Raw genomic sequence first — 56,976 nt, 5'->3', positions numbered from 1 at the left:
TACATCAATCAAGTAAGTATGATCCGCCACTTTTTTCTTACATGTTTTTAAGGCAGATTTGTAATAAGGGGTCGTTTTCTTTAAATGCGAAATGCTTACGATTTGCCACGTTTTAACGTCCTGGTTTGCTGCCAGTAGTCCTGGTAGAAGAGCGTTTGCTTTAGAGGGGAGACCTCGTTTAGAGTGCAGCTCTTGCATGTTGACGGTGGGACACTCTCCCTGAAGAAGCTGAACTGGACCCGCCGCATTCGAATAGGTTGGGAAGAGAAAGAAGATAATGAGTGATGCGCTAATATATCGCTTCATTGTACATGCCACCTTTCTATGCTTACCGTGTCCAATGTTCAGTAATTTCATTCAAAGTAATCGAATGTATGTTCGGTTTGTGATATACTGAATGTATAAGGAGGGAGCGTATTGAAACCTTCAATTGAAATGAAAATGGCTCGATCCATTTTAACAAAAGGAACTGGATTTCTTCATGGATATAGCCACACACTAAATCCATACGCTGGTTGCGCTTTTGGGTGCTCCTATTGCTATGTTAGAAGAATGCCAATTTCACTGTTTAGAGAAGAAGATTGGGGATCCTGGGTTGATATAAAAGAAAACGCGACAGATCTCGTGAAGAAAGAAATCCCGAAAGCACGGAAAAAGGGAAGGGTTTCGATTTTTATGTCTTCCTCAACAGACCCTTATCAACCAGTTGAGCATAAAACACGTTTAACGAGAGGGCTATTGGAGGCAATGGTCGAAGAGAGTCCGGACTTTTTATTCCTTCAAACGCGTTCTCCGCTTGTGACAAGAGATATCGATCTCTTAAAGCAATTCAAGAAAAAAATTCTTGTGAGTATGACCGTCGAAACGGATCTCGAATCCGTTCGCAAACTGTTTGCTCCATCAGCACCGCCAATTGCTGCGAGGTTAAAAGCGCTTAAAGAGTTACGATCTGAAGGAATCCCTGTACAAGCTGCTGTCGCGCCACTGCTACCGTGCTCAGAGAAATTCCCATTAACGTTAGCTGAAGTAACCGATCGGCTTACATTAGACGACTTTTTTATGGGAGATGGAAGTGGAGGAAAACGAACGGAGCAGCTGGGCATACGAAAAATTTTTGAAGAAAATGGTTTGAAGGATTGGTATGATCGGCAAGCGTATTTAAAAATAAAACGTCGCTTACGAGAGGTTTTCCCGGAAAATGCAGTTTATATTTCTCAAGAAGGGTTTTATCCTCCTGAAGGAGCCGATTGATAAAGGATTCTAAATACAAAGCCAACGCAAATAGGCTAGAAGTGGCCCTTCTAACCTTTTACGTGGCGTCATTATTTCAATTTTTCTGCTTTTCCCTTAAGGATTTTTAATTGGTCATTTTCATAACCGACTTTATAGGTAACGTTGTAGAGGGAAGTGGTTGTTTTCTTATCCTCTGTTCGTTCGTTTGCTTTGATTGTTGCCGTCACTTTGACTTCGTCGTTTGTTTGATTTAAGCTTCCGGTCATATTCGATACTTCCACATGGAGAGTATGAAGATAACCTTTTCTGAAATCTTCATAAGCCATCTCACTTTGCCAGCGGCTACCAAGCAGTGAGTAAGCTGTCACATAGTCCTGGGTAGAAAGACTTTCATAGAAATAGCCAATGAGATAAGTCGCATTGTTCTTAAAGTCTTCTCCCGTAAGTCCCTGCGGGGTCGTGACTTTTTCTTTGCTTTCATCATCTACTGTTAACTCAACTGGCCTATTCGACCATTCCTTGATTTGGTCGATCACGTTTGGAAGCGGGATACTAAAACCAATAGCACCTGAATCTGTACCCGCGGAATTAATCGCAATCGCTTCACCTGTCGTTGCATCGATAAGAGGACCACCGCTGTTTCCTTTTGTAATCGGTGCGGATATTTGATAAATATGTTCATAGCGATAAGGTTCTAAAATGAACTCTCGATCAAGGCCGCTAATAATCCCCGTAGTAACAGTGTTTTGTAGCCCGAGTGGACTTCCAAGTGCGATGATATTATCCCCAACTTCAGCTATACGTTCTTCCGCTACCGGAAGAGGCGCATTCTCTTTTAAGCCCGGTACGCGAATGACTGCTACATCAGTTGTATCCCCCATACCGATTATTTGGGCTTCGAATTGTTTAGCATCGGAAGTTTTAACAATGATTTTCTCTGCACCTTCTACAACGTGGGCATTTGTAATTACGTCACCATCAGTATTATATAAGAAGCCAGAGCCAGAAGATGTACCATCTTTTAAACTTACATCAATTTGAACGACGCTTTTTTGCGTTTCGTGAATAACGGACTTTAAATTCGGCTCATCTGTTGTCTTTTCTGGGGGAGTGTTTTTCTCACCGAGTGAAGAAGTAGCTTCAACGGTCGTACTATTATAGGAATCATGAAAAAAATAAAAGCCTGTGGCTCCCCCAATAAAAATGAGGAGAGTGCCAGTCAGGGATAGTAGTACAGCAATATTCTTAGACATCCGTCTTATGTACTCCTTTCAATTAGTCCAGGTACCATGTGAAGTGATCAATTTCGACGGTGAATTGATTCAGATTTTCGACATCTTCACCGATATCATATAGGACGAAATCAAATTTCCCTGTATCGTCAGGAAATAATTTGTCAGGATTAATATACACCTCTCCTTGATCAAATTCTTTACCATCCCCATCTAATACCTTGTAGGAAGCTCCGATTGAGTTTACAGGAACAGTCGCTTTGCTCGTCACTTGACCAGTGACTTTTAATTCATTGTAATCCGTTATTTCGGTTTTTAAGTCAGTTAGTTCGATAGCGCTCGTCCGATTCATTTCTTCTTCTTTTGCGGCAACCACCATAGCATGTTCAATGCGCTTCTGCTGCTCCTCTTCAAAAGCACTTCTCCTTTTTTCGATAACGGTTTTCAAGTTTGATAATTTTTCGTGGTCTTTGTTTATTTCCAAACCTTCTTCAACAGCAGTCAACGCTTCTGTAAAATGATTTTCTTCTAAATATTGATTGGCTTCATTAATGGTAAAGTCGATTAGTTGACTGCGAATTTCGCTAGCGATTTCTTGAGCTTCATCCACCTGTAACGTTTCTGCTCTCGTTAAGACTGGCTTCAATTCATCAATCGATTTTTTACCTTTCATGTCATACTTTAACTGAGCAACCATAACGGTTGTTCGAACAGAGGCGATTTCTTCTTGTAAATGAGATGACACCTCTCCTTTATAAGTGGAAGTTGTATGTTCAGCTTGTCGAATCAATTCTAGTGCTTCTGAATAGTGGTCCTGTTGTCTTTCTTGTTCCGCTTGAGCAAGAGAATGCTCGACGTTAAGTGCGTTATCTATAATGGCTCTATTCGTTTCCGCTGCGGGGAAACGAGGTCGTTTTTGTTGAGCGTCTTTAAATTCTTTTTGGGCTGCTTTAAAATCCCCGTTTTTCGCCAACTCTTCCCCTTTTTCAAATGAGCGAATCGCTGATTTTGTCACCGATTCTTCGTAAAAGTAATAGCCAGAAAGGGAGCTAGCGAGGAGAAGGAACATGATCACTGGTAACCAACGCCACAGTACAGAAAGGCTTCGGGTTGATCGCGTTTCTGTAATGAGCTCTTTTCCGCAAGAGAAACAAAATTGTTCATTTTCGCCTCTCTTTTTTCCACAATGTGGACAATACATTCTTATTCCACCTGCTTTCAATCTCAATCACTAGTTATATTTTGACACATTTCACTCATGAGGGAAATATCTTTCAGGGTGTTGTTGATGAATTGAAATATAAAGCAATTTTCGCGCAAATTTTCTTCCTGTCACTGTCCATTAGTGCGCCTTGAGAAGAGCAAAGATTGATTCAAAAGACATATTTTTAACAAATGGAAAGAAAAGTGAGTGAATAGTCATAGTCCTAAGATCCTCATCCTGTAGAAAAAGGTTGATGTCATACGTTCGACCTGTGTGTTAAGGACCTGTTCACACCAAACCCCCTTTGATAAGATAAGCCTAAGACCCCCTTTCAAATATTCCGTTACCAGGAAGACCGGCTTTTGCCGGTCCTTTTTTGTGTACGGAGGAACAAATAGCAATGAAGACCTTGACCATAAACTCTTTTAAAGAAAGTCCGTCTTTTTTGAAACCTAAACCTATACATGATCGTCTATATAGTTGAAAACCCTTATTCCCTTAGATGTAGCTACCGAGATATCCTTCTGGTAGCTACTTTTTTTATGTGCTTTGCAAAAAATATAAAAACCTGCTATAATGACTAACGAACGGTAGGCTAACGCCTGCATTTTTGTTTTATTATAAACTAACGAACGGTAGGTAGTGTAGAATGCAAAAAGATTCAACTCAAGAGCGAATTAAGCAGGTGGCACTCATTTTATTTGCCCGTAAAGGATTTGAAGGAACTTCCCTTTCAGATATCGCTTCAGGAGTTGGCATAAAAAAGCCATCTCTCTATGCTCATTATAAAAGTAAGGAAGATCTTTTCTTAGGAGTTATTCATAAAGTGTCCGTTGATTACAATGAGTTCGTTATAAGAACGGTAGAAGAGAGAAGTGATCAAAATCCAGAAGATCAGCTTTATCATCTCCTTCATAAAAACACAAATTATTTACGGAATGATGAAATGGGGCTGATTTTTAAACGAATGATGCTTTTCCCACCAGAATCCTTAAGAGCAGATATATACGATATGTTTGAAAAAACAGAGAATGTGATGAGAGAGGTTATTAAGTCAATCCTTATAAAGATGGTTCCCGATGACGAGTGGGAGCAAGTTTTTGATGCCTATTTGTGTTTACTTGATGGTGTGTTTGAGCAGGTTTTCTATTATTCACCTGAAGAACATCAAAAGCGGTTAGAAAATTCGTGGACAGTATTTATTCAAGGCGTTCACCGTAAGGAGGAGATGTAGCGTGGCATGGGTTTATCTTGTTATAGGTGGTTTGATGGAGGTTTTATGGGCGATTGGTTTAAAATACTCTGAAGGTTTTACGAACCCAGTCATTAGTCTGTTGACGATTGTCGGAATTGCGACTAGCTTTTACTTTTTTTCAAAGGCACTAAAATATTTACCTGTAGGAACTGCTTATGCTATTTTTACGGGACTTGGGGCAGCGGGTACAGCAGTCATTGGAATGATGTTTCTAAATGAATCAATTAGCTTCATTAAAATCTTTTTTATATTATTGCTTATTTCTTCCATTATTGGCTTGAAGCTAAATGCGAAGGAAGCATAGGAGGAATATATTATGGCATGGATTGCACTATTAATCGCTGGACTTGGTGAAGTTGGCGGCGTGATTAGCTTAAAGCTATCTGAAGGATTTACAAAATTAAAACCATCCATATTCACTCTGTTATTCGGTTCGATTAGCTTCTTTATGTTGTCTTTATCTTTAAAGGTGCTGCCAGTAGGTACAGCCTATGCTATTTGGACAGGAATCGGATCAGCAGGAAGTGTTTTAATTGGAATGTACTGGTTTAAAGAGCCAAAGAACCGGATGCAATTAGTTTTGATATCCTGTGTGGTTATTTCGGTTGTCGGACTACGCGTAGCAGAGGGTTGATTTTGTCAGATCATTCAGATAGAATAGAATTATTAATTAGAGGAGGTGAGGAAGAGATGTCTAACGCTTTTGTTCGTACGGAATTTATGGAGTATGTATCGATTTGCCGTGCGATTTTTCATGAAGTTGTTATCAAGGGGACAGGTCTGTCCAATTATAACAACTTTATAAGAAAACAAGCGTAAGGCTCTCTTACCCTACTTCAAACGGAATGAATAAATGAACTGTCAAGAGAGCGGCATCTGCCGTTCTTTTTTTTTTCTTTAAGTCCATGAAACGACTTAGAGAAAATCTATTCCACGTTTAACCACAGGTGAGGTCCTCACTTGTGGTTTTTTTGTGTTTTTTTTAGAAGAAAGGATGAAAAAAATGATATGTACAGCACAGGGAATTAGTAAAATGCTTGGTGGAAACAGCCTTTTTGAGAATCTTTTTTTTGAAATAATGGAGAAAGACAGAGTTGGCATCGTAGGTAGGAACGGAAGTGGGAAAACGACACTGTTACAGCTTTTAGCTGGAATTGAAGCGGTAGATCATGGAGTCATTCACTACAAGAAAGGAACACAAGTTGGTTACTTGGCGCAAATTGCGAGTGAAGCTGAGTTAGAAGTAAGGGAAGTTCTGAGAAACGCATTTACTCATCTTATTAAGATGCAAGAGAGAATGAATGAGCTGGAATCGGAAATGGCGAGAGGGGATGAGAGCGACCGTACTTTAAAGGAATATGGGCATTTGCTAGATGCCTTCACAAGAAAAGGGGGATATGAAATTGATTCGTCTATTCAACATGTGGCAAATGGGCTTGGTATTCAGAGCCTTCTTGCAACCTCTTTTCATCAGCTTAGTGGAGGAGAGAAGACAAAAGTTGGGCTCGGTTTGTTGTTACTGCAAGAACCTGAATTGTTGTTACTAGATGAGCCAACGAACCACCTGGACGTGGAAGCAGTAGAATGGCTTGAAGGATTTATGAAGCAATACAAAGGAACGGTGATCATTGTTTCACACGATCGTTATTTTCTTGATGAAGTTGCTACAAAAATAATGGATCTTGAAGATGGAGAACTACATGTTTATAAAGGAACTTATAGTGATTTTGTAGAACAGAAGGAAAAAGTGTTGCTGGCCGAGTTTGCAGCATATCAAGAGCAGCAAAAGAAAATCAAAAAAATGAGAGAAGCTATTAAACGATTAAAAGAATGGGCCAATCAAGCGAATCCACCAAATGCTGCGCTTCATAAGCGAGCGAGAAACATGGAAAGAGCGCTCGAGCGTATGGAGAAAATCAAGCGGCCCATACTTGAGCGCAAAAAGATGGGGTTGGAATTCGATGTAAATTCTCGTAGTGGTCAAGATGTCGTTCGTTTTGAAGAGGTTTCGGTTGGTTATGAGAACTTAGTGTTAGTAAAGAAGATCAATTGGCATATCAGGTATGGTGAACGTGTAGCCATTGTGGGAAAGAATGGAAGTGGTAAGACGACATTAATTAAAGCGCTACTGGGAACTATTCCACCTCAAGAAGGAAAGATTACTGTGAGTGGAAGTGTAAAAGTAGGCTATCTTTCTCAACATGTACTAAAAGAAAGTGGAAATGAGAGAGTGATTGATGTCTACCGTGAGACAGCAAAAGTTTCTGAATCAGATGCAAGACATGAGTTAGCCAGGTTTTTGTTCTACGGCTATACGGTATTTTCAAAAGTCTCTTCGTTAAGCGGTGGAGAGAGGATGCGTCTTCGTTTAGCACAGTTGATGAGTCAAAAATTGAATTTGTTAGTTCTGGATGAACCGACAAATCATTTGGATATTGACTCAAGAGAAGTCCTTGAAGATGCACTCGACAAGTTTACTGGAACAATCATTTGCGTTTCACACGATCGTTATTTTTTGAATAAATGTTTTCCAGTCACGTATTGGATTGAAAACAGAGATCTTCATCACTATCTTTATTCTTACAGTGAAGCGAAGCAGAAACACCTTGATGCAGTCGGAGAAGAAGAAAGAGCCCCATTAGAAAAGAAGGAAGCTACGACTCCAGTTGTAGAAATAAGTGCAGAAAGAGAAGTAGAAGAACTAGAGGCACGTCTTTTTGAAATCGATCAGAGGCTTGACGTGATAAATTGTGATGAAGAGTATCATTCCTTATCTGTGGAGAAAGAAACACTTAGCATTAAACGCGAGCAATTATATGAAGTATTAATGGGGGAAGAGACATGACAGAACAAAAAACGATTCATGCGGTATGTATGCCACATACAGTCAGTAGTCTTGTAGAGGATTTTCAGGAGTTAGGTGTAAAGGAAGGGATGACAATGATTGTGCATACCTCTCTTAGTTCACTTGGTTGGGTATGCGGAGGAGCAGAAGCGGTTATTCAAGCACTTATGGAAGCGGTTGGCGAAGAGGGAACGCTCGTTATGCCTGCTCAATCGGCGGGGAATTCAGATCCATCAGAATGGATGGCTCCTCCTGTACCTGAATCATGGTGGCCGATTATTCGTGAACATATGCCGGCCTATTCTAAAGAAACGACAGCAACAAGAGGGATGGGAACGGTTGCTGAGCTTTTTAGACAGTTTCCTGGAGTTGTTAGAAGCGAGCATCCGATGTATTCATTTTCAGCGTGGGGAAAAGAAAAAGATTACGTGACGGAGAACCAGCTGCTACAAGCTGGGTTTGGTGAAAAATCTCCGCTTGAGAAAATCTATGAGCTAGATGGAAAAATTCTTCTCATCGGTGTTGGACATGAGAGCAATACATCTCTTCACTTATCGGAGCATGCGAAATTAGACCATGTTCGAGTGACAAAGTCAGCGGCAATAATGGAGGAGGGAAAGAGAGTCTGGAAAACCTATCATGAGATCGACTACGATTCAGATTGTTTTGAGAAGATAGGGTATGAATTCGAGCGAATGGAAAGCTATCAAAAAATGAAAATTGGTCGTGCTGTATGTAAATTATTTGATCAAAGAGAGATGGTTGACTTTGGGCGTAAATGGTTTCGTGAACAGTGATAGATGATGAGCATAGGGGAAGGATGGTATGAATTTCCCCCATTTATCAATGTTTTTCAAAGTAAAGGAATAGTACTAAAGGAGTACATGACTCATGGCTAAATCGTTTCATAATTAAGTTATGGAAAAGAGCTTCTCAAGGGAGGTTCTTTTTTTTATAATATGATAACTTTGCAGGAAAACAGGTCCTTTTAAAAGAAGATATGATTGATTAAGCATCCCTCCAAAGGCCCATTTAATAAACGATCATATTATAAAAGGAGTCGCTATGACCTATAACAAAAATTACATGACTTATAGAAGTTCGAGCCCTCCTGATAATGAAAGAATAGAAGAGAGGGAGAAGGTAACAAATTTAGTGAAGTATTATGAAGGTTCCACAACAGCTCTAGTTGTTCAAAAAAATGAGAAGTGGCTGTATTTAAACGCTGCAGCTCTTCAGCTTCTTGGCTATAGCGATGCTTATGAATTAGAAGGGAAGTCTATTTGGGAGACGATTCATCCAATCGAAAAGCAAAAAGTTATTAAGCGAATTGAAGCTTCTATCAACGGTGTTAATCCAGGAGCGCTGATTCAACGATGGAGGAAGAAGGATGGATCCTTTGTTTCTGTAGAGGTATTAGCCATTCCAGTTGAAAATTTCCTTGGTCAAACATCAGCGATTATTAAAGAAGTTGATCAAGAGCGAAAGAACGTCCAGGATATGTATGATCATTATGATCTCATTACAGAGAACATGAATGAGATCATAAGTTTACTTGATGCTAATGGTAGGCTTCTATACGTTTCACCTTCCTATCGAAAATACGCTCGTAATCGCATTGAAGATGAAATTGGCCGGAGTTCCATTCGATATGTTCATGAGGAAGATGTCGAATATGTGAGAGCTGAATTTGCTAAGCTGGTGGATTCACGAGAACCCCTCATTATTAAGTATCGAATGAAACGTAAAGATGGGGTCTATCGTTATATTGAATCACAGGGTACGTGCATCTTAAACGAAAATGAATGCTCTTATGTTGTTGTTTCAAGAGATGTTACTGAAAAACATTATGCTGAGATGAAACTTCAATTAAATGAGAAAAAACATCGAATGATTCTTGAACATAGCAATGACTTAATTTGCATGATGAATCTTGAAGGGACTTCAGTTTATGCATCACCTTCCTATAAAGAAGTATTAGGTTATGAGCAAGAGGAAGTTGTAGGAAAGGATATATTAACTTTTATCCACGCTGAAGATTTCGAAAAATGTCAAAAAGCTATTCAAACTTTAACGGAAACAAAACAGCCAATTACAACGGTTTATCGAAAAGTGCATGCTTCTGGGCATAACGTTATTCTAGAAGCGAAAGGAATGCCCGTTACTGATGGAGACGGACAAGTGAATCATTTTGTCTTTATATCTAGAGATATCACTGAAAAAATACAGTTAGAACAATATCGAGAAAATATTGAGAAGCTAGCATTGATTGGAGATGTAGCGGCAGGTTTTGCGCATGAAGTTCGAAATCCACTTACATCGATAAAGGGGTTTATGAAACTATTAGCGAAAGAGCAAAGAGAAGATGATCGTATGTATCATCAAATCATTGAAGGAGAACTTGCGAAAATAGAAGAGGTGGTGAATGGGTTTATTTCGCTTGCTAAACCTGAAGCAAGCGAAGTAGCAGAGGTCAGTTTATTAAAGTTAATTAAAAATGCCATTAACGTCCTGACACCACAAGCCGCTTCTAAAAATATTCGAATTCATATTAGCAGTCAGCTGAAATCCATCGTCATTCGTTGTCAGAAAAACCAGATGAAGCAAGTATTTATTAATATTTTAAAGAATGCCGTGGAAGCAATTGAACAAGACGGGCAAATCAATATTCTTCTTGAGGAAAATTGTAACGACGTTAACATTGAAATTCATGATAATGGTGTGGGTATTGAAGAAGAAAGACTTGAGCGTATCGGCGTCCCATTTTATACCAATAAAGAAAAAGGCATTGGGCTTGGCATGACGGTTAGTAATAAAATTATTAGCGAACATAAAGGTAGTCTTCGTATTGAAAGTAAACCCGGAGAAGGTACGCGGGTCTATATCCAGCTTCCAAGGAAGGGTAACTAGCCCTTCCCTCCGAAGGGAGAAGCGGCATACATAGGAATTGTCATGAAAGAAGGGATGAAATGACGGATTTCGTTGGTATTGATGCGGGTGGGACATTGATTAAAACAGCTCATGTTGAACAAGGAAAATATACCTTTAAAATGGTTACGTTAAGTGAGATCAATGAGATTGTTAACTGGCTTAAAGAGCAGCATCCTAAAGCAAAAGTGAGAATAACGGGAGCGAAGCAGTCGGTCCTAGCTAAGTTGTTAGAAAATGAGGTTCAAATGGTTCCTGAATTTGAGGCAACGACAAGAGGTGTCCAGTCAATCGTCGAAACATCAAATCTTACGTTGCCCGACAATTACTTAGTTGTCAACGTTGGTACAGGTACTTCCATTCACTCCGTTAATCGAAAAGGTGCTGAAAGACTTGGCGGAACTGGTGTGGGTGGTGGAATGCTTATGGGACTTGCATACTTATTAACTGGGCGAACGGATTTTCAGGAGATCACTCAACTAGCAGCTAAAGGTGATCGAAATGGCATTGATTTAAAGGTAAAGGATATTTATGAGGGTGCCTCTCCAATTGGGGGAGAGTTAACTGCCAGTAATTTTGGCTTTATGGAGCGGATAAAGCATCAAGAAGTAAAAGATGAAGATGTGTTAGCATGCTTAATAGGAATGATTTCTGAATCGATTTTAATGATGGCGATTCCATTTGCGAAGACCATTTCTACCTCTACCATTGTTTTCATTGGTTCTACTTTTCAGTCGAATCCCTTATTTAGAAAGCAGCTTGAGCACTTTGAGGAACTATTTCATATCAAAGCCTGCTTTCCACAACAGGGGCAATTTAGTGGAGCAGTCGGAGCATTATTATACCATGCTCCTTTCGAAGGATTAGGAGTAAAACAGGGGCATTAAGCCCCTGTTTTTAAGTCTCATAGAGTTTCAAAGTTTGTTCATTCGAATAAATCCGGTTTCGTCCACTTCGTTTCGCTTGATAGAGGGCTTCATCAGCTTCTCGATAAAGCTGATCAGGAGATGAAACCGTTTCTGGAAAAGTACTCGCACCAATTGAGGCAGTGATGTGAATGCTGATCTCTTTATTAATTGCAAAAGAATTTTCTTCGATCATGGAACGGACCCTTTCTCCGATCTCCAGTGCCTCTCTGTTCGAACAATTTTCTAATAAAATGGTGAATTCTTCTCCACCGTTTCGAGATACACTATCGTTTAATCTGGCGGCACTTCTTAGTGTCTTACCAAATTGTGTTAATACGATATCTCCAGCAGCGTGTCCATACGTATCATTCACATCTTTAAAATGATCGATATCAATCACTAAAAGGGATAAAGGCTTTTCATCGTTTGCAGAGGCTCCTTGTATCGCGCGATTTAACACTTCATCAAAACTTCTTACATTGTTTAACCCAGTAAGCGGATCAACAGTAGCACTCTTTTTGTATTCTCTAAAAAGTTGATTTGTTTTTCGTAAATGCTCGGTTGTATAAATAGCCATTAGGCCTGTTAGCATTGAGGTAAGCCAGTAGAGCACATTGATTACGCTAAATAAGCTTGTGATATCAAGTAGAAAGTAAACGATGATGACACTAAAGGCGAAGTTAGAATAAAGGAGCATCCAAATTGTTTTGATAAAATTGGAAACATTCCATTTCCTAAATAGTAGATATCCGATATAAAGAGAAGTAAGTAAACCAAGTGAAACAAAGGAAGAAAGGTTCATTCCGATCATAAAGCGCGTCATTTGGATGATAATAAGAGCAACCACCCCTGGTAATGCACCTCCGTATAGAGTCACAAGCAAAAGGGGAATGTGCCTTAAATCAACGATGGTTGTTGTTTCCACTTGAATGCTATAAATCATCAGGAAAATTCCGATCATTCCTGCATATAGCCCGCTAAGAATCTTCCTTTTAATTGAAGAGAGTGGCGTTAGGTTTTCTTCTCTAAATACCTGAAAATAAATGAAGAGTAGCGCTAGCATGATCATCATATTTACAAAAAAATCTTGAATTAACTGCATACGTCTACACCTCGAATTCTGAGTTAATCCCTTCGACTTTATTTTACCATTTACGCTATATAACGGGGTTAATAATTTGTTCATTCCTTTTCTGATAACAAACGGCAGCAATCAGTAAAGGACCAGAATGAGTGAGAGTAAAAAAACATTTTGTTATGATAGGGTTAGATAGAGAAAGGATGATAATAAATGCCGTGGATTAAACCTGCTAAACAATCTGATATTAAGAAACTTGACATCTATAAAGATCTTGAACACCCTGTTCCTGTATTTAACCGACTTATTGCGAAAAGTCCTGATGTTTTTTCAGCGTTTATGCCTTTAGCAGAAGCTGTGAAAGCAGGAGTTCTAAATCAGTTTGAAACTGAAGCTGTAGTTGTTTTTGTGTCGAAATTAAATGGCTGTGAATTTTGTTACACTGGACATGGAAATTTATTAAAAGAGATCAGTGGAGATGAAACTATTCTTGAAGAGCTTGAGCGATATAAATCCTCAAATGCTTTTGAAGGTCATTTGAAAAGTATCCTAATGTATGCCGAGAAACTTGTCACGAATCCAAAGAGCTTAGAGAAAGCGGATCTAGAGAGACTAAAAGAACATGGCTATAGCGAAAAAGAAATCGTTGAAATTAATCAGCTGATTGCGTATACGTCTTATACAAATCAGACGTCGATTGGTCTTGGGTTATAAAGAGAATTTGACAAAAGGACGTACCCGCTAATTAATTGTTTAATAAACAAAAAAGGAGTCTCCTACATTATCGGAGGCTCCTTTTCCATTTACTTCGTTTTATAATAATCTAATACACCTTGATAAATTCCTTCAGCAAGCTCTTCTCTATACTCTTGTGTAAGGAGAAGCTTGTATTCTTCATTATTTGTTAAAAACCCGACTTCAACAAGAACACTTGCCATTTTTGATTCCCGAATAACTGAGAAACTCTGGTTTTTAACGCCACGATCTCTTGCTTCGGTTACTTCAATTAAGCGTTTTAGAATGCTTTCTGCAAGAGCTTTGCTCTCGGCAGAGCTATATTTATCATACCAATACGTTTCAATTCCATGAGCTGCTTCGGTAGCTGAATTTGTATGCACGCTAATAAAAGCATCGGCGTTTAAGTTGTTTGCGATATTGGAACGTTCTCTTAGCTCAAGAAAAGAATCATCTCTGCGCGTCATTACAACGTTAGCGCCAGCGGATTTAAGCTTCTTCTCTAGATAAAGAGCTACATCAAGGTTGATGTCCTTCTCAAGAAGCTTCCCATTGCTTGCACCAGGATCATGGTCACCATGCCCAGCATCTACAACGATCGTTAAGTTGTTTAATGAGTTACTGCTTTTAAGAATTAAGTAACCACTATGTACATAGGCTACTTGTCCTTGATAGTTGATTTTTGCCCAATCTCCAGCGTAACCGTAAATGTCCACTTCAGCGTTACGTGGCAGTGCTCCGATTTTCGTTCCGTTCAATCCTGGAGAAGTTCGAACATTTAAGCTCGAAGCTGTCACAATACCAGTTTCCAACACGACTTCTTCTGCTTGTTCTTTCATTTTATAAGAGTTTACGATAGTAGAAGAAAGGGCTGCTTCCCCACCTAATACCATTAAAGAAGAGGCATGTTGATAAAGATAAGTTTGAACATCTGGAATTGGTTTTACATCATGAGCCAAAATGACAGGTGAATTAGTCTTTTCTGCTAATGCCGCTGCAGCTACAGCATCCGGGTAATCTTCTTTATCTACTTGAACAGACGTTCCTCTTGCAAGAATGTAAGAAGAGCTTGATGCGAAAAAGGCTTTGTTAACAGCGATGTTTGTTAGAAAACGATCTTCCCCTGAGAGGCGTACGACTTTCTTCCCCTGCTGTTCTAATTGAGTACGTACGTTTTCTGTTAGTACGGAAGTTCCGCCAATTAAGTAGATCGTTTTGATGTTTGACGGTAGAGTTGGTGCTTTAGATACAGATGTTAAATAAATCGGATAATTTTTTATGGCAGCTACGCTTGATGCTGAAAGAGAATCGGCTACTTGATTCCCATTTACCACAATTGCCGTAGACGCTTTATCAAGTCCAGCAGCTTGATTGATCGCATTTGCCGTTTCATAGCGATTTGAGCCATCAACTCTTGATACTGTGTATTTTTTCTTTAATTCATTTTCGATCTCTTGACTAACTGCACTCGTTCCACCAAGAATATAAATCTTTCTCGCTCCAAGACGATCAAGTTCTTTTGAAACATTAGCATCAAGTTTTGTTGAGCCAGTTAATAGAATAGGTGCTTGTTTCACTCCAGAAAGACCAGAGCTTGCCAGTGCATCAAAAGGCATATCTGCACGAGTTAAGATAACAGCCTTTTCAGATGTTGTTAGCTGTCCAGGTGAGATTTTCTTGGAAATCTCTAATGCCGTTTCAATTCTGTTTGAGCCACTGATGCGCTCGATTTCATTACTTGCAGATGTTTTTTGTGGAAAACTCATTCCTGTAAAAATTAACATAACGGCCATCATAAATAGTAAAACCTTGCTCCGCACGATGTGTATTCCCCCATATTCTTTTTCCTATGTATGTAGTGACGCTACAACAACGAACAAAATAGCCTCCCTTCAAAATTAGTCTCAAATGGAAAGTATTTCTTAACTATTTTTAATATCGGTCACGAACCTGAGAGATTAAAGGGTCCTTTTGTACTAAAAATAGATAAAAATCGAGTGTTTTTTCTTTCTTTTTTTCAACAAATTTCGAGATTATTCCATTTTGCTCCATTAGAATTAGCGCTTAGTGAGATTGACAACGCTTACCCATTTTTTTAAACTAATGACAACGAAAGACGAAGGGAATGGTTAAGAAGCGATGAAGAACTAATCTTATTTATTCAGACCAACTTTCAATAATTGAAATTGAGATTCTGGAGAATAGGATTAGTCTGCCCTTTTTAACCCCCATGCTTGAGAAAACATGCTTCTTTATGGTGCGTTCTTTTTAGCATATATGGGAATGCGGAATGACAGACCTCTCCAGAAAATGGGGAGGTTTTTTTCTCCCCAAAGCATAGAACTAAGAATGGGGGAGATTCGATGAACGTGATGTCAATCAGAGGATTAAAAAAGAGCTTTCATGAAAACATTTTGTTTGATCAAGTTAATATCGATATCCATCAAGGTGAGCGTATTGGGATTGTGGGGCCAAATGGTGCTGGCAAAACAACGTTAGCAAGGATTTGCGTGAATGAGATTGAACCAGATCAAGGTACGGTTTCTTTTAAAGGAAAAATTGGTTATCTCAAGCAGTCGATCGATCAGGAGGAGATGATTGGAGATCTTCGATTTAATGCCAATTCTTTCGACTTCAAAAGAGAAAAAGAGTTAGGCATTGGCTCACTCCAAGTAGGTGCAGAGAATTTAAGCGGTGGCGAAAAGTTAAAACTAGCTCTCACGAAGATATGGTCGATGAATCCAGATTTATTAGTTCTCGATGAACCAACGAACCACTTAGATGAAAAAGGTGTAAATTGGTTGATTCGAGAGCTTCACTCTTTTCATGGTGCGGTTCTTATCATTTCTCATGATCGTTATTTTCTCGATCAAACGATTACTAGAATTCTAGAAGTTGAAGCTGGGGAAATAAGTGATTATCAAGGGAACTACTCGATCTATCGCGTCGAAAAGCAAAAAAGATATGAAGATCAGCTTCATCATTATGCCGTACAACAAAAAGAAATAAAGCGAATAGAAGGCCAGATTGCTGGATTAACGAACTGGTCAGAAAAAGCACACCGTGATTCAACAAAACAAGATGGCGCGAAGGAATATTATCGAATGAAAGCGAAGAAAATGGATCGCCAAGTGAAGTCAAAGCAAAAGCGACTTGAAAAGGAGCTACAGAAAAATCAATTCGTTCAGCCTGAGCAGGGAAAAGAAGTGCAATTTCAGTTTCAGGTAAACAATTCTCGTGGCAAGCGTGTCGTTGAAGCAGTTAATGCAGGGAAGTGTTATGGGGAGCGATGGTTATTTAAAAACAGTTCTTTCTATATGAAGTACGGTGAAAGAATTGGAATAATTGGGGAAAATGGATGTGGTAAAACGACTTTATTACAAATGCTGCTTGGAGTGGAGCCACTGAGCGAGGGAGAAGTGTGGAAAAGTCCATCGCTCAAAATCGGCTATCTTTCACAAGATGTCTATGATCTTCCTGAAAAGAAGACCCCCATTGAGGCTTTACATGTCGCAAGGAAGGAAGAGATCTTTCAAGCAAAATCAATACTTGCTTCGATGGGAATGGAGCGAGATCGAATCAACGCCACCATTGCTCAACTCAGTCTTGGAGAAAGAACAAAACTTAAACTGACGCGTTTGTTAATGAACAAATATGATTTATTAATCCTCGATGAGCCGACAAATCACTTGGATTTACCTTCACGAGAACAGCTAGAGTATACCCTTCAAGAGTTTACAGGTAGTTTGCTGATCGTGTCACACGATGTTTATTTTATGGAAAAAATGTGTGATAAATTGCTCGTTTTTGAAGATCAGAAAGTGAAAAGAATTGAGCATCATTTATCACACTATCGGGCTCGTACGAAAGAAAAAAGCTCCTCTGCTTCTTCAAAAAAGAATGAAGAACAAAAGATGCTTTTAGATAATGAAATTTCCGCGCTAATTAGTAAGATCAGTTTATTACTTCCGGGTGATGAAAAAATAGCTGAGCTCGATCATAAACTTGCGATCTTACTAGAAAAGAAGAGATCGCTTTAGACGTCTTCTACTGCAAAATAACGTTCAACTGAATACAAATCGGCTTTTGGATGATTACGGAGAAGGACGTACCCTTCACGCTGTGCTTCGTCGAAATTATCATATTCGTCTTCCGATTGAAAAATTGCTCTACGCCTTTCGTTATAGAGGGTAATGGAGTAGTATTCTTTTATTTCCATTCATCTCTCTCCTTTTTCCTTCGTTTCTACTAGTTTTATGCAAATCTCTTATTGTTTATACTAGATTTATAGAAAAAATAAGATTTTTTCACTTTGGTTAAACTAAGGAGAGACGGGAGCTGATGATAATTCAAATTGGGACAATAAGTGAAATTATGCGTCATCCTGTAAAATCAATGACGGGTGAAATTGTTTCAGAGGCAATGGTCATGAATTATGGGCTGTATGGTGATCGAAGTCATGTCATATTAGATGAGAATGAATCGTTTTTTACCATTACACAGTTTCCATCACTTGTGCGCTATCAAGCATCATTTCGTGCATCAGAATCACTAGACGCTTACCCTGAGCCAGCCATTTTGACACCAGAAGGAGAAACATTTAAATGGTCTGACTCTACCTGGTTAAAAGACCTGGAAGAAAAATCTTCCAAACAATTAACAAAAAAAGTTTACCATCCTGAACATGTTCCGATCGGACCGATCGAGGAAGAGCACCTTTTGATCGTAACGGACGCTTCACTTCAAGCTTTATCGAACTCATGGGGCAAACAAACCGACGAACGGCGGTTTCGACCGAACCTAAAACTCGATTTATTGGAGAAGATCCCATTTGTTGAACAAACGTGGGAAGGGAAATACTTGAGAATAGGGGAAGAGGTACTCATTCAATTCGTTAAGCCCTGTGAACGGTGTATGATTATCACAGTTGACCCTAAAACTGGAGAGAAACAGCCCGGATTATTGAAGAAAGTTGCGAAAGAATACAAGAATGTCTTTGGAATGTATGCTCGCGTGATTCGAACTGGCCAAATAAGTATGAGTGATCACGTATGGCTATTAGATCAAATCGAAACGCCTGAAGGATAAAATTCCCATGATCGATTTGTTGTTTTGACGTTAGAGATAAAGTTGAACAGGGTACAAGCATTAATGAAGCCCCGTCTTTGGATGGGATGCTTCGATTTCCACACAGGAGGGGTCCCATCCACGGGGTGGGGGCCCATTTTTATTTTACCCTTTTTACCAATTAATTGTGCCCATTATGGCTTCACGTGAATGATAGGCTGTCAGAAAATTCTGTGGTAAACTATGGAATGGTACATAAAGCATCTTAAGGGGGAAGAAGATGAGTACGTTTTACGTTGAAAAATATGATTTTAAAAACCCATCTAAATTAGAAGAGGCCTTTAAAGCTCTTCTCGATCAGCCAATTCATTCGGCTGATGAACTAGAAAAATGGGTGATGCGTTTATCGGAATTAATGGATGGCGTAGCGGAAGGCCTGGCTGGGCATTATATTGATTTCCAATGCCACAGCAACAATGAAGAAGCAAAGAAAGCCATTGAGCACGATCAAGAATACATTGAACCAATGGTGAAGCGCTATGAGGGTGAATTTGATAAAAAATTTCAGAGCTCACCTCATCGACTGGATCTTAACCAAGAATATTACAAGCAATTTCTGCTTCGAAAAGAAAATGCGATGGCGCTTTTCAATGAAGAAAATATTGATTTAGAAGTGGAAGAAGATCGAATCGTCAATCGGTATTTTGAGCATACAGGGTCTCTTTCGTTTAACTGGAACGGAGAAGAGAAAACGCTGAGCGAAATGTTTCTTTTGATGCAGGACGGAAATCGTTCGATTCGTAAAAACGCCATGGAAGAAATCTTTCGAACGTTATTAACGAAGAAAGAAGAGTTGCAAGAGATTATGGATGAGCTGATTCAGCTGCGACAGAAGAAAGCAGAAAACGTGAATCTACCTAACTACCGCGATTATATGTTTAAGAAGTATGAGCGTTTCGATTATACGCCGGAAGATTGTAAATCTCTTGCAGAAGCCGTTCGAAAGCATGTTGTTCCTTTAAAGGAAAAGTTACAGAAAAAGCATCAACAAGAGCTTGGAATTGAAGAGTATAAGCCATGGGATACGAGAGCTGTTCCAGAAGATAAGCAGCCGCTTCGTCCTTTTAATAAAATCGAAGAGCTAATTAAAGGAACCTCTGATATTTTTGATCAGCTGTCTCCACGCTTTTCTTATCTTTTAAACGAGATGAATGAGAAGGGGGCACTTGATCTTGAAAGCCGCAAAGGAAAGGCTCAAGGCGGTTTTTGTGAGTATTTGCCGGTTTCAGAGCTTTCATTTATTTTCATGAATAGCACCAAGTCACAAGATGATTTCATTACACTTCTTCACGAGATGGGTCACTGCATTCATAATGATTTTAAACGTAATCAGATGTTGTCGGCTTATCAAGATACGCCGATGGAGTCAGCTGAGCTCGCGAGTATGACAATGGAACTTCTTACGATGGACTATTGGAATCTTATGTATACAGATGAAAAAGAACTACTTCGAGCTAAGAGAGATCAGCTTGAAGGGTTAATTCTTTTTCTCCCAAATGGGATCGTGGTGGATCAGTTCCAACATTGGATGTATGAAAACCCGAATCATACGAGCAAGGAGCGAAGCGAGAAATATATGGAGCTTTCACGCACCTATGATTCCTCTTTTGTGGATTGGACGGGGCAAGAAGAATGGATTCAAAATAATTGGCAGCTCATTCTTCATATTTTTGAAGTGCCGTTCTATTATATCGAATATGTGATTGCTCAACTAGGCGCCATTCAAATGTATCGCCAGTATCGTGAAAATCCTAAACAGGCGCTTGAGAATTACAACCGTGCCTTATCATTAGGAAGCTCAGTTTCGTTAGCTGAAGTCTATGAAGCAGCCGGTATTCACTTCGACTTCTCTGAAACGATGATCAAAGGATTAATGGACTTTATTTCCATTGAGCTCGAATCATTGCCTGAATAATGACGAAAGCCCCTATCCGAATGAGGAAGGGGCTTTTGATGTTCTACTAGTTCATTGAGGTTCTCTTCTTAATTGTCATCAATTGTCCATACCTTACAGCTAGGACACTGAATGATCTCAAAGCGGTCCTTTTTCAGTTCATCCATCCACTCTTCCCATGAGTCATGCTCAGGTGACATTTCAAGCGTTTTAACCGTCTGTAATTCGTCCCCGTCACTATTGGTGCATGTACACTCTACAATTGCAAGCTTAGCATCTTGATAGTCCTGTTCTTTTGTCTGTTCAACTGACCAGTTAATTAATCGATGATCTATAGGACGACGTTCTTTGTAATGTGTTCGAGTTAACATAGAATCACTCCTTATTGTGTAATCTACAGAGGTCCTGTTCTTTACCTCATTAGCGAAATAGCCTATGATGGAAGTAACATTTCTCACTATTCTGCATGTTCAAAATTGACATGGAGCATCCTTTTCCTGGTCCGCTAAATTTGATATCCATTTAAGGAGGGATACACTTGTCAGAAAAAGAGCTTTACAATGCAGTAGTTCTCTTAGAGAGCCTTTATTTTAGTAACACTTTTCAAAAGGTGCTTGAGCAACACAACATTGTTCAAGAAGAGCGTACTAGACTGACAGATTTTACGTACAAGAGCACATTTCGAAAAGAAGAATTGTCCCTTACAGCATACTATTTTGCTAATCATGAAGTCATGTTTGTTCAGGCAAGTGAACTCTATTCCTTATTTGTTATTGCGCTGGACTCTGTCATTGAAGGAATAACAGGAATGGAGATTTATCTAGAAAAATCTAAGAATGACAACAGCCTCATCCGAATGGAGAACCGTATTGTGAATGAGAAAGGGAAATGTGAGAAGTTCCCCTATATGCAACTCTATGGCCAGGAACTATGGCATTCCCCCGCGTTTTTGTTAGCGAATCGGGAAGGGTTGCTACAGCTCCGTGAAGCAATTGATATTGCTTTGCAAAACGGAGAGTATCGACACGTGACAAGTTCTTCTGATGGTGATGGATACGACCTTTTGATTAAAAGAATCGAAGAAGATGTTGAGTGGTCGCGTGTGGAAACACCCTATACGGCTCTCTCCAATAAGGAAGAAGATACGATTAAACCTGCTGAACTATTTAGTCAGTATCGAACCATTCTAGAAGAAGAATAACCGATCTTAACGCAGAACATTCTTGCCCCGGGTGCTTCTGCGCTTTTTTTATTTAATCCACCTCACTTCTGACTTCACTGCCTTATCTCCAGCCTTCTCCTAATGATGTTACCCGCTTTTATAAAAAAAATTCATAAAAGGATGATAGGTTCTCATCCGAGAATGGTATATACTGTCATCATAGAAAAAATGTTTTGGCTGTTGAGGAGGAAAATATGACGACAATTCATGCAACGTTACTATCCATGGTGATCTTACATAATGAAGAAACGGATGAGATTCTCTTATTAAATCGTCCTCCTGAAGCAGGTTTCCCCGGCTACATAGGGCCAGGTGGTAAAATTGAGCTGTCAGAAAGCTTCGCTGAAGGTGCGGCGAGAGAACTCCTGGAAGAAACGGGTTTTAATGTTCGACCATCTGATCTAATTTTTAAAGGGATCGACGAATTTATCATTACGGAAGAAAAGTACAGATATGTTGTTTTTAATTATGTTACCCGTACGTTCTCAGGCACTCTTCTTGAAAGTCCTCCTGAAGGAGAACTGCATTGGGTAAAAAGAAGTGCTGTAGATAACCTTCCAATGCAAGAGTGGTTTCGAAAAAGACTTCCAAAGTTTTTTGAAGAGGGAACTTTTGAAATTTCAATTGAATATGAGAAACATAGTGAAACGCCAATAAAAGAAACGCGAAGAACGCTCGGATAAGGAGGTATTTAAATGATAAAGAGAAATGACCAAGCACGAGAGGACATTCAACAGAAAGTGATTGAATATAATGGAAAACAACTTTCTGAAAGAATAAAAACGCCTCTTGAAAAGGTAGCCTATGTCATTGAAGAGGAGGAAGTGATTGGAGGAATTTCTGGAACACTGTTCTGGCAACACCTTCATATTGATTTTCTTTGGGTAGAAGAGAAAATGAGAGGGCATGGATATGGTAGGAAACTACTTCAACAAATTGAAAGACTAGCAGAAGAAAAGGACTGCAGACTAATTCTGCTTGATTCTTTTAGTTTTCAAGCACCGGGTTTTTACTTAAAAGAAGGATACGAAGTTTTCGGGAAAGTGGAAGATCATCCAGAAGGCCACACCCAATACTTTTTACAAAAAAGGCTTCGTTGAGTACAGACGGATTAAGAAGTGAACGCTTAGCGGCTCCTTTTCATGAGGAGCAGGCAACAATAGCTTACGAGAAAGAACCCTGCACCAATGCTGATAGGTAGCGTATAAGTTCTAGCAACGGAATGGATATGTACCCAATTTTCACCGAGCTGTAAACCCATATAGATAAAGAGAGCTGACCATGGGATCATGGCTAAGAGTGTGTAAAACGTGAATCGAAGGAGGGACATTTTCGCAATACCGGCTGGAATCGAGATCGCGTGGCGAACGACGGGAATAAATCGGGCTGTAAAAATGACACCCACGCCATTCCGTTCAAACCAGCTTTCGGCAAGTGTAAAGTGTTTTGGAGATATGAAGAGAAATTTACCGTATCGTTCTAAGAAAGACCGTCCACCATAGCGTCCAATCCAATACAAAAAAAGTTGTGCGAGTGTCCCACCAATCGTTCCAGCTATAACGGCACCGATAAAGTGAATGGTTCTTTCAGATACCATATATCCACCATACGCGAGCACAAGCTCACTCGGAATAATCTCAATCATGAGAGCTAGCGCTATTCCAAGATAGCCGAGTTGAAGTAGCCAGTCTAAGCATTGATAAATAAAGGCAGCCATGTGTTAAAACCCCTTTCGTGGACAAACTATTCACCTGTTTGTTAGTGTATTATCCATTGAGGTAAGTTAGACCTTACCGTCGTATAAAAAAGGTTTGTTCCGAATGAATATAGAACCCGGAATGTAAGCACTCCGGGTAAAGTTCGTTCTTCTGAAAGAATGACAATTGATTAGAGAGGTGAAAGGTAAGGATGTTAACATCCATGAAGAAGTTTCTAGCGACATTAGATCAGCCAATGCAAGCGAAAACGGGGAAAGAAAAAGCTTTAACCGTCCTTTCCATTATTGGATTTATCTTATTATTATATCTTGTAGCTTTCTCTCCGTTTATGTTCAGACTATTTATCACGTGTCTTAGCGTTGGCGTATCGTTATATGTGATTAAAAAAATTCATGATTTTGATCGCGTCCTAAAAGGTGAAAAAGCAGAACAGCCTGCTCAAGCATCTAACGAGGCTAATCAGCTATCGTTTTCTCTTGAACAGCCACAGGCCGAGGCAGAATCCATCGAGGAAGCAGAAAAGGAACGTGAGCTTGAACAGATCAATAGTGATAAAACGATGCTTTTTGAAGAACTTTTGTCAAAAGCAGACCTCGATGAAATAGAGAAAGAATCATACCGAAATCGCATGCAGCAAAAGGAATCTGAAAGTAACCGCATTAAGCAAGAAGTGTTACTCTTCAAAGATAAAATTCAAAAAGCTGTCATTGATAAGAAGGGGCTTTTCATTAAGGAAACGCCTGATATGAAATTAGTTGCTGAATTAATTGGTGTAGAGTCTGTTGAATCAAGTTCTTTTGTTGAATTAAATGAAGAACTTCGTCTCATTTATAACGAGATTCCAGAACCAAAGCGCACTATTCTAATCGAATATGAAATGGTTAACGAAGACTTCGAGTTAACGCGATTAGGATATAAAGAGCTCATGAAAGAAGTAAGAAAGCTCGAAAAGAAAACGAGACAAGTGGTGGAACAGTAAGCAAAAACGTGTATGAGCATTCATACACGTTTTTCTTATGATAAGCTAAAAAGATGAATGGATTTTACAGGAAATGAGGAAACAGACATGAAGATTAGACAAGTTAGTCCTGATGATGCAGCAGCTTTTGTGAATTTAATGAAAGAGGTTGAAAATGAAGCATCCTTTATGCTTTTCGAAAGTGGTGAAAGAAAGACGACAGTAGAGGAACAGCGGGAACGCATTGAAGAAATGGAGCGAGACCGTCATTCGAGAATTTTTGTAGCTGAACGTTCTGGTGAATTAATTGGTTACTTAATCGCGATTGGTGGACAGGCGAAGCGAAACAACCATTCGGTTTACCTGGTGATTGGAATCCGAAAAGAAGATCAGGGGCAGGGTGTTGGTTCCGCTTTATTTACTGAGCTAGAAAAATGGGCGAATGACCATCGCATCCATCGTCTCGAGCTCAATGTGGTAACGCGAAATGAAGCCGGCTTAGCTCTTTATCGAAAAGCTGGATTTGAGGTAGAGGGGTTAAAGCGTCATTCATTGGTTATTGATGATGAGTTTGTTGATGAATATTATATGTCAAAGCTATTAGCTCATAATTAAATCGTTCTTCATCCATACTACAAATGGAAGGAGGCGATGATATGTTTGATCATACAAAGCATATTCCGCTTGAAGGCATTCCGGGGGAATTTACGATGAGCGATGAATCTCAAGAAAATGAAGAAGTGGCTGAGATGAGTTTTCCCTTTGATTACAGCTTGATGATTCCGCTTGATCATACGATAAGGAAAGAGTAAAAAAAGCGCATTTGCGCTTTTTTTGTTGGTTAAAAATTTTCGGCAGCCTGACGAGCTTCATCCATTGCTTTTTTCTTAATTTCTTCCGCTTTCTCGGGCATTTGCGCCATTCCTTCTGCAATCACAGATTCAACAGACTGTATACCAAGGAATCCAAGGACGGCATGTAAATACCGATCTCCAAATTCCATCTCTTTTGCTGGACCTTCTGAATAGATGCCGCCACGAGCCTGAATGTGTAAGGCTTTTTTATCGGTTAATAAACCGACTGGTCCTTCAGCTGTATACTTAAATGTCTTTCCAGCAATGGCTATCGTATCAATATAGGCTTTTAATTTAGGCGGAAAGCTAAAATTCCAGAATGGCGTTACAAAGACATATTTATCTGCTGCGATAAATTGATCCGTAAGGTCGTTGATTTTACTCACTTTTAACTGTTCGTCTCCCGATAGCTGATCGAAACCATTTCCCTGCTGGAGCTTGCCCCAACCGTTAAAAACGTCCGTATCAATATAAGGGAGATCAATGTTATAGAGATCTAGCTTTAGAACATCATCATTCGGATTTTTTTCTTGGTAGGCTTCAAGGAAAACTTCCCCTATACTTAAACTAAAGGATTCTTTTACTGGTTTCGGATTTACGGTAATATAAAGCACTTTGGCCATAACGCTCATCTCCTTTGTTTTCGCCACTTAGTATGGCTTCCGTAAGAAAAAGTATTCAAAGCGATGAGGTTCATTAACTGGAGGTGGAAAAATGGTAAACCGATGCGCATGGGTTAGTGAAGAAGAGATTTATAAAGCGTATCATGATGACGAATGGGGTGTGCCTGTTCGTGATGATCAGAAACTTTTTGAAATGCTAATTTTAGAAGGTGCCCAGGCAGGATTAAGTTGGATTACGATTTTGAAAAGAAGAGAGAATTACCGGAAGGCTTTTGATCAGTTTGAAGTAGAGAAAGTAGCGGCTTATGGTGAGGAGAAAATACAAGAACTGCTCATGGATGAAGGGATCATTCGTAACAAGCTGAAAGTGCGTGGAACGGTAAAGAATGCGAAAGCCTTTCTCAAGATTCAAGAGGAGTTTGGAAGTTTTTCATCGTACATATGGGCGTTTACAGAAAACACCCCAATCCTCAATAGGTGGAAAAGCATCGAAGAGGTACCTGCTGAAACCGAACTAAGCAAGAAGATAAGTAAAGACTTGAAAAAGCGTGGTTTTACGTTTGTTGGTCCTGTTATTATGTATAGTTTCCTACAGGCAGTTGGTATCGTGAATGATCATACGACAGACTGCTTCAGGCATCCCAATGCAATGGAATGGACTGAAGATGATGTTGATTAAAAAAATGGTTTGTCACGTAAAGGAAAAGATGAGCGAAACGTTTTCATATGGTCAAGAACGATGGCATGGATTATGTGATCATAAAGGATTTGTAGCTCAATATGGTGGTTGGTCAGAAGAAAATATTGCGATGGTGATTGGCTTTTGGAAAAATCGCCAATCATATGCTCGGTTTATGAATAATGATCACGATGCGATTTATATGAAGACAAATCAACAAGAGTGTATTGACTCGATTGAGATCGAGACCGAGGAGATTGATGTAAAGGATATCGATCATTATGCCATTAATTGGTTACATGAGCAGGGTAGTAACGTCAATAGAAAGTGGACGGTTACAACTGATCATATGGAGGAGGGCTCGTAGATGAAACAAAAGTGGTTGTTCATAGGAGATAGCATTACAGATTCAGGAAGAAACCAAGACTCAGAAAGACTGGGTTATGGATATGTCAGAATGATTCGGGATGAAATTCTAAAGAAAGATGCTGTTGAGATCATCAATAAAGGCGTGAGCGGTGATCGGATTACAGACCTTGAAGAGAGATGGAGCCGAGATGTTTTGTCGGTTCAGCCTGATGTTGTATCCATTTCAATTGGTATAAACGATGTATGGAGACAGCTTGATCACCCTGAAATGGATCAGATCATGCCACATGATTTCAAAAAAATATATGAAGAATTAGTAGAGAAGGTTGGATCGTTAGGGGCAAAGTGTATCTTGATGGAGCCGACAATTATTGAAGAAAGAATCGATTCGATCGGCAATCAGAAGCTTTTACCTTATGTAGAAATTGTTCGTCAGTTAGCTGTGAAATATGATGCAATATTGGTGCCAACTCATATTGCTTTTATAGAAGAACTCAAAAAAGATCAGGGAACGTTAACCACAGATGGCGTGCATATGACGGAGACGGGAAATCAGTTAATGGCAAAGATCTGGCTAGAAACATGTGTAGATAAGTTGCTTTAATTGAAAGCTTCAGGAAATCTTTAAAAGGCTCTGTTCATCCTGAACAAAGCCTTTTAAGAAGATTACCGTAAAATTAATCGAAAACGGGGGCAATTGATGGATCTTTATGTATCGCAAAAAGCATGTCAATTTGCGATTCTGTAATTCGCCCAGTTGATAAAGGCGGGAGTTCATTTTGAGCAAAAAAACCGGAATCACTTGTTTCAATGCTTTCAGCTGCGCTTCCACCAATTAGCTCACACGCAATCATCACCTTATAAATATGATATGGCGATGGGGGATGAGGGTGTTGTTTATGATCAAGGACAGCAAGCAGCCGTCGTGCTTCAACAAGATAGCCTGACTCTTCTCGTACTTCTTTCACCGCTACTTCTCCAGGTGTGAAGCCGACGTCACCCCATCCACCGGGAAGAGACCACTTACCATCTGCTTTCTCTTTTACAAATAGCAATTTCGCTTCATGGAAAACGACCGCTCGAACGTCTACTTTAGGCGTTTGATAGCCTGTCTCATTTGTGAAAAGCTGCTGAATGGTTTTCATATCGTATTCTGTATATGTTTCCATCATTTCAGCACTTAGCTGCCGAAGCTCAAGATAGCGTTCATAATCATAGTGATCCTGCGTATAGGTTAACCCAGCTTGAGCGATTGATTGAATTTGTTTTGCCCAAGTAAGCCATTTTTGTTCCATATCCGATACATCCTTTCAACCGTAGCCTCAGTTCATTCTATCAAAAGGTTGAACGAGCTGTAAGAAAGATTATTCAAAACGAGGCTCTGAATAGCGGCCGAACCAGTCATAGCGGTTTTTGGAAAACCAGATGTAGAATGGTGAACCAAGCTTATCAATAAAAGGTAAATAGAGTAGTAGGGAAAGCGGTGCTGTAACAGGAAGCGCCATTAACAGGCGTCTTACGCTATAAAAGCCGGCGTGAAGGTTTCCGGATGATGTTAGCATATGAATCTCATCATACATCCGTTTATGGCGGAATTGCATATACGGATAGTCTTCTGGGTGTTTTTCAATTTCCTGAACCGGTATCCATTCAATCTTATTAAACCAGTCTAGTTTACGCAGTGATTTCTTTACATAATAACAAAAAGGGCATTCAGCATCATAAAAAACGAGATGTTTCATCGCGATAGCCTCCAATATAAATAATTCATTCTTCTATTCTTTTCACTTATTATCACTGTTTTAAACAAGATGGAAGCAGTTGACAGAAAATTGTAATATTATTATAGTCTAATTAGTTAAGAAGAAAACGTTTACAGGAGCGATGTTGAGTGAAACGATTGAATGGTAGAGTGGCTTACATAACAGGTGGAAGCAGAGGGATTGGGGCAAGTATTGCAGAAACCTTTGCAAGTGAAGGGGCAAACGTTTACCTGGCGGATGTAAATGAAGAAGCGCTGTCCAGAACAAGTAAGGAGTTGGAAGAGAAAGGATACTCGGTTATGACAGGCAATGTGGATGTTACGAATCGAGAGCAGGTAGAATCAAGCATGAAAGAAGCAGCTGAGGCTTTCGGAGGGATTGATATTCTCGTAAACAATGCGGGGGTCATCCGAGATAATCTGTTATTTAAAATGACGGATGAGGACTGGATGACGGTGATGCAAGTTCACCTCACCGGGAGTTTTTATGCTTCAAGAGCAGCACAAAAATATATGGTGGAGCAAGGGTATGGTCGCATCATTAGTCTTTCGTCTACTTCCGCACTTGGAAATCGCGGACAAACAAATTATTCAGCTGCAAAGGCAGGCATTCAGGGATTAACCAAAACACTGTCCCTTGAGCTTGGTAAATATGGTATTACGGCCAATGCGATCGCCCCAGGATTTATTGAGAGTGATATGACAAAAGCCACTGCTGAGCGTCTTGGGGTTAAGTTTGAAGAGTTTATTGACTACAACAAAAAGCAGATTCCAGTAGCGAGAACCGGAAAGCCTGAAGATATTGCGAACGCTGCCCTCTTTTTTGCAGATGAGAACTCGTCCTTTGTTAGTGGACAGGTTCTTTATGTAGCCGGTGGCCCTAGAACTTAATCTGAATGAAGCAGTCCATTGGGCTGCTTTATTCTTTTTCTCATACGTTTCACTGTTCCTATAGAGGGGTACTTTCCCATTATGGATAAGGAAACGAAGGAGGAGTCATGATGTTTGATAAAAATGCTGGTGAGATATTACTAAATACACTTTCTGAATGGGGCGTAGACCATGTTTATGGTTTGCCGGGAGATTCAATTAACCATTTTGTAGAGAATTTGCGAAAGGCTCAAGATCGTATGAAGTTCATACAGGTGCGTCATGAAGAAGTAGGTGCTCTTGCTGCAGCGTCGTATGCGAAGATAACTGGAAAAATAGGCGTATGTCTTTCCATTGCAGGACCTGGAGCCGTTCACTTGATGAATGGTCTTTATGATGCAAAGGCTGACGGTGCTCCAGTTCTTGTTATAGCGGGGCAAGTAGCAAGCGACCAGCTTGGAACCGATCAATTCCAGGAAATTAACCTTGAACGCATGTTTGATGATGTGTCGGTATTTAATCGAAGGGTTGAAACAGCCGCATCACTCCCGGATCTTACGCATCAAGCGATTCGAACAGCAGTTGAGAAAAAAGGTGTCGCCATTCTTACGATTCCAGATGATCTTGCTGCAGAAAAAGTGAAACAAAAAGTAGAGAATTCGTCTCTCATTCGTTCGAAAGCAGTCGTCCACCCCCATGACTCCAATTTAAATGAAGCTGTTGGCCTGTTAAATGAAGCCAAGCGACCGGTCATTTTAGCTGGGAAAGGTTCGAAGCATGCCAGGGAAGAACTGCTCGGTTTTGCCGAAAAAACAGGCGCTCCTGTTATTTTAAGTTTGCCTGGTAAAGGGGCAATTCCAGATGTTCACCCTTATAATCTTGGACAGCTTGGCCAAATCGGTACGAAGCCTGCATATGAAGCGATGGAAGAAACGGATTTGCTTATTATGGTGGGAACGTCATTCCCGTATCGTGATTATCTACCAGATAAAGCGAAAGCCATTCAAATTGATATTGATCCAACTCAAATCGGGAAACGATATCCTGTTACGGTCGGGTTAATTGGGGATGCGAAATGGACGTTATCCTATTTAACACAGCATACCAATTATCAGGAAGATCGTGATTTTATTGAAAAATGTCAAGATAATATGAAAAACTGGTGGTCTCATCTTGAAAAGATTGAAAGCGAGCAGTCCACACCGATTAAGCCTCAACAAGTGATGCCGCAGCTACAAAAAGTTCTTGATGATGATGCAGTGCTTTCTGTCGACGTTGGGAATGTGACGGTGTGGGCTTCAAGACACCTACGCGTCACGAACCAGAAATTCATCATTTCCTCATGGATGGCGACGATGGGATGCGGGCTTCCAGGAGCGATTGCAGGTAAACTAGCTCATCCAGATCGTCAAGCCGTAGCAATTTGTGGTGACGGTGGCTTTACGATGGTGATGCAAGACTTCTTAACCGCTGTAAAGTATAAGCTACCGATGATTGTTGTCGTTTTAAACAATGAGCGTCTAGGTATGATTAAGTATGAACAGCAGGAAATTGGAAACATTGATTATGAAACGGAATTGAAAGACTTTAACTTTGCCGCATTTGCTGAAACGGCTGGTGGTGAAGGTTATCGTGTTGAGAAGTATGAAGAATTATTGCCAGCCTTTGAACGAGCGGCAAAATCAACAAAGCCAGTTATTGTTGATGTTGTGATCGAAGAGCAGCCGCCACTTCCAGGTAAAATCACCTATGAACAAGCGGCAAGCTATTCAAAATACATGCTGAAAAAAGCATTTGAAGACCAGGAAATTGATATGCCACCGCTCAAAAAGGCATTGAAGCGAATTTTTTAAGGTAACGTGTTTGGAGAGCCCGCTTTTAAGCGGGCTTTTCGTCATTTTAGTTAGGATTATCAATACAAAGGGGGGAAACACATGCATCTAGTCTTTTGCTATGGAACGCTTCGTTCTGGAGAAAACAATCATAACGTGATAAGTGGAGCAGTCTTAAAAGAAAGCCTCTGTTGGACAAAAGGAAAATTGTATGACACAGGAGATGGGTATCCAGCTTTGATTCAACATGACAGAGGGAAGGTTTACGGAGAAGTCTATGAAGTGGATGATCCATTACTTGAGAGAATCAATCTACTTGAAGGTTACCAGGAAGGACGAGATCATAATTTGTATGATCGTGTGGTGCTGAAAATTGAGAGTGATGAAGAGAGCTATGAAGCTATGACCTATGTGATGAAAAATTCGAAAAAACGGTTTGTTGAAATACCTGATGGTGATTGGATAGCGTATCGAAAAAAGAAAAAGTGACTAAATACCACTTGAAAAAATACTCATATCCTAAAATGTAATGTAGTGGCTAAACATTTTTAGACTTAATCATTCTCTCAAATTTCAACAAAATAGGGGAGGACAGATTAATCGTATATAATGGCTTTCCCTTGTTCACGTAACTTTTTTAAAGATGTCAGCATATGATTTATTTCTTCTTCTGAATGCCTTTCCCATGAACTTAATTCAGCTATTATTTTCAAAGGGGATTTAGATCGATAAGAACGTGTGGGGTTTCCAGGGAATTTTTTGTTCGTAACGTTCGGATCGTCTTCAAAATTTCCTAATGGTTCTACAATGTAAATTTTTTCTGGTGATGGTGATGTTGCTAATTCAGCACCCCATTTAGCTGCATCTAATGTTGCAGTAAAATAGATATAGTTTGACTTTTTGTTCTGGTAATTAGATAAGTGCTGAGGCTCTAAAAGATCTCCAAGGTTTAGTTGGGCTTTAGTACCATGAAAGAATGGTCCCTTGTCTAAGACATCGTTTTTGTTATTCATCTTGCTACACTCCTTATGGCTTTAGATTTGTATAAAATAGTATAAGGTAGGAAAGTTAGAAAAAGTAGTCTGTAAATCATTTGAAAATAACAGTATAATAGAGATAGAGAAGTGTTTAAGAATAGTTCGTGGATGGATTGAAAAACAGCTTGTTAAACTGAAGTAGAAGTTTAACAAGCTGTTTTTTGTATTCATTACTGAGTGGTTTGTAACTCTCTTTTCTCAACCTTTTTCGCTTCTCGATTATTACGTAGGAACATATAGAAAGAAGCAGAGAAAATGATGATATAGCCAATAATACTCCAGGCATCAGGGATTTGTCCGAATAGCACGATGCTAATTAAAGCCGAGTATACAACCGTTGAGTAGAAGAAGATCGATATTTCTCGAGCTGGCGCAAACTTATAAGCCACTGTAAGGCCAAATTGACCAAGCGTCGCGAACACGCCTGCTAATAAGAGATAAATGAGCTGTTTCGTCTCCATTGGTTCATAGAACATAATAACGAAAGGTAACAGAACAACGGTTGAAAAAAATGAGAAATAAAAGACAACTGTATAGAATTTTTCACGCTGTCCCAGCACTCTTAACACAGTATAAGCGCCTGCGGCGAAGATCGCAGAAAGCAGTCCTGATATATATGGGATTGTTTCGACTGAAAACTGCGGCTTGATAATCAAAAGCGTTCCGATAAACGCAATAACAATCGCAACGATCTGAAAACGTCTCGCTTTTTCTTTCAAGAAAAGAGCAGAGAAAATGATTAACAAGAAAGGGCTCAGCTTGTTGAGCATGTCGGCATCAGATAAAACGAGATTGTCGATTGCGTAAAAATAGAAGATGATTCCTAGCGTTCCAAGAGCGGAGCGCAGAAGCAAGAATTTCTGATTTTCTTTTTTACCAAATAACCTTTCTTTGTAATACATCACAAATCCAAATGAAATGATAGCAGATACGGCATTTCGAAACATGGTTTTTTGAATTGTTGGAACGTCCCCAGATAGCTTTACAAAAGCTGCCATCATCGCAAAACCAAAAGATGATATTAATAATAGAATAATTCCTTTATTTCGATCACTCATCAAATTCCTCCAGTTAATCAATCGGAAATCACTTCTATCACTTTACTTCAAAGCGATCTCTAATTTCAACTTCCAGGCTCTCATTAAGAAATGTCACAAAATTGATTTAACATGATAGGAAGAGGATGTGGCATAGTAGAAGAATAATTGAGCTTTATTTACCGGGCAATCTGATAAAAATGTGCGGTTAACAAAAGCTGAGTTATGGGTATGTAGGTATTAGGCAGAATGTAGAAGGAGAAACGTGAACATGTTTGTGTGGCGAAATATTTATCGAGGCTTATTAATGGGTGTCAGTGATTTAATTCCTGGTGTTAGTGGTGGAACAATTGCGATGGTACTAGGCATTTATAGAAGGTTAATTAGTGGGATTAATGGATTAATGAGCAAGCATTGGAAAAAAGAAATTGGCTTTTTTCTTCCTCTTTTAATAGGCGTAGGACTTGCCTTACTGCTTGTTAGCCAACTGATGGAGATGCTGCTTGAGCATTTTCCGCAGCCAACATTCTTTTTCTTCATTGGATTAATTATTGGCGTTGTCCCTTTTCTTCTAAGGAAAGTGGATTATAAGAAAACATTCGAGCCTGTCCATTATGGTTTATTGATAGTGGCTGGACTCTTAATCGCATCCACGCTGTTCCTAAAGGGAGACGGAGGAGAAGTAATGAAATCGCTAGACCTGGTTGATTATATCATTCTGTTCTTCTCAGGATGGTTAGCTAGTACAGCCATGATCCTCCCAGGAGTCAGCGGTTCTTTTGTTTTATTGTTATTGGGATCGTATCAAACGGTTATTCACGGTCTTTCCTCTTTTCAAATTCCTCTACTGTTAACAGTAGGTGCAGGCATCATCATTGGCTTAAGCTTAACAGGTAAGGTCATTGCTCACTTACTGTCGAAATATACCGTTTCGACCTATGCCGTTATGATCGGCCTTGTAATAGGATCAGTGGTTGTGTTATACCCCGGTTTTGAACCTGATATGGGTCTTGCTGTTGCAAGTATCGCAACACTGTTGCTTGGATTAGGAGCAGCTGTTGTTCTTGGTAAAATTGAACATAAGGAAGAAAATGTAGAATAGACAAAACCGCAGGCTCTCCTGCGGTTTCTTTATGTCTTACTGATTCTCTTGTTTTTGCTTTTTACGTGGAAACACAAGATGCTTCATCATAAAGAAGCTTGAAGCAGATGAGAGCAGCATGGCGAGTCCCTTTGAAATATTGCGTTCAATGTAGCGAGGAAATGAGGTCCATTCAAAAATGAGTAGTGCACCATAAAAGACCAGGTTACTAATACCCAATGCGATCACTGCCTGTACGATAAACAAAAGGACTTGTTTGCGATCATGAATCGCTTTGGAAGGGAACGTCAGCTTGGCATTCCAGAAATAGCTGTTAATGATCGCCAGCACGTATGAAATTGTGTTGTACATAATAAGCTGGATTCGATCATCTGTTGGAAAGAACAGCATAAGGAGATTTAAAGCCCCAATGTCGACTAGTGCATTCATCACACCAATCGCACTAAAGCTCATCACCTGTTTTGAACCCCTGCCAATTCGCCACTGCTTCATATACTCAACCTTCTATCATTTCTATTGAATCGCTTGTTGCTGCTTCTCTTGCTTTTGTTCAATGGCAGACTCATAAAAATCAAGTAGCTGCTGCGCTGGACCTCGCCATCCATAATCTCTTGAATGCTCATAGGCCTCTTTCGACATTTTTTCGAGAAGGCCAGATTCTTGCAGACGATTGATCACTTCAGTCAGATTACCGTTACTGCCTGAACGATAGAGCAAACCGGTGGAACCATCTTCTACCTGTTCATTTGTCGGACCTGATTCAGCAGCAATGACGGGAAGGCCGCTTGCCATCGCTTCAAGAATCACAAGACCTAGCGTTTCCGTTGTTGATGGAAACATAAAGGCGTCTGCAGAAGCGTAAGCCTTTGCTAGCTCTTCTCCGTGTAGAAAGCCAGTGAACGTCACGTTTTCTAGATGACCAAAGTTTTTTTCGAGTTCACTGCGATAGGGACCATCCCCAACAATCGCAAGATGTGTATCTGGCTTTTGTTCAAGCATTGGAACAAGTGAATCGATCTCTTTTTCAAATGCGAGTCTTCCAACAAAAAGAAGAAGCGTTTTATCTGGATGGTCATTTGATAAGCGACATCGCATGTTACTGTCACGCAATTCGGGGTTAAATCGTTCGGTATCAACGCCCCGCTTCCATAAATGCATATTATAGAAATTTTGTTCATTTAACTCTTCTAATATGGCTTGTGACGTGCAAAGATTAATATCCGCTTTGTTGTGCATTCTTCTGAAATGCCACCAGAGAAGAGGTTCCGACCAGGACATATTGTAGTAATTGGCGTATTTGGGCACATGGGTATGGTAAGAGGCGATAAGTGGAACACCAAGTTTTTTACCGTACTTAATGCCAGAATAGCCCATAAAAGCCGGGTTTACGACATGAACGAGGTCAGGATCAAAATCTTCTAAGTAACGTTTGATCGTACGAGTAGGCATGCCAAATTTTCGATGTTTATAGAGAAAGAATGTACGAGGCTGAACTCCATCAAAGCGAATATTCCGATAGCTACGCACTCCTAAATCAGGTGCGATGACCTGGATTTCGTGTCCTTGATCGATTAAATAATCAATCGATGCACGAAGTCTTGTCACGACACCGTCAGTAGAAGGAAGAAACGTCTCGGTTACGATGGATATTTTCATAAGAACACCTCAATTAGTAGTTTGCATCCTTTATTTCCAAGTAATATTCGGAAGCACGTTTTCTTTCAGGACGCGATCTTTGTATTTAAGTGCTGTATCCAGTGTTCTCGAAATGTGATCATCAGTAAGAAGAGATGGCTCCAGCCCAAGGTCAATTAAGCTTGTATTAACGGCATGATAGTAATGCTCTTCTTTCTCCACACGAGGATTTTCAAGGTGGTCAATGCTAACGTTAAGTCCTTTAGCTTCCGCAACGCGCTGAACTTTTTCAGCAAGTTCCAGAACAGAAAATTCTTCTGTAAACTGATTGAAGACGCGGAACTCCCCTTTATCAGCTGGATTTTCAGCTGCAATTTCGACACAGCGAATGGTATCTTTGATGTTTAAGAATGCGCGCGTTTGTTTTCCAGAACCATACACCGTTAAGTTATGACCAATTGCCGCCTGGATAATGAAACGATTGAGTGCTGTACCAAATACGCCGTCATAATCAAGACGGTTGATCAGCCCTTCGTCATGCTCATCTTCATCTGTATGGAGTCCGTAAACAATTCCCTGATTCAAGTCTGTTGCACGAATTCCCCAAATTTTGCAGGCAAATTGAATGTTATGGCTATCATGAACTTTTGATAAATGATAAAACGATCCCGGTTGTTTCGGAAATGGAAGGACATCTTCGCGTCCTTTATGTTCGATTTTTATGTATCCTTCTTCAATATCTATGTTAGGCTGTCCATATTCACCCATTGTTCCCAGTTTAATCAGGTGACAATCAGGTGTGACTTCTTTAATTGCATAGAGAACATTTAAATTACCAACAACGTTGTTTGTTTGTGTAAACACCGCATGTTCACGATCAATCATGGAATAAGGGGCCGAGCGTTGTTCAGCAAAATGAACAAAAGCTTCTGGCTGCACTTGTTTGAAGATCTCTTTTAAGAAGTCATAGTGCATCAGATCACAATCGTATACCGCGATCTTCTTTCCTGTTTTTTCTTCCCATTTTTGTACGCGCTCTTCTAGCGGTAAAATAGGGGTAAGCGAATTTGAACGTAGTTCGTCATCCCACTTTCGTCGAACCATGTTATCAATGATTGTTACCTCATGGCCCTGTTTTGATAAGTAAAGTGCAGTCGGCCACCCACAGAAACCATCTCCACCTGCTACAATAATTCTCATAGATTCTACCTCCATCAAATGGTCGATTTAGTTGTGAAATCCTTGCTTTATCAAGTATTTACGATAGCATTCATCAAGATTGCATTCAACTTAGGACAGTTTTATTTACGAAAACTTTAAATGAATCTGTGAACTTATACCTACTGCATTCCCTAAACAAAGTGAGGGTACACCTTTAAGTTTGCCTGAAACGCTTTATAAAAACAATTATTTAATTTAGAAAATTGAAAACAATAAAATTAGAGTGTGATACAATGAAAATCGATACTTTTAGTAACGAATATTCTCATCATAACGCCCACGATTGTGCTAGCTTACCTATTTACCTATTTCCGTGATAATCTCAAGACTGTGAAGAATAGGAGTGATTGTGCCGATGTAAACCTGACTACCCTTCCTTTATGCAAGAACAAATTTTAAAAGGGGTAGTTATGATGAGATTGCGTTCTTTTCGTTTTCTGTGGATGGGACAGGGATTTTCCAACACGGGAGACGTTCTATATATCGTTGCGCTGATTGCTGTTCTTTACCAGGCAACGGGTTCAGCACTTTATTTGTCGCTGTTACCGTTCACGATTACAATGGCTCGTTTTTTGAGCGGAATGTGTGCACCACTTGTATTAAATCGTTATTCATTAAAAGGGTTGCTCGTTGGATCGCAGAGCATAAAAACGGTACTGTTGGGGTCGCTTGGTATATCTTTAGGGCTCTTCACTCCATCCGTTTTGTTCATTTTACCATTTGCCTTTCTAATCGCTTTTTTGGATGGATGGGCTACGCCTGCTCGAAACGCCATGCTTCCTCAACTCGTGCATGAAGCAGAACTTGCGAAAGCAAATAGTTTCGTCGCAGTCGTCGATCAGTCCATTCAATTTGGCGGTTGGGCGATTGGCGGTATTTTTGTGGCGGCTACGTCAGGACCTTTTGTGATCTGGCTTACTTTTTGCACGTATGTCATTTCCACGTTCCTAATGGCACTAATCGTTGTAAGAGAGCAACGTGATTACAAAAAGAAAATGCCATTAATGAGCGGGTGGAAACTGATATGGGAGCATCCCATTTTACGGATTTTTCATATTATGATCTTTATTGAAGCCATTGCAAATGTCGTCTGGATTGCTGCGATTCTTTACATTTTTGTAGAAGAAGTTCTCCTGAAATCAGAAGCGTGGTGGGGGTATTTAAACGCGAGCTTTTTTATCGGTTTGATCGCTGGAGGCATGTTGGTATCGAAATATACAAAATGGTTTGAACAGTATATGAAGGTGACGCTACTTATAACGTGCTTTGCCATTAGTATCCTCACGTTTCTATTTGGACTAACAAGTGTGCCTGTTATTGCCCTTCTTTTAACCGTTCTCTCAGGACTGGTGGAACAAGTAAAATCAATTATCATGGTGACGATCATTCAAAAGAAATGCCTGAAGGAGTCGCTTCCTGAAGTATTTAGTGCGCAAAGTGCTCTGATCTCAATCACATTTGGCCTTGGTTCTCTGCTATATGGTTTTCTTGCTGAAGCCGTTAGTGTGGCATTCGTTTTTGCTTTATCAGGTGTTCTATTGTTAGCATCAGCGCTTTATTTATTAAAAAGAATTCAATTTTTGGATGACTAATCGAAACAGCCCTTCATCTCGGATGGGGGCTGTTTGTTGTAGTGACTGATTATCCCTGATTCAGCATTAGCGTATAAATTTGATGTAAAGTGAACTTTACGTAAAGGTTATTTTACTTTAGAATGGAAGGGAAGAAACAAGGAGGATGGTTCGGTGAAAAATAGTCTCCGTAAAAAAAGAGCAGAAAAAGGTTATTCTCAGGACCGTCTGGCAGAAATACTCGGTGTCTCAAGGCAAACAATTATTTCAATTGAAAAGGGGAAGTACAATCCGTCCTTACCGCTTGCACTTGAAATATCAAAATTATTTGGAACGATTGTAGAGGAAGTTTTTTATTTGGATTCAGGAGGGGATGAGGAGTGAGCTTACATAAAGCGTACATTGGATTTGGATTCTTTTTTGCATTAAATGCTTTATTGCTTGTAAGTGTTGGTTTAAGTACAGGAAATGAACCGATTCCTGTCAGTTATATCATGATTGCGATGTCCATTATGACCTTTTGCTTAAGTTATCTTCAGCCACAGTTTAAGGCGAAGGATGAGCGAAGTCGAATGATACGAGAGAAAGGGATGTTTTATTCCTATTTTGCTGTGCTCGGGTATATCATGGTGTTTCTTTTCCTTCTCCAATTCAACATTGTGAATATTAGTGCAGTAACAATGCTGAGTGTGTTAGCTGCCATGCTGATTAGTACCGTTTTTGTTTCAATGGTGATCGTCGCTAAGCAGTATTAAATTCCACTATGATGATTAGAACGGATGAGAAACGGGAAACTCTTTTGTGAGATCAACAAAAAGGAGTTGGATTGACATGAGTAAATCATTACAAGCCTATTTTACAACAGAGAACGATGCAGAGAGTGCAAAAGCTGATTTGCAGACTTACTCCGTAAGTCAACTGTCAGTTGAACATATTCCAGAAGATAAAAAGCTTAACATTGATATACCTATCCCAGGGCAAGGAACGGCTACACCCGCAGGAGCGAACAATGATTTGTTCTTCTCGAACGAAACGCCTACAGGCAAACAAGAGGAGAATGCAGATCCTTCTGAGAAGGCTGATCATCAATTTCGCTATTTATTAGCATTTGAAACAGATGAATCAGATGACACGGATTTGCGTGAAGTGGTTTCAAAACATAATGGTGCGATGGAGAAATAAGGTGAAGAGCTGCGCAAATGTGCGCAGCTTTTTCTTTTGGGCGACGATAGGGGGTCAGGTACGTACCTGACCCCCACCTCCCTACCGCTTTACTCTAACGCAGAATGAAACGAACTTTTGTTGGACAGGCTGAAAGAGAAGCGAAAGATGAGAAAGACAGAACGACCGATGTTCGCTATACTTGTGAAGGAAGCGCATCGGAAGTGGCAATCTACATAAAGATTTGGTTCAATTGGAATGACACAAAACGTTGCGAAATAAAGGTCAGATTCCTTTGATTCAGGGGAGAAAAAAAGGTATACTGTTAACTAGATGATAATGATTATAAAAAGATAGTCTATTTAATTAATATCCGGACGAGAGGGGAACATATTCATGGCTAAGAAAAAAATGGGACTACTTGTAATGGCGTATGGAACGCCTTATAAAGAAGAGGATATTGAACGATATTACACACATATACGACGTGGACGTAAGCCGTCTGATGAACAATTAAAAGACCTTCAAGATCGTTACAAAGCGATCGGTGGTATTTCACCACTTGCAAAAATAACGGAAGACCAGGCGAAAGGATTAGAAGCTCACCTTAATAAGGTTCAAGATGACATTGAGTTTAAGCTGTATATTGGGTTAAAGCATATTGAACCTTTTGTTGAAGATGCTGTTCAGGAGATGCACAATGATGGAATTGAAGAAGCAGTGAGCATCGTTCTTGCACCTCATTTCTCGACATTTAGCATCAAATCATACAATGGACGAGCCAAACAAGAAGCGGAGAAAATTGGTGGACCAGTGATTCATTCGGTAGAAAGTTGGTACGATGAGCCGAAGTTTATCTCCTACTGGGCGAAGCGTATTAAAACCATTTTTGATGGGATGTCTGAACAAGAACGGGAAAAAGCCGTTTTAATAGTGTCTGCACATAGCTTACCTGAAAAAATTATCGCAAATGGAGATCCTTATCCTGATCAATTGAAAGAAACGGCTGATCTTATCGTTGAGGAATCTGGTGTGAAAAATGTGGCGATCGGTTGGCAAAGTGAAGGAAACACGCCTGATCCATGGATCGGTCCTGACGTACAGGATTTAACGCGAGATCTTCACGAAAAGCAGGGCTTTACTTCATTCGTTTATGCACCTGTAGGCTTTGTTGCTGATCATCTTGAGGTTTTGTTTGACAATGACTACGAATGTAAAGTTGTGACGGATGACATTGGAGCAAATTATTATCGACCAGAAATGCCCAATGCGCAGCATGAATTTATTGAGATTCTTTCAACTGTCGTTTTAAAGGAACTAAATAAGAAGTAAACGAAACGCAGTCTGGCTTTTTCGCAGGCTGCTTTTTTTTACGTGTACTAGTATGAAAAAAGAATTGACACGCGTAGAAAAAGAAGATAAAGTAATGAGAAATTCATGTATCGCCAGCAAAAGCTGTGAAGAGGAACCAGTAGCGCGTTATGATTAGTAGTTTCAGAGAACCAGTGGGTGGTGTGAACTGGTACAGCATAGCCGTGAATTACCCCTTAGAGCTTTCTTGACGAACGGAGTGATCTTACTAGTCAGGAACGGGAGAACCGTTATCCAAAACGAGCCGGAAGAATTTGTTTCTTCAATCAGGGTGGTATCGCGTGTTAAGCCACGTCCCTATCTATTATAGGGGCGTGGCTTTTTTAGTTCTAAAAAATAATTTATTAGGAGGTCGACAGGAATGACTAGCATCATGGATCACTTATCTGATCAGCAAAGAAAGGAAATGGAAAGGCAGTATGCGGTTTATACCCATGGAACGAGTCAAGTCATTCCCGGAGAAGAGCTTAAGCAAAAAATCGCGAGTTCGCTTATTCACAATAAACCGCTTAAGGTAAAATTAGGGCTTGATCCTTCTGCGCCGGATGTTCATATTGGTCACACCGTTGTGTTAAATAAGTTAAGACAGTTTCAAGAAAATGGGCATACCATTCAATTAATTATTGGAGACTTTACAGGGAAGATTGGTGATCCGACAGGAAAGTCTACGGCAAGAGTGCAACTGACTGATGAAGAAGTGAAACGAAATGCCGTGACCTACCTTGAACAGTTCGGAAAAGTTCTGGATCAAAGTAAAGTGGAGCTTCATTATAATGCAAAATGGCTTTCCGAACTAAAGTTTGAAGATGTGATTGAACTTGCTGGTAAAATAACGGTCGCTCGTTTACTTGAGCGGGACGACTTTGAAAATCGAATGAAGGAGAATAAACCCGTCTCTCTTCATGAATTCTTTTACCCGCTCATGCAGGGGTATGACTCTGTTCATTTAGAAAGTGATATCGAACTTGGTGGTAATGATCAATATTTTAACGTGCTTATGGGGCGTCACCTTCAAGAACAGTTCGGAAAAGAGAAACAAGTTGTATTAATGATGCCTTTGCTTGAAGGGTTAGATGGAATTGAGAAAATGTCTAAGTCAAAAGGCAACTACATCGGAATTACGGAAAAACCATCAGAAATGTATGGAAAAGCGATGTCGCTACCAGATGAACTTGTTGTAAAATACACCGAACTGATTACCGATTTATCGCTAGATGAAAAGAAGATGGTGCGACAGCAGGTGGAAGAGGATCAGATTCATCCAAGAACAGCAAAGATGAATCTCGCAAAAACCATTGTCCGCATGTTTCACGGAGAAACAGCTTCTCAAGCAGCCGAGTCCCAATTTCAGAAAGTGTTTCAGCAAAAGCAGCTGCCAACCGATATCGAGGAAGTGCTATGGGAAGGGGAACGTACTGTCTCCATTTCGAATTTAATCGTTTCACTCGGCATGCTACCCTCAACAAGTGAAGCAAGACGAATGGTGAAAAACGGCGGCATTAAGCTAAATGAGGTAAAAGTGACGGATGTTAACGAGGACGTGAAGATAGAGGATGGGCTCGTAATTCAAGTAGGAAAACGAAAATTCAAAAAAATCAAGTTCAACTAGGAAGAGGCTCCCCCTTAAGTGAAAGGGGGAGCCTCTTCGTTATTCTGTGATTGTTACATTTTCCTCTGTATGTTCATGGAGACCTTCATCATTTTCAACATGGATGGTAACCGTATAGTCGCCAGCATTTTTAAATGAGGTAGATGCTTCGTATTCTCCATCCTTCATTTCTTTAGCGTCAATCCACTCAGCTTTTTCTTCGTCTACTTTTGAGATTTCAAATCTGACGTCAGCGCCCGTTAAGGCAGAATCGTCTTTTTGCAGGTGGGCCATTAAGGAAACTTCTTCATTGACTTTTATTTCTTCAGGCTTCATCAAATGTATGGATACGTCGCTTTCGTGTTCATGCTCGTGTTCATGCTCGTGTTCATGACTTTCAGAAGCGGCTTCTTCTTCAGAACCGACCATGATTTCATTTTTCGGCATCGTATGTAGGTCGCGTGCAGTTACATGGGATTGAACAAAATATTTTCCTGCCTCATCGAGTTCCTTTTCAGCGGAATACACCCCATCACCATCGCGAGAAGCTTCGATCATTTCGCTCTCTTCTTTGGATCCTTCTTTCCATACTTCAAACATCACTTCATCTGCATCGTCTACCGTTTCATCTCCCTGAGTAACGGTTGCTGAGAAAGTCACCTTTTCGCCTTTTTCTACCTTTTCAGGAGTATCGAGTGCAACATCAAGTGTTTCCACCTGCGTTTCTTCTGCTGTTGAATTGTTTTCGGTTTCATTTGCATTATCCTGTCCGCAAGCAGCAAGTGCGACAGCGACACTAAGGATGGAAATCCAAGAACCTATTTTTCTCATGATACTCTTCCTTTCATTTGCGATTAAATCATTATCTAAGTTTACAGTATGGCCATAACTAGACTCTTGTAAACTAGATCAACACCTTAATACTAAGAAAGTTAGGAGGTAATCACAAGTGAATTTAGAAGAGACATGTGACTAGGTCATGACAAAATGGAAATCCATTTTTGGCTAAGAAGTGGGCGCTTTGAAAATATTATTTAAATCGAAGTCATTTCAGTTTCAAAGTTAACCATCATCCATTTCTCGATGTCCTGAAAACCAATTCGTTTATAAATAGTACCGGCTTCAGGATTATCATAAAAGAGACACAGTACTTTTCCTTCTTGAAGAACGTCGAAACATAACTTAGTTGTACATGTAGTAGCATAACCCTTTCGTTTATAGTCTGGTAAGGTACAGACACCAACAACCATAGCAGATTGGGAATTTTCAGCTGCTGTAGAAGCGGCTGAAACAGGTCGGCCATCCACCTCAATAAAGTATGTTCTTGATACGCCTTTCTCTTGATTACGCTGTTTTTCTTCTACAGTTTCAGTGGCATCAAATTCATCAATATTGTTATGAAGGATATGAATTTTATCAAGATCAACCAAATTTGCTTTTTTCACATCTTCCATGTTCTTTAGGGAAAGCTCATCCAAGCTTTCACACTTAGCATAGAACAGTTCCCGAATTGAACGAGGGGGGTGTGTGATATGGGGCTGAATTTGGTTGGTCACTCGCTTCAGACCCGATACCATCAGGAAGTTTGTATCGTTTGAAATGACCTTTGCAAAACCTTCCGCATCAAATTCGGCAGGAGCATAGGGAATATAGTTTCTTTCATATTTTAATAGAACAGCTCGTAATGTACCGTCCTCAGAGAAATCGCCCCAAAGTTTTTGAAATGGTTGATCATATCCATAGGCTTCAATGTCTCCTAATATAAACAAATTTTCAGCTGCATGCGGAGTTAGCAAGGAAAGGCATTGGAAATGGTCTTCTTCAGTTAATCGTCTAATCAATTGACATACTCCTCCTCTTGGATATTAATATTCAATTTTACATAAGGAAGTGTAAAAGTAAATAGATTCGGAAAATTTATCCTAATTTTACAATTTAAAAATAAACCATTAATAGTTTCACTCTACTATAAGAGTTGGGGGGTCCACTATGAACGAATGAGGGGGATGAGATGAAAAGGAATAAAGGTTTTAAACTTGTTAATGTTGGAATGATTGGATGCATGTTATTTTCAATGCTGTTTTCAACGATCATTGAAAACTCAGCACAAGCGGAGGAAGTTGGGTTCTATCCGCTTCTTATTACAGAAATATCACCGAATATTAAAGGAGCGGAAGATTATGAGTATGTGGAGCTCTACAACAATACGAATCAGCCACTCTATTTAAACGACTATGAATTCCTTTATCGCTATACAGATGGAAGTGATGAAGACAAAAAACTTACTGTCGAACCAACGGTCATCGAACCAGGTAAAACGAAGGTGTTATGGTATAACAAAAGCGGTAAAACGGTCGTTGATTTTGAAAAACATTATGGTGTCACCGACCTTCAAGATGAATTGATTAGCCTTGGTGGAGAAGAATTTAGCGGGTTTTCAAACGGAGGTAATCGGGTGGTCGTTCTCCTAGATCGAAAGGGGAATGAAATGCTTCATGCCAGTTATACTGGTGATCAGGCAGCTGAGGATTTGAGCGTGCATTATCAATATCCTACTGGTGATAAAGAGATGGTGGTTTATCAAGCTAAGCAAACACCAACACCAGGACATGTTGAAGAAACACAGGTTCCACTTAGTCCACAGCCATTATCGAATGTGGCCATTACTCATGACGGACTTACGACACAAAGTGCAAATGAAGATATGAAGATCACAGCAGGAATAACGGCGGAAACCGAATTACAGCAAGTTTATGTTGTTTACCACCCAGCTCAATTAGAAGAACCTGTTGAAATTCAAATGAAAAAAGTAGAAGACCCTTCAGAGCCTTATGGAGGGGTATACGAAGGCATCATTTCTAAAGAGGATTTTGCTTTTTCTAAAGAAATGACTTACTACATAAAGGTAGAAACAGCTCAATATACAAAGAACCACCCTATTCATGCAGGGGAGCCGTTTACAGTAAAAATAGAAGAAGCGTTAAAAAATGAGCCGCCTGTAATCAATCATGAAGTTCCTAAGCCAATTGAAAATCAAGATCTGACAATTTCCGCGGAAATAAAAGACGATACAGGCGTACAATCAGCGATTTTATCATATCGACAAGATGAGCAAATGGAGCCCGTTTCAATTCCGATGGAGCTTGGAGAGGGAGATATGTATTCAGCCGTCATTCCTTCAGAAAAAATTTGGTCAGATAAGATTTACTATACAATTAAAGCGAATGATGGAAAGCATGAGGTTACTTCTGAAGAGTATAACGTTAGCATGAATCGTCCGAGATTAGATCTAACGAAATTACCAGAGTTACTCGTTACGGAAGTTGTTCCGGATTCAACAAATGTCAATGGTGCGGATGGTTATGAATTCATTGAAGTTTACAATACGACAGATCAATCCATTAACTTTCAAGATTATAAAATACAGTACCGGTACCCGATGGATGGCCCAGAAGCAGATTTAATTTGGGCACCTCAAAAAGAAGATATCACTATTCCTTCAGGTCAGTCGATGGTTTTTTGGATTATCAATTCAGCAAATCAAAACGAAACGGTTGCTGATTTTAACAAGAATTACGGTTCAGAGCTAGTTGAAAATGAATCCATTGTAAAAGTAAAGTCAAACGGGATGTCGAATAGCAGTGACCGAGGAATTCTAGTTGCAACCAATACGGGGAAAGAGATTTCGATTGGTATGTACAACGATCAGGTCGGCATAGATGATACCGCTGCAAATAAAGGGATACTTTACACGTATCCAACAGATGGTACACAAATTCTAAGGAAAATCAGCAGTGCTACTGAGCCAGCTTCTCCAGGAGATGTGTTACCAGGTCAGGTACCAACTGATTTAATTAAGGTAGAAGAAGATAGCGAACCGCCTTCTATTGAAGCGCTACATGATTTTGGGAAAGTGAAGCAAACGGAAAATGTCGAACTAATCTTTGATGCCGAGGATAATCATCTCGTGAAGACAGTAGCACTTTTCTATAAGCATGAAAGTGAAAAGAACTTCCGCAAAGTGTATTTAAAAGAAGACTTTGACGATACATTCTATCATCACACCATCTATTCACCCGATTTGATTGGTAGAAAAGGGATTGAGTATTATACGGAAGTATCTGATGGAACGAACCGCATCAAAAGTGAGGTAAAAAAGATTGAGATTGAACAACCAATTAAAGATGCTATTCGATTAAATGTAGAAGATGGCGATATTCTCGCTGGAAAGGAAATCATTAAAGGCGCGGCAGATGGAGCAACACCAGATGATCTCCTTCTTAAAATCGATGCGAAAGAGCCTTCGAATACATACAAAGCTCTAGAAAATGAAGCTTACTTTGCATTTGATGTGAAGAAAACGAATCTCTTTTTCCAGAATGGCGTGACGATGGGAGAAGAAGCCCTTCTTATTTTTGATGATACAATCAATCGCTACATGACGCTATCGGTTCCGATTCAATCCAGTCAGCTCAAAACTGGAAACCAAAATACCATTAGTATTCGTTCTGGTACGAAGGTATCACCATTTGATACCAATTCAGAAGAAAACCGTGATGATTTCTATGTGAAGAATATTCGTCTTGTCATGAGTGATGGCACAATGATTCAAGACGAGGCTTATATGAATGCAGAACAGGAACTTACAATTGGAGATGGGGGCGGAGCTGCTCCTGTTATCGATTTTAACTTTACTCTTTCTGAAAAACTCTTTTCTTCTCTTGCTTACCAGTGGGATACAAGAAAGTCCAGGGACGGTTTGCATACCATTCAGGTTAGCGATCCAAAGAAAGGAAGCGTGGAAAAAACAGTTCTTGTTGATAATACAGCTCCAACGATCCTTCCGACGATTGAAACAAAAGAATACAAAGGGAAGTTTACGATTGATGCACAACTTGTTGATAAAACATCAGGGATGGAAGAACTGACCGCAACGCTTGATGGGGAGACAGTCGAATTGCCTTATAAGACATCTTCTGTCGACCTTGAAGCTGGTGAGCACGTTGTAGTATTTACAGGATATGATGTAGCTGGAAACAAAGCAGAAGAAAAGGTTCCATTTACAGTAGTAGAAGAACAGCCTGAAAAACCTGATGTCATTTCACCAGAAGATGGGGAAGGAAATGTAACTGGTAACCCTAAGCTAAAAGTACTTGTGGAAGATCCTACTAATGACGAGTTAGACGTTGATTTTTATAAAGGCTATCAATATTCGGCTGGAGATAAAAATATAAGCGTCCATGCGAATACAGTGGATACTGAACCACCTGGCGTTTTCAAACCTGAAGGGGAGAAAGCAATCACCGATAACGAGGTTCAGCTTATTTCCAAAGAAGATCAACAGTATATGACCACTGATTCGACGACCCAATTTCCTTATCACCGTTTTGATATTGAGGTAGAAGAGTCGGTTCAGGATCGTGATCGTATTGCTCTTAATTGGAAAGGAAAATCATTAGAAGGAAGAAAAGTATCGATGTATGCCTGGAACCATCGTCAGGCAGACTGGGATCCGATTGTACACCAAATCGCACCAGAAGGAGATTTCACACTTGAAGGGTCTGTCACGGCCAAAGATTATGTAAAAGACCAAAAAGTGACGGTTCTTGTTCAAGATGAAATTCCAGAAAATCGTGATCAATATGATTATACGTTTGTATGGATGAGCGATACGCAATATTATTCTGAAAGCTATCCGTATATCTATCAAAAGCAAACGGAGTGGATTAAAGATCAGCAAGAAGAAATGAAAATTAAATACGTTTTCCATACCGGAGATTTAGTAGATGAAGCGGATAAAGTCTACCAGTGGAACAATGCGGATGCAAGTATGAAAGTGCTTGATGATGCCGGTGTTCGTTACGGTGTTCTAGCAGGCAACCATGACGTTGATAATAAAACAGGTGACTATACGGCTTTTTCGAAGTATTTCGGTGAAGCGCGTTTTACCGATCGAGATTACTATGGTGAGTCTTATCAAGATAACAAAGGACATTATGATCTTATCTCAGAGAACGGCAATGATTACCTTATGCTTTATATGGGCTGGGGAATTGAGCAGGAAGAAATTGATTGGATGAATGCTGTTTTAGCTCAGTATCCTGATCGAATGGCGATTCTATCTTTCCATGAATATTTGCTGGTTTCAGGAAATCGAAGCCCGCTTGCGGATGAAATCTATGAAAAAGTTGTCGTGCCAAATAAGAATGTTGTTGCAACCTTATGTGGTCATTACCATGACAGTGAGTTATTAGTAGATGAAATTGACGACGATGGTGATGGGACAGCTGATCGAAACGTGTATCAAATTCTTGCAGACTACCAGGGAGGACCAGAAGGCGGGCAGGGCTATTTACGTTTGCTGCATGTGGATGTTGCGAATAATCGAATCTATATGAACACGTACTCTCCTTATTTAGATGATTATAACTTCTATGATAATGAGCAATATCCAGGTAAAGATGAATTCACGATTGATCTTAATCTAGAGCCACAAGAGAAACGTGTAGCGACTGATTATTTTGAAGTCAATGTTTATACGGAAGAAAAAATCGGTTCAGATCCTGGGGTAAAGAGTGGAGCTATTGCTGAAGCGAAGTGGAAGAAGCTTGCTAAAGGTGAAATGTATTACTGGTATGCAACTGCTTCTGATCAGTTTGGGGGAAAAACAACCTCTGACATTTGGCACTTTACAATGAAGGGGTCAAAAAATGAAAGGGTAGAAAAAGAAAAAGAATCTACTCAGAAAGAGGATAAAGAAGTAAAAGAAAATAAGAAGGATGAGAATGGCATTAAGGAAGTCCAAACAAACGACGTAATAAAAACTAAACCGAACGAAGAGCGTGTAGATGAAGAGAATTCAAGCAATGAGCAAGTAAACGAAAAAAATCTTAAGGAAAAATAGTTTTATGAAGATCGTGAGTCTACTCACGATCTCTTTGTTTTGGAAGGAAATACACGTGATCTAGCAGAAGTGAAGTAGAGAGAAGGGTGAGTAAACAATGAAAGGAACTAAAAAGGATGATAAAAGGAATTCTCTTTGACCTGGATGAAACACTTTTAAATCGAAAAGACTCGGTGGAATCATTTATACAAGATCAGTTTCAACGCTACAAACCCTATTTGGCTGGAGTAACAGAAGAAACGTATTGCTCTCGTTTCATTGAACTTGATAACAACGGATACACGTGGAAAGATCACGTTTATGAGAGGTTAGTAGAAGAGTATCAATTAAGGCTATCCTCTGTGGAACTTTTAGATGACTATCTTCTTCATTTCAGACAGCACTGTAAACCTTTTATGGGCATGCTAGAGATGCTTGAGGGATTGAAAAACCGTGGCTACCAACTTGGTATGATTACAAATGGAAGAACGGCATTTCAATTAAGCAATATCCGTGCTCTTGGAATCGAAGCGTATTTTGATACGATTATGATTTCAGAGCAGGAAGGAATTAAAAAACCAGAAAGTAAACTGTTTCTAAGAGCGCTTGAGCGTATGGATTTAAAAGCACATGAAGCGGTTTTTGTTGGTGATCATCTCATCAACGATATAAAAGGTGCGAAAGACGTAGGAATGAGAGCGATATGGAAAAAACGAGATGAAGATACTGAAGAGACAGGAGAGGTCTACGTCCATTCATTGCTCGACCTTTTATCAGTTTTAGAAGAATGGACTGCTGAAATAAATAAGACTAATCAACGTTGAAGCTAGCGGAGCCTTTCTACAAATTGATCAGTAGAGATTGTGTTCGCAAACCATTGAAGCGTTTGATTATGATGTTGAATAATTTGTGAAGCCTTTAAAGTAGGCGTATGCCAGGTACTATGTGCATCTCCAATTAAACTAGTAGAAAATCCTCTGCTTTGAGCACTTCGACACGTCGTATCAATACAGACTTCCGTTTGGATACCGGCAATAAGTAAGTGTTTGATCCCTTTCAAATGTAGCTGTTCTTCGAGTGTTGTATGATAAAAAGAATCGGGAGCTGTTTTCTGAATGATCACATCGTCTTTTTCAACTGTTAGAAAAGGGTGTAGTTTCCAGTCGTAACTATAGCGTTGCAAATGTTGACCGTTAGTTTCATGTTGGATATAAAAAACGGGTATGCCCTCTGATTTAGCAGAGGCAATGAGTTTTTTTAGATTATATAGAAGTTTTGCATCATGATAGACGGACGCTCCGCGCTGAAACATACGGTTTTGTACATCAATAATGAGAAGTGCGGTTGCTTGCAAGTATATCTCCTCCTCTAGAATAGGAACAAACGTTCCGTTCTTTTATCATACCCTGATCCTAATAAAAATTCAACCTGTATTTGGAAAAAAGAACTTACTGAGAGTAAGAATGTTTAAAATGACCAAGAAACGGGGACATTTCAGATGTATGCAAATTAGAAGGAGCTGATATTCAATGAGTAATGTAATGTTTACTTCACAAGCAACTGCAGAAGGCGGACGTAATGGACAAGTTAAATCTTCGGACGGTTTAATTGACTTAAATCTTGTTATGCCAACTGAGAAATCAAGCGAAACAGGCTCAAATCCTGAGCAACTGTTTGCGGCTGCTTATGCAGCTTGTTATGATGGTGCATTAAATCTTGTGGCATCGAAGAAAAAAATGGATATTGATTCGAAAATCACAGCAGACGTTAGCTTGTTGAAAGATGAAGCAGATAATGGTTTCAAAATTGGAGCAGCACTCACAGTAGAAATTAAAGGCGTGAGTCAGGAAGACGCAGAAATGTTAGCAAAAGAAGCTCACAAAGTATGCCCTTACTCTAAAGCAACACGAGGCAATATTGATGTAGAAATTAATGCTAAAGCTGTATAAAACTAAAAGCCGTGCTCCTCATTGGGAGCGCGGCTTTTTCTTGTGGTTATTCCTGGAATTCAATATCTTTGGGAAGTTCTGTGACATCAGCGCCATTAAAGAACGTCTTTGAAAGATCGCGAATCGTACCATCTTCGAGCATTTCTTCAATCACGCCATTTACCTTAGAAATAAGCTCTTCGTTTTCCTTATTCATCAAGACGCCACCTTCACTTGGCATGTACTGAATATCAGGGTGGATGGTCAGATCAAGTTCAGGGAAGGCTGCTAGAGCCAAGCGCTGCAAGTAGACATCATTTAGAATAACATCTGTTCTGCCATTCTCAACGTCCCGCAAGTATTGTTCATTTGTCGCGTTATCGTAGATCACTTCTTCAGCGCCTTTTTCTTTTGCCAATTTCATAAAGTTGGTTGTCGCCGCACCGGCTGCTTTCTTTCCTTCTAAATCATTGATTGATTCAATTCCAGAAAGGTCATCTGCGCGTACAATCGCTGTCCCGTATGAATGTTTGTAAGGTGTAGAAAGAGCGAATTTTTCTTTACGTTCTTCTGTAATGCCGATATCATTAGCGGCCATGTCAACTTTTCCAGTTTGCACCGCCGTCAACATGCCATCAAAGCCCATTTCAACAAATTCTACTTTTAAATCAAGGCGATTAGCTAATTCTTTCACGATTTCTACATCGAAACCTGTTAACTCATTCGTCTCTTGTTCGTGAAACGATGTTGGATAAAGTGTGCCGGATGTTGCTACTTTAATGGTGCCCTCATCCTGAATTTCTTCCCATGCTGTCACTTTTTCCTCTTCTTTTGAGTTGCTGTTCCCACATGCCGCTAGTACTCCAACAGTGGCTAAGACTAGCAACAAAAGGATATGTTTGAATTTCATTTAGTATTTCCCCCTTTTTAGTCAGAACTTTACCATAGCAAACCATCCCCCTTTCTAGCAAACGATTTAGACTAAATAGTGATGCCGTTCAAATCCTGAAGACTCATGGAAGTGAATATTCAGAGGAGTGAAAAATCATCATCGTACATAAGACCCAGTTTAATTTATAGATGAGAGGGTAACAGGTGCATATCGAAGTCCATAAGTTGCGGGTGATTCAATAAAGAAAGGGGAATCAAGGTTTGAAACAATCAATCGGAAGTTGCACTCACCGCTACTCGGTTGTGCAACATCAAGCCAAAATGGCGATTGAACATTCTAAGCGCTTGTCTAAGAAAAAAGTAGATATCCGAAAATTATCACAAATGACGGGCTTTTCAGAAGAACAAATTCTTGAATCGATGGAATTTGGAGATCCAAATTTCAAACCTGAGCGTCCGACAGTTCCAAAACAAAATATTCATTTAGAAATTTAACATGGATGAGCCTGCTTTGATAAAAGTAGGCTTTTTTTTATGAAACGCGAGAAAAGGGAAAAGTTGGTTAGTTTTAGGGCTAGATGGGTACAAGATAGACATAGAAAAAGAGATAAACAATTGATTAAAAGCGGGTGGAAACCCCTTTAATCTGAAAGGAGAGATTCATGAACGAAAAGAAAAATCAGAAAGTGAACTCAGTATTTTGGATTTCTGGATTAGTCATATTCATTCTTGTCATCTGGGGAGCGCTTGTCCCTCAATCATTTGCATCTGTAGCCAGTTCAGTCTATTCATTTACAACGAATGCATTTGGCTGGTTTTATTTATTGGCCGTTATCTTCTTTGTGCTGTTTTGTTTCTATCTTGCCATTAGTAAGTATGGGAAAATTCGCTTAGGTGATGATGAGGAGAAACCGGAGTATCCTTTTTTTACCTGGATTGGTATGTTGTTTAGTGCTGGTTTTGGTGTTGGTCTTGTCTTCTGGGGTGTCGCAGAGCCGATGACGCATTTCGCAAATCCTCCAACTGGGTTTGGAGTTGAAGGAGAGACGGAGCAAGCAGCAAAGCTTGCAATGCGGTATTCATTTTTCCATTGGGGAATTCACCAGTGGTCCGTATTTACAGTTGTCGGTCTTGTGATGGCTTATTTCCAATATCGGAAAGGTCGCAGAAGTTTGATCAGTGAAACAATTTCGAGTGAATCAAATGGGAATAAAAAGTCATCCTGGAAAAAAGTCATTAACATTCTTGCTGTTATTGCAACCGTAATGGGTGTCGCTACATCACTTGGATTTGGTATCTTGCAAATCAATGGCGGATTAGATTATATGTATGGACTTCCGCAAAATGCTATGGTGCAGATTGGTATTACGGCTATACTCTTTCTCTTATATATGGCCTCTTCTACAACGGGACTAAACAAAGGCATCAAGTATTTGAGTAATTTAAACCTTGCCCTTGCGCTACTATTGATGCTGTTTATTCTCTTCCTTGGACCAACGGTATTTATTCTTGAAAGTTTTACACTTGCTCTGGGAGGATATATTCAGAAGTTTATTGAAATGAGCTTTTTTATGACTCCCTATCAAGGTGGATCATGGGTGAAAGAATGGACCGTCTTCTATTGGGCATGGGTCATTGCGTGGTCACCATTTATTGGCGCTTTCGTTGCTCGTGTTTCAAAAGGGCGTTCTATTCGGGAAATGATCTTCGGGGTATTGATTGTGCCACCGTTCATTGCCATGGTTTGGATTGCTGTATTTGGTGGAGCAGCTTTTCATCTCGATCTCTTTCAAGGTACAGCCATTGCAGATGCGGTGAATAACGATGTCACGAGCGCTTTATTTGTCACACTAGAGCAATTTCCACTCACTCAAGTGCTATCCATCTTATCTCTCTTTCTCATTTGCGTCTTTCTTGTTACGTCGGCTGATTCAGCTACCTTTGTGTTAGGGATGATGACTTCAGACGGCGACTTAAATCCCTCCCTATTCTCTAAGCTCGTATGGGGGACCCTTATTGCGGCCATTACCGCCGTATTAATTATTAGTAGTGGACTGCAGGGCCTACAAACGGCTTCTCTTGTAGCGGCTCTACCGTTCACGGTTATCTTAGTTATGATGTGCGTTAATCTTTTTAAATCGTTACGGAAAGAAGTGAGCGTAGCGGAAAAGAAGCGAGAGCAAAGCTTATTAAAGAAGGTAACAGAAGCAACGAAGGAGAAAAAAGATCGTCGACAAAAACAATCTTCTTGATTAGACGTAAGAAAATAGCTTTTACATGTATCCATCTCGTCTCTTCATCTTGTAGACTATAGGTAGGCAGGCGTTCGTTGCTTTGGTAAAAGAGTGAGATCGGCGTCAATTTCACGAACTTGTGAAAGAAAGAGGATTGAAAATGTCAGACATTTTATGGATAGCGTATCTCGGAATATTAGGAGCCCCTGCGATAGGCTTTTTACTAAAAGGTAAGTATAAAACAACCGCAATGAAAATTGATTTTCTCGTCTCATGCATGACGTGGACTGGTTTATTTGGCTATGTCACAAGCATAAATATGGGACCCGTTCTATTATGGAAAATTGTCTTTTTTGTAGGGATTGTATGGGATCTACTATTTGTGATTTATATCGACCAGAGTGATGAAGCCATTGAGGGAGTGAGTGAGAAAACGGTGAAAGCCACTACAGTTATTTTCTCGATCATAATGCTACTCCCCCTTTATTATGGTCTTTATCGCTATGCATTTTAAAATAACGGAATGAAAAAGACGCGTTGCCCACTAGGGGGAACGCGTCTTTCATGTAGATATTAACCAAGTGCGACATCAAGCACCATCATTACTGAAAAACCAATCATTAGTGACATGGATGCAATCTGTACGTTTCCTTTTTCTTGAGAGCCAGGAATAATCTCTTTAGCTACAACAAAAATCATTGCTCCAGCTGCAAAGCTCAGCGCATACGGTAAAAGGGGCTGAATGTAAATAACAGCAAGTGCCCCAACAACAGCAGCGATTGGCTCAACAACACCTGATAACTGTCCGTAGAAAAAGCTTTTTGCTCTCGACATACCGTCTCCTCGAAGTGGAACAGAGACCGCCGTTCCTTCAGGAATGTTTTGAATACCAATCCCGATTGCAAGTGCAATGGCGCCTGCAAGTGTGGAAGTTGAGAATTCTGCAGCTACTGCGCCGAACGCCACTCCAATCGCAAGTCCCTCGGGAATGTTGTGCATCGTAATGGAGAAAACGAGCATGGCTGTACGGTGTTTTGCTTTTTTACCTTTAATGTCTTTAAAATACAAATCTTCATTAATATGTGGCAAGATGCGGTCAACAAGAAGAAGGAAAAAACCTCCTAATAGAAAACCGACAACCGCTGGAATATACCCTGGAACTCCCTGTTGCTCAGCCATTTCAATTCCCGGACTAAGCAGAGACCAAAAGCTTGCTGCAATCATCACGCCTCCTGCAAATGCAAGCATACCATCAAAGACTTTCTGATTAACTGTTCTTGTGAAAAAGACAAATGATGCACCAAGTGCAGTGGCGCCCCATGTGAATAACGTAAAGAGGAATGCCTGTGAAACAGGGCTTAATCCAACAATCCAATCACCCATTCGTAAACTCTCCTTCTATAAATCTCTCTATACTTTCCTATCATCATATTTTTTGCCTTAAGGAAAAAAACTATACTTCCAAGTCTAATGCCCCTGTCGGTAACTGTCAACTTTAGTGGGCGATTGTCAATTGGAAAAAACAACACCACCCAGCACTGGGTGGTGTTGATACATGATTATTTCGTAATGGTTACTGCCTGACTTAGCATGGCCAGCATATCGTCCTTAATATGCTTCCACATGTCGTGATCTGTTGTAAATCGTTCCGTCGTTTCACTAATAAAAGAGAGAAATGCCTTTTTGAAGTTTGGATCTCCTTTTGGAGGAAGGGACTGCTTTGCTCGGTCAACATAAGATTGGACTTCAGGAGCACGAGGTCCCCACTTTCCAATTTCTCGACCTTCTGTATCGACTAGGACGATAATCGGAATTGATCGTGCCGTCCCATTTGTTAAATAGTAATCCATTAATTCAAGGTGATTGTCACGAATAAAATAAAATCCTTCAATTAAGGCCTCGTCAGCCATTCGCATAAAAATAGGGAGGTTAACCATCGCATCACCGCACCAGTCAGCTGTTATCACAAGAGCACGTAGCTTCTCTGATTG

General features: G+C 39.9%; 60 protein-coding genes and 1 other annotated feature (2 of these 61 only partly in view). Of the genes, 38 read left to right on the top strand and 22 right to left on the bottom strand.

What is annotated here, in order from left to right; all coding sequences use genetic code 11:
• A protein-coding gene (locus LC090_RS17845) for a hypothetical protein (RefSeq protein ID WP_226659353.1) crosses the window boundary here: on the bottom strand, positions 1 to 306 show its 5' portion. Its footprint begins 99 nt before the window's first position; 306 of the gene's 405 nt are visible here — the first part of the coding sequence; the start codon lies at positions 304 to 306; its stop codon lies off the left edge, out of view.
• Between the two features lie 111 nt (positions 307 to 417).
• Between LC090_RS17845 and LC090_RS17840 the strand changes: the two genes are divergently transcribed.
• Positions 418 to 1,251: a radical SAM protein gene (locus LC090_RS17840; RefSeq protein WP_425590667.1), complete on the top strand. Its 834-nt coding sequence runs from the start codon at positions 418 to 420 to the stop codon at positions 1,249 to 1,251.
• A 71-nt stretch (positions 1,252 to 1,322) separates the two neighbouring features.
• Here the strand turns inward: LC090_RS17840 and LC090_RS17835 are convergent, their stop codons facing one another.
• Both LC090_RS17835 and LC090_RS17830 read right to left on the bottom strand, forming a co-directional pair.
• On the bottom strand, positions 1,323 to 2,486 hold the full coding sequence (locus tag LC090_RS17835) for a S1C family serine protease (protein ID WP_226659352.1): 1,164 nt from the start codon (positions 2,484 to 2,486) through the stop codon (positions 1,323 to 1,325).
• 22 nt (positions 2,487 to 2,508) lie between these two features.
• Complete coding sequence (locus tag LC090_RS17830; RefSeq protein WP_226659351.1) at positions 2,509 to 3,666, bottom strand: zinc ribbon domain-containing protein; 1,158 nt, start codon at positions 3,664 to 3,666, stop codon at positions 2,509 to 2,511.
• A 652-nt stretch (positions 3,667 to 4,318) separates the two neighbouring features.
• Here LC090_RS17830 and LC090_RS17825 point away from each other — a divergent pair.
• The 8 genes from LC090_RS17825 (at position 4,319) to coaW (ending at position 11,584) form a co-directional block, all read left to right on the top strand.
• Positions 4,319 to 4,903 carry a TetR/AcrR family transcriptional regulator gene (locus LC090_RS17825; RefSeq protein ID WP_226659350.1) on the top strand — a complete coding sequence of 195 codons (585 nt, stop codon included), beginning with the start codon at positions 4,319 to 4,321 and terminating at the stop codon, positions 4,901 to 4,903.
• 1 nt (position 4,904) lies between these two features.
• Complete coding sequence (locus LC090_RS17820; protein WP_226659349.1) at positions 4,905 to 5,228, top strand: DMT family transporter; 324 nt, start codon at positions 4,905 to 4,907, stop codon at positions 5,226 to 5,228.
• A gap of 12 nt (positions 5,229 to 5,240) precedes the next feature.
• Positions 5,241 to 5,558 carry a DMT family transporter gene (locus tag LC090_RS17815; RefSeq protein ID WP_226659348.1) on the top strand — a complete coding sequence of 106 codons (318 nt, stop codon included), beginning with the start codon at positions 5,241 to 5,243 and terminating at the stop codon, positions 5,556 to 5,558.
• Positions 5,559 to 5,614: 56 nt separating this feature from the next.
• Positions 5,615 to 5,743: an RAxF-45 family protein gene (locus tag LC090_RS22020; RefSeq protein WP_255648144.1), complete on the top strand. Its 129-nt coding sequence runs from the start codon at positions 5,615 to 5,617 to the stop codon at positions 5,741 to 5,743.
• A 184-nt stretch (positions 5,744 to 5,927) separates the two neighbouring features.
• The gene (gene abc-f, locus LC090_RS17810) at positions 5,928 to 7,769 is read left to right on the top strand and encodes a ribosomal protection-like ABC-F family protein (protein WP_226659347.1); all 1,842 of its coding nucleotides are present in this window, start codon (positions 5,928 to 5,930) and stop codon (positions 7,767 to 7,769) included.
• Entirely contained in the window at positions 7,766 to 8,566 is an 801-nt protein-coding gene (locus tag LC090_RS17805) for an aminoglycoside N(3)-acetyltransferase (protein WP_226659346.1), read from the top strand. Before abc-f (LC090_RS17810) ends, LC090_RS17805 begins: the two co-directional genes overlap by 4 nt.
• A 358-nt stretch (positions 8,567 to 8,924) precedes the next feature.
• The gene (locus LC090_RS17800; RefSeq protein WP_226659345.1) at positions 8,925 to 10,679 is read left to right on the top strand and encodes a PAS domain S-box protein; all 1,755 of its coding nucleotides are present in this window, start codon (positions 8,925 to 8,927) and stop codon (positions 10,677 to 10,679) included.
• Between the two features lie 59 nt (positions 10,680 to 10,738).
• Entirely contained in the window at positions 10,739 to 11,584 is an 846-nt protein-coding gene (gene coaW, locus LC090_RS17795) for a type II pantothenate kinase (protein ID WP_226659344.1), read from the top strand.
• Between the two features lie 10 nt (positions 11,585 to 11,594).
• Here coaW and LC090_RS17790 read toward each other — a convergent pair whose 3' ends face one another.
• Positions 11,595 to 12,707, bottom strand: a complete 1,113-nt coding sequence (locus tag LC090_RS17790; protein WP_226659343.1) for a GGDEF domain-containing protein — start codon at positions 12,705 to 12,707, stop codon at positions 11,595 to 11,597.
• Between the two features lie 189 nt (positions 12,708 to 12,896).
• Here LC090_RS17790 and LC090_RS17785 point away from each other — a divergent pair, with 189 nt between their 5' ends.
• A complete protein-coding gene (locus tag LC090_RS17785) occupies positions 12,897 to 13,397 on the top strand; it encodes a carboxymuconolactone decarboxylase family protein (RefSeq protein WP_226659342.1) in 501 nt (166 codons plus the stop codon).
• An 89-nt stretch (positions 13,398 to 13,486) separates the two neighbouring features.
• Here LC090_RS17785 and LC090_RS17780 read toward each other — a convergent pair whose 3' ends face one another.
• Positions 13,487 to 15,238 (bottom strand): N-acetylmuramoyl-L-alanine amidase, encoded by a 1,752-nt coding sequence (locus tag LC090_RS17780; RefSeq protein WP_226659341.1) that lies wholly within the window; start codon positions 15,236 to 15,238, stop codon positions 13,487 to 13,489.
• A gap of 543 nt (positions 15,239 to 15,781) precedes the next feature.
• On the opposite strand from LC090_RS17780, the gene abc-f (LC090_RS17775) reads away from it, so the two are divergent.
• Positions 15,782 to 17,458: a ribosomal protection-like ABC-F family protein gene (abc-f, locus tag LC090_RS17775; protein ID WP_226659340.1), complete on the top strand. Its 1,677-nt coding sequence runs from the start codon at positions 15,782 to 15,784 to the stop codon at positions 17,456 to 17,458.
• Here abc-f (LC090_RS17775) and LC090_RS17770 read toward each other — a convergent pair.
• A complete protein-coding gene (locus tag LC090_RS17770; protein WP_226659339.1) occupies positions 17,455 to 17,637 on the bottom strand; it encodes a hypothetical protein in 183 nt (60 codons plus the stop codon). The genes abc-f (LC090_RS17775) and LC090_RS17770 overlap by 4 nt on opposite strands.
• Positions 17,638 to 17,759: 122 nt before the next feature.
• Between LC090_RS17770 and LC090_RS17765 the strand changes: the two genes are divergently transcribed.
• Both LC090_RS17765 and LC090_RS17760 read left to right on the top strand, forming a co-directional pair.
• Positions 17,760 to 18,506 carry an MOSC domain-containing protein gene (locus LC090_RS17765; RefSeq protein WP_255648143.1) on the top strand — a complete coding sequence of 249 codons (747 nt, stop codon included), beginning with the start codon at positions 17,760 to 17,762 and terminating at the stop codon, positions 18,504 to 18,506.
• Between the two features lie 259 nt (positions 18,507 to 18,765).
• Complete coding sequence (locus tag LC090_RS17760) at positions 18,766 to 20,460, top strand: M3 family oligoendopeptidase (RefSeq protein WP_226659338.1); 1,695 nt, start codon at positions 18,766 to 18,768, stop codon at positions 20,458 to 20,460.
• 68 nt (positions 20,461 to 20,528) lie between these two features.
• On the opposite strand, the gene LC090_RS17755 is transcribed toward LC090_RS17760, so the two are convergent.
• Positions 20,529 to 20,810 carry a hypothetical protein gene (locus tag LC090_RS17755; protein WP_226659337.1) on the bottom strand — a complete coding sequence of 94 codons (282 nt, stop codon included), beginning with the start codon at positions 20,808 to 20,810 and terminating at the stop codon, positions 20,529 to 20,531.
• Positions 20,811 to 20,977: 167 nt separating this feature from the next.
• On the opposite strand from LC090_RS17755, the gene LC090_RS17750 reads away from it, so the two are divergent.
• The 3 genes from LC090_RS17750 to LC090_RS17740 all read left to right on the top strand — a co-directional run bounded on the left by LC090_RS17750 (position 20,978) and on the right by LC090_RS17740 (position 22,761).
• The gene (locus tag LC090_RS17750; RefSeq protein WP_226659336.1) at positions 20,978 to 21,640 is read left to right on the top strand and encodes a hypothetical protein; all 663 of its coding nucleotides are present in this window, start codon (positions 20,978 to 20,980) and stop codon (positions 21,638 to 21,640) included.
• A gap of 215 nt (positions 21,641 to 21,855) precedes the next feature.
• The gene (locus tag LC090_RS17745) at positions 21,856 to 22,344 is read left to right on the top strand and encodes an NUDIX domain-containing protein (protein WP_226659335.1); all 489 of its coding nucleotides are present in this window, start codon (positions 21,856 to 21,858) and stop codon (positions 22,342 to 22,344) included.
• 12 nt (positions 22,345 to 22,356) lie between these two features.
• The gene (locus tag LC090_RS17740) at positions 22,357 to 22,761 is read left to right on the top strand and encodes a GNAT family N-acetyltransferase (protein ID WP_226659334.1); all 405 of its coding nucleotides are present in this window, start codon (positions 22,357 to 22,359) and stop codon (positions 22,759 to 22,761) included.
• 26 nt (positions 22,762 to 22,787) lie between these two features.
• On the opposite strand, the gene LC090_RS17735 is transcribed toward LC090_RS17740, so the two are convergent.
• Positions 22,788 to 23,378, bottom strand: a complete 591-nt coding sequence (locus tag LC090_RS17735) for a DedA family protein (protein WP_226659333.1) — start codon at positions 23,376 to 23,378, stop codon at positions 22,788 to 22,790.
• Positions 23,379 to 23,581: 203 nt separating this feature from the next.
• Here LC090_RS17735 and LC090_RS17730 point away from each other — a divergent pair, with 203 nt between their 5' ends.
• The 3 genes from LC090_RS17730 (at position 23,582) to LC090_RS17720 (ending at position 25,149) form a co-directional block, all read left to right on the top strand.
• Positions 23,582 to 24,358, top strand: coding sequence for a hypothetical protein (locus LC090_RS17730; protein ID WP_226659332.1), 777 nt, complete (start codon positions 23,582 to 23,584; stop codon positions 24,356 to 24,358).
• 87 nt (positions 24,359 to 24,445) lie between these two features.
• Positions 24,446 to 24,952, top strand: coding sequence for a GNAT family N-acetyltransferase (locus tag LC090_RS17725; protein ID WP_226659331.1), 507 nt, complete (start codon positions 24,446 to 24,448; stop codon positions 24,950 to 24,952).
• Between the two features lie 41 nt (positions 24,953 to 24,993).
• On the top strand, positions 24,994 to 25,149 hold the full coding sequence (locus LC090_RS17720) for a hypothetical protein (protein ID WP_160920233.1): 156 nt from the start codon (positions 24,994 to 24,996) through the stop codon (positions 25,147 to 25,149).
• A gap of 29 nt (positions 25,150 to 25,178) precedes the next feature.
• On the opposite strand, the gene LC090_RS17715 is transcribed toward LC090_RS17720, so the two are convergent.
• Positions 25,179 to 25,814, bottom strand: a complete 636-nt coding sequence (locus LC090_RS17715) for an FMN-dependent NADH-azoreductase (protein WP_226659330.1) — start codon at positions 25,812 to 25,814, stop codon at positions 25,179 to 25,181.
• Between the two features lie 91 nt (positions 25,815 to 25,905).
• Between LC090_RS17715 and LC090_RS17710 the strand changes: the two genes are divergently transcribed.
• From LC090_RS17710 to LC090_RS17700, 3 genes are read left to right on the top strand one after another with little or no spacing between them, the layout of a single operon-like run.
• Positions 25,906 to 26,493 carry a DNA-3-methyladenine glycosylase I gene (locus LC090_RS17710; protein WP_226659329.1) on the top strand — a complete coding sequence of 196 codons (588 nt, stop codon included), beginning with the start codon at positions 25,906 to 25,908 and terminating at the stop codon, positions 26,491 to 26,493.
• Positions 26,480 to 26,860 (top strand): DUF4937 domain-containing protein, encoded by a 381-nt coding sequence (locus tag LC090_RS17705; protein WP_226659328.1) that lies wholly within the window; start codon positions 26,480 to 26,482, stop codon positions 26,858 to 26,860. The genes LC090_RS17710 and LC090_RS17705 overlap by 14 nt, the downstream gene beginning before the upstream one ends.
• Positions 26,861 to 27,466 carry an SGNH/GDSL hydrolase family protein gene (locus LC090_RS17700; RefSeq protein ID WP_226659327.1) on the top strand — a complete coding sequence of 202 codons (606 nt, stop codon included), beginning with the start codon at positions 26,861 to 26,863 and terminating at the stop codon, positions 27,464 to 27,466.
• A gap of 73 nt (positions 27,467 to 27,539) precedes the next feature.
• Here LC090_RS17700 and LC090_RS17695 read toward each other — a convergent pair whose 3' ends face one another.
• Together LC090_RS17695 and LC090_RS17690 are read right to left on the bottom strand one after the other, a co-directional pair.
• Positions 27,540 to 28,157 (bottom strand): NUDIX hydrolase, encoded by a 618-nt coding sequence (locus LC090_RS17695; RefSeq protein WP_226659326.1) that lies wholly within the window; start codon positions 28,155 to 28,157, stop codon positions 27,540 to 27,542.
• A 69-nt stretch (positions 28,158 to 28,226) separates the two neighbouring features.
• Positions 28,227 to 28,604, bottom strand: coding sequence for a thiol-disulfide oxidoreductase DCC family protein (locus tag LC090_RS17690; RefSeq protein WP_226659325.1), 378 nt, complete (start codon positions 28,602 to 28,604; stop codon positions 28,227 to 28,229).
• A gap of 149 nt (positions 28,605 to 28,753) precedes the next feature.
• On the opposite strand from LC090_RS17690, the gene LC090_RS17685 reads away from it, so the two are divergent.
• From LC090_RS17685 to LC090_RS17675, 3 genes are all read left to right on the top strand, one after another.
• A complete protein-coding gene (locus LC090_RS17685) occupies positions 28,754 to 29,515 on the top strand; it encodes an SDR family NAD(P)-dependent oxidoreductase (protein WP_226659324.1) in 762 nt (253 codons plus the stop codon).
• A 110-nt stretch (positions 29,516 to 29,625) separates the two neighbouring features.
• Positions 29,626 to 31,347, top strand: a complete 1,722-nt coding sequence (locus LC090_RS17680) for a pyruvate oxidase (RefSeq protein ID WP_226659407.1) — start codon at positions 29,626 to 29,628, stop codon at positions 31,345 to 31,347.
• Between the two features lie 81 nt (positions 31,348 to 31,428).
• Positions 31,429 to 31,815, top strand: coding sequence for a gamma-glutamylcyclotransferase family protein (locus LC090_RS17675; RefSeq protein ID WP_226659323.1), 387 nt, complete (start codon positions 31,429 to 31,431; stop codon positions 31,813 to 31,815).
• 107 nt (positions 31,816 to 31,922) lie between these two features.
• On the opposite strand, the gene arr is transcribed toward LC090_RS17675, so the two are convergent.
• Positions 31,923 to 32,339 (bottom strand): NAD(+)--rifampin ADP-ribosyltransferase, encoded by a 417-nt coding sequence (arr, locus tag LC090_RS17670; RefSeq protein ID WP_226659322.1) that lies wholly within the window; start codon positions 32,337 to 32,339, stop codon positions 31,923 to 31,925.
• A gap of 194 nt (positions 32,340 to 32,533) precedes the next feature.
• A complete protein-coding gene (locus LC090_RS17665) occupies positions 32,534 to 33,421 on the bottom strand; it encodes a DMT family transporter (RefSeq protein ID WP_226659321.1) in 888 nt (295 codons plus the stop codon).
• Positions 33,422 to 33,671: 250 nt separating this feature from the next.
• Here LC090_RS17665 and LC090_RS17660 point away from each other — a divergent pair, with 250 nt between their 5' ends.
• Positions 33,672 to 34,502 carry a DUF368 domain-containing protein gene (locus tag LC090_RS17660; RefSeq protein WP_226659320.1) on the top strand — a complete coding sequence of 277 codons (831 nt, stop codon included), beginning with the start codon at positions 33,672 to 33,674 and terminating at the stop codon, positions 34,500 to 34,502.
• A gap of 36 nt (positions 34,503 to 34,538) precedes the next feature.
• Here LC090_RS17660 and LC090_RS17655 read toward each other — a convergent pair whose 3' ends face one another.
• The 3 genes from LC090_RS17655 to LC090_RS17645 are packed head-to-tail and all read right to left on the bottom strand — an operon-like array spanning position 34,539 to position 37,337.
• Positions 34,539 to 34,994: a GtrA family protein gene (locus tag LC090_RS17655; protein ID WP_226659319.1), complete on the bottom strand. Its 456-nt coding sequence runs from the start codon at positions 34,992 to 34,994 to the stop codon at positions 34,539 to 34,541.
• A 21-nt stretch (positions 34,995 to 35,015) separates the two neighbouring features.
• Entirely contained in the window at positions 35,016 to 36,158 is a 1,143-nt protein-coding gene (locus LC090_RS17650; protein ID WP_226659318.1) for a glycosyltransferase family 4 protein, read from the bottom strand.
• Positions 36,159 to 36,188: 30 nt separating this feature from the next.
• Complete coding sequence (locus LC090_RS17645) at positions 36,189 to 37,337, bottom strand: NAD-dependent epimerase/dehydratase family protein (RefSeq protein ID WP_226659317.1); 1,149 nt, start codon at positions 37,335 to 37,337, stop codon at positions 36,189 to 36,191.
• Positions 37,338 to 37,768: 431 nt separating this feature from the next.
• Here LC090_RS17645 and LC090_RS17640 point away from each other — a divergent pair, with 431 nt between their 5' ends.
• The 6 genes from LC090_RS17640 to tyrS all read left to right on the top strand — a co-directional run bounded on the left by LC090_RS17640 (position 37,769) and on the right by tyrS (position 43,070).
• Positions 37,769 to 38,950, top strand: coding sequence for an MFS transporter (locus LC090_RS17640; protein ID WP_226659316.1), 1,182 nt, complete (start codon positions 37,769 to 37,771; stop codon positions 38,948 to 38,950).
• Between the two features lie 153 nt (positions 38,951 to 39,103).
• A complete protein-coding gene (locus tag LC090_RS17635; protein WP_226659315.1) occupies positions 39,104 to 39,313 on the top strand; it encodes a helix-turn-helix transcriptional regulator in 210 nt (69 codons plus the stop codon).
• Positions 39,310 to 39,684 (top strand): permease, encoded by a 375-nt coding sequence (locus LC090_RS17630; protein WP_226659314.1) that lies wholly within the window; start codon positions 39,310 to 39,312, stop codon positions 39,682 to 39,684. The genes LC090_RS17635 and LC090_RS17630 overlap by 4 nt, the downstream gene beginning before the upstream one ends.
• Positions 39,685 to 39,760: 76 nt before the next feature.
• Positions 39,761 to 40,111, top strand: a complete 351-nt coding sequence (locus tag LC090_RS17625; protein ID WP_226659313.1) for a hypothetical protein — start codon at positions 39,761 to 39,763, stop codon at positions 40,109 to 40,111.
• A gap of 375 nt (positions 40,112 to 40,486) precedes the next feature.
• On the top strand, positions 40,487 to 41,422 hold the full coding sequence (hemH, locus tag LC090_RS17620; RefSeq protein ID WP_226659312.1) for a ferrochelatase: 936 nt from the start codon (positions 40,487 to 40,489) through the stop codon (positions 41,420 to 41,422).
• 116 nt (positions 41,423 to 41,538) lie between these two features.
• Positions 41,539 to 41,763: a binding site (T-box leader), on the top strand.
• Positions 41,764 to 41,822: 59 nt separating this feature from the next.
• On the top strand, positions 41,823 to 43,070 hold the full coding sequence (gene tyrS / locus LC090_RS17615; RefSeq protein WP_226659311.1) for a tyrosine--tRNA ligase: 1,248 nt from the start codon (positions 41,823 to 41,825) through the stop codon (positions 43,068 to 43,070).
• Between the two features lie 39 nt (positions 43,071 to 43,109).
• Here tyrS and LC090_RS17610 read toward each other — a convergent pair whose 3' ends face one another.
• Entirely contained in the window at positions 43,110 to 43,880 is a 771-nt protein-coding gene (locus LC090_RS17610) for a FixH family protein (RefSeq protein WP_226659310.1), read from the bottom strand.
• 203 nt (positions 43,881 to 44,083) lie between these two features.
• Complete coding sequence (locus tag LC090_RS17605; RefSeq protein ID WP_226659309.1) at positions 44,084 to 44,890, bottom strand: GNAT family N-acetyltransferase; 807 nt, start codon at positions 44,888 to 44,890, stop codon at positions 44,084 to 44,086.
• A gap of 170 nt (positions 44,891 to 45,060) precedes the next feature.
• Here LC090_RS17605 and LC090_RS17600 point away from each other — a divergent pair, with 170 nt between their 5' ends.
• On the top strand, positions 45,061 to 49,953 hold the full coding sequence (locus LC090_RS17600) for a lamin tail domain-containing protein (RefSeq protein WP_226659308.1): 4,893 nt from the start codon (positions 45,061 to 45,063) through the stop codon (positions 49,951 to 49,953).
• Positions 49,954 to 50,069: 116 nt separating this feature from the next.
• Positions 50,070 to 50,756 carry an HAD family hydrolase gene (locus tag LC090_RS17595; RefSeq protein WP_226659307.1) on the top strand — a complete coding sequence of 229 codons (687 nt, stop codon included), beginning with the start codon at positions 50,070 to 50,072 and terminating at the stop codon, positions 50,754 to 50,756.
• Between the two features lie 2 nt (positions 50,757 to 50,758).
• Here the strand turns inward: LC090_RS17595 and LC090_RS17590 are convergent, their stop codons facing one another.
• Entirely contained in the window at positions 50,759 to 51,286 is a 528-nt protein-coding gene (locus LC090_RS17590; RefSeq protein WP_226659306.1) for a cysteine hydrolase family protein, read from the bottom strand.
• A gap of 175 nt (positions 51,287 to 51,461) precedes the next feature.
• Between LC090_RS17590 and LC090_RS17585 the strand changes: the two genes are divergently transcribed.
• A complete protein-coding gene (locus LC090_RS17585; RefSeq protein ID WP_098442416.1) occupies positions 51,462 to 51,881 on the top strand; it encodes an organic hydroperoxide resistance protein in 420 nt (139 codons plus the stop codon).
• Between the two features lie 46 nt (positions 51,882 to 51,927).
• On the opposite strand, the gene LC090_RS17580 is transcribed toward LC090_RS17585, so the two are convergent.
• Entirely contained in the window at positions 51,928 to 52,770 is an 843-nt protein-coding gene (locus LC090_RS17580; protein WP_226659305.1) for a transporter substrate-binding domain-containing protein, read from the bottom strand.
• A 242-nt stretch (positions 52,771 to 53,012) separates the two neighbouring features.
• Here LC090_RS17580 and LC090_RS17575 point away from each other — a divergent pair, with 242 nt between their 5' ends.
• From LC090_RS17575 to LC090_RS17565, 3 genes are all read left to right on the top strand, one after another.
• Entirely contained in the window at positions 53,013 to 53,246 is a 234-nt protein-coding gene (locus tag LC090_RS17575; protein ID WP_226659304.1) for a hypothetical protein, read from the top strand.
• Positions 53,247 to 53,413: 167 nt separating this feature from the next.
• On the top strand, positions 53,414 to 55,003 hold the full coding sequence (locus LC090_RS17570) for a BCCT family transporter (RefSeq protein ID WP_226659303.1): 1,590 nt from the start codon (positions 53,414 to 53,416) through the stop codon (positions 55,001 to 55,003).
• 142 nt (positions 55,004 to 55,145) lie between these two features.
• On the top strand, positions 55,146 to 55,499 hold the full coding sequence (locus LC090_RS17565) for a hypothetical protein (RefSeq protein ID WP_226659302.1): 354 nt from the start codon (positions 55,146 to 55,148) through the stop codon (positions 55,497 to 55,499).
• A 59-nt stretch (positions 55,500 to 55,558) separates the two neighbouring features.
• Here the strand turns inward: LC090_RS17565 and LC090_RS17560 are convergent, their stop codons facing one another.
• Together LC090_RS17560 and LC090_RS17555 are read right to left on the bottom strand one after the other, a co-directional pair.
• Positions 55,559 to 56,368 (bottom strand): ZIP family metal transporter, encoded by an 810-nt coding sequence (locus tag LC090_RS17560; protein WP_226659301.1) that lies wholly within the window; start codon positions 56,366 to 56,368, stop codon positions 55,559 to 55,561.
• 176 nt (positions 56,369 to 56,544) lie between these two features.
• On the bottom strand, positions 56,545 to 56,976 hold the 3' portion of the coding sequence (locus LC090_RS17555) for a thioredoxin family protein (protein ID WP_226659300.1). The gene runs 141 nt beyond the window's last position; 432 of the gene's 573 nt are visible here — the last part of the coding sequence; the start codon falls outside the window, past its right edge; it ends in the stop codon at positions 56,545 to 56,547.

Source organism: Guptibacillus hwajinpoensis (assembly GCF_020524165.1).
Taxonomy (GTDB): domain Bacteria; phylum Bacillota; class Bacilli; order Bacillales; family Guptibacillaceae; genus Guptibacillus; species Guptibacillus hwajinpoensis_D.
Note: the sequence above shows the minus strand (reverse complement) of the source record. Positions and strands in the feature narration are given on the sequence as shown.

Excerpts from the sequence above, each read along its gene's own strand:
- tyrS (WP_226659311.1), top strand. The coding sequence starts at position 41,823 with ATGACTAGCATCATGGATCACTTATCTGATCAGCAAAGAAAGGAAATG.
- LC090_RS17570 (WP_226659303.1), top strand. The coding sequence starts at position 53,414 with ATGAACGAAAAGAAAAATCAGAAAGTGAACTCAGTATTTTGGATTTCT.
- abc-f (WP_226659340.1), top strand. The coding sequence starts at position 15,782 with ATGAACGTGATGTCAATCAGAGGATTAAAAAAGAGCTTTCATGAAAAC.
- LC090_RS17695 (WP_226659326.1), bottom strand. The coding sequence starts at position 28,157 with ATGGAACAAAAATGGCTTACTTGGGCAAAACAAATTCAATCAATCGCT.
- LC090_RS17595 (WP_226659307.1), top strand. The coding sequence starts at position 50,070 with ATGATAAAAGGAATTCTCTTTGACCTGGATGAAACACTTTTAAATCGA.
- LC090_RS17730 (WP_226659332.1), top strand. The coding sequence starts at position 23,582 with ATGAAGAAGTTTCTAGCGACATTAGATCAGCCAATGCAAGCGAAAACG.
- LC090_RS17625 (WP_226659313.1), top strand. The coding sequence starts at position 39,761 with ATGAGTAAATCATTACAAGCCTATTTTACAACAGAGAACGATGCAGAG.
- LC090_RS17600 (WP_226659308.1), top strand. The coding sequence starts at position 45,061 with ATGAAAAGGAATAAAGGTTTTAAACTTGTTAATGTTGGAATGATTGGA.
- LC090_RS17825 (WP_226659350.1), top strand. The coding sequence starts at position 4,319 with ATGCAAAAAGATTCAACTCAAGAGCGAATTAAGCAGGTGGCACTCATT.
- LC090_RS17580 (WP_226659305.1), bottom strand. The coding sequence starts at position 52,770 with ATGAAATTCAAACATATCCTTTTGTTGCTAGTCTTAGCCACTGTTGGA.
- LC090_RS17815 (WP_226659348.1), top strand. The coding sequence starts at position 5,241 with ATGGCATGGATTGCACTATTAATCGCTGGACTTGGTGAAGTTGGCGGC.
- LC090_RS17710 (WP_226659329.1), top strand. The coding sequence starts at position 25,906 with ATGGTAAACCGATGCGCATGGGTTAGTGAAGAAGAGATTTATAAAGCG.
- hemH (WP_226659312.1), top strand. The coding sequence starts at position 40,487 with ATGGCTAAGAAAAAAATGGGACTACTTGTAATGGCGTATGGAACGCCT.
- LC090_RS17790 (WP_226659343.1), bottom strand. The coding sequence starts at position 12,707 with ATGCAGTTAATTCAAGATTTTTTTGTAAATATGATGATCATGCTAGCG.
- LC090_RS17560 (WP_226659301.1), bottom strand. The coding sequence starts at position 56,368 with ATGGGTGATTGGATTGTTGGATTAAGCCCTGTTTCACAGGCATTCCTC.
- LC090_RS17770 (WP_226659339.1), bottom strand. The coding sequence starts at position 17,637 with ATGGAAATAAAAGAATACTACTCCATTACCCTCTATAACGAAAGGCGT.
- LC090_RS17740 (WP_226659334.1), top strand. The coding sequence starts at position 22,357 with ATGATAAAGAGAAATGACCAAGCACGAGAGGACATTCAACAGAAAGTG.
- LC090_RS17655 (WP_226659319.1), bottom strand. The coding sequence starts at position 34,994 with ATGAAGCAGTGGCGAATTGGCAGGGGTTCAAAACAGGTGATGAGCTTT.
- LC090_RS17690 (WP_226659325.1), bottom strand. The coding sequence starts at position 28,604 with ATGAAACATCTCGTTTTTTATGATGCTGAATGCCCTTTTTGTTATTAT.
- LC090_RS17760 (WP_226659338.1), top strand. The coding sequence starts at position 18,766 with ATGAGTACGTTTTACGTTGAAAAATATGATTTTAAAAACCCATCTAAA.
- LC090_RS17640 (WP_226659316.1), top strand. The coding sequence starts at position 37,769 with ATGATGAGATTGCGTTCTTTTCGTTTTCTGTGGATGGGACAGGGATTT.
- LC090_RS17745 (WP_226659335.1), top strand. The coding sequence starts at position 21,856 with ATGACGACAATTCATGCAACGTTACTATCCATGGTGATCTTACATAAT.
- LC090_RS17785 (WP_226659342.1), top strand. The coding sequence starts at position 12,897 with ATGCCGTGGATTAAACCTGCTAAACAATCTGATATTAAGAAACTTGAC.
- LC090_RS17585 (WP_098442416.1), top strand. The coding sequence starts at position 51,462 with ATGAGTAATGTAATGTTTACTTCACAAGCAACTGCAGAAGGCGGACGT.
- LC090_RS17835 (WP_226659352.1), bottom strand. The coding sequence starts at position 2,486 with ATGTCTAAGAATATTGCTGTACTACTATCCCTGACTGGCACTCTCCTC.
- LC090_RS17680 (WP_226659407.1), top strand. The coding sequence starts at position 29,626 with ATGTTTGATAAAAATGCTGGTGAGATATTACTAAATACACTTTCTGAA.
- LC090_RS22020 (WP_255648144.1), top strand. The coding sequence starts at position 5,615 with ATGTCTAACGCTTTTGTTCGTACGGAATTTATGGAGTATGTATCGATT.
- LC090_RS17830 (WP_226659351.1), bottom strand. The coding sequence starts at position 3,666 with ATGTATTGTCCACATTGTGGAAAAAAGAGAGGCGAAAATGAACAATTT.
- arr (WP_226659322.1), bottom strand. The coding sequence starts at position 32,339 with ATGAATAACAAAAACGATGTCTTAGACAAGGGACCATTCTTTCATGGT.
- coaW (WP_226659344.1), top strand. The coding sequence starts at position 10,739 with ATGACGGATTTCGTTGGTATTGATGCGGGTGGGACATTGATTAAAACA.
- abc-f (WP_226659347.1), top strand. The coding sequence starts at position 5,928 with ATGATATGTACAGCACAGGGAATTAGTAAAATGCTTGGTGGAAACAGC.
- LC090_RS17610 (WP_226659310.1), bottom strand. The coding sequence starts at position 43,880 with ATGAGAAAAATAGGTTCTTGGATTTCCATCCTTAGTGTCGCTGTCGCA.
- LC090_RS17660 (WP_226659320.1), top strand. The coding sequence starts at position 33,672 with ATGTTTGTGTGGCGAAATATTTATCGAGGCTTATTAATGGGTGTCAGT.
- LC090_RS17565 (WP_226659302.1), top strand. The coding sequence starts at position 55,146 with ATGTCAGACATTTTATGGATAGCGTATCTCGGAATATTAGGAGCCCCT.
- LC090_RS17705 (WP_226659328.1), top strand. The coding sequence starts at position 26,480 with ATGATGTTGATTAAAAAAATGGTTTGTCACGTAAAGGAAAAGATGAGC.
- LC090_RS17805 (WP_226659346.1), top strand. The coding sequence starts at position 7,766 with ATGACAGAACAAAAAACGATTCATGCGGTATGTATGCCACATACAGTC.
- LC090_RS17720 (WP_160920233.1), top strand. The coding sequence starts at position 24,994 with ATGTTTGATCATACAAAGCATATTCCGCTTGAAGGCATTCCGGGGGAA.
- LC090_RS17665 (WP_226659321.1), bottom strand. The coding sequence starts at position 33,421 with ATGAGTGATCGAAATAAAGGAATTATTCTATTATTAATATCATCTTTT.
- LC090_RS17650 (WP_226659318.1), bottom strand. The coding sequence starts at position 36,158 with ATGAAAATATCCATCGTAACCGAGACGTTTCTTCCTTCTACTGACGGT.
- LC090_RS17645 (WP_226659317.1), bottom strand. The coding sequence starts at position 37,337 with ATGAGAATTATTGTAGCAGGTGGAGATGGTTTCTGTGGGTGGCCGACT.
- LC090_RS17755 (WP_226659337.1), bottom strand. The coding sequence starts at position 20,810 with ATGTTAACTCGAACACATTACAAAGAACGTCGTCCTATAGATCATCGA.
- LC090_RS17700 (WP_226659327.1), top strand. The coding sequence starts at position 26,861 with ATGAAACAAAAGTGGTTGTTCATAGGAGATAGCATTACAGATTCAGGA.
- LC090_RS17765 (WP_255648143.1), top strand. The coding sequence starts at position 17,760 with ATGATAATTCAAATTGGGACAATAAGTGAAATTATGCGTCATCCTGTA.
- LC090_RS17725 (WP_226659331.1), top strand. The coding sequence starts at position 24,446 with ATGAAGATTAGACAAGTTAGTCCTGATGATGCAGCAGCTTTTGTGAAT.
- LC090_RS17735 (WP_226659333.1), bottom strand. The coding sequence starts at position 23,378 with ATGGCTGCCTTTATTTATCAATGCTTAGACTGGCTACTTCAACTCGGC.
- LC090_RS17715 (WP_226659330.1), bottom strand. The coding sequence starts at position 25,814 with ATGGCCAAAGTGCTTTATATTACCGTAAATCCGAAACCAGTAAAAGAA.
- LC090_RS17675 (WP_226659323.1), top strand. The coding sequence starts at position 31,429 with ATGCATCTAGTCTTTTGCTATGGAACGCTTCGTTCTGGAGAAAACAAT.